Origin of the sequence: Guptibacillus sedimenti, assembly GCF_028610665.1 — a bacterium.
GTDB lineage: Bacteria > Bacillota > Bacilli > Bacillales > Guptibacillaceae > Guptibacillus > Guptibacillus sedimenti.
In genome coordinates this window covers 56,331-114,001 of sequence record NZ_JAQQWV010000005.1, presented here as the reverse complement: position 1 = coordinate 114,001, position 57,671 = coordinate 56,331, and the positions used below count along the sequence as shown (strand labels likewise).

At 39.3% G+C, this 57,671-nt stretch carries 54 protein-coding genes and 2 riboswitches (2 of these 56 cut by a window edge); of the genes, 35 read left to right on the top strand and 19 right to left on the bottom strand.

Annotated elements, in window-relative coordinates:
- A protein-coding gene (locus PQ578_RS18485) for an alanine/glycine:cation symporter family protein (RefSeq protein WP_273835916.1) crosses the window boundary here: on the bottom strand, positions 1–246 show its beginning. The gene continues 1,173 nt to the left of window position 1, outside the view; 246 of the gene's 1,419 nt are visible here — the first part of the coding sequence; its start codon is at positions 244–246; the stop codon falls past the left edge of the window.
- A gap of 728 nt (positions 247–974) precedes the next feature.
- On the opposite strand from PQ578_RS18485, the gene PQ578_RS18480 reads away from it, so the two are divergent.
- The 7 genes from PQ578_RS18480 (at position 975) to PQ578_RS18450 (ending at position 7,095) form a co-directional block, all read left to right on the top strand.
- Positions 975–2,357 carry a tetratricopeptide repeat protein gene (locus tag PQ578_RS18480; protein ID WP_273835915.1) on the top strand — a complete coding sequence of 461 codons (1,383 nt, stop codon included), beginning with the start codon at positions 975–977 and terminating at the stop codon, positions 2,355–2,357.
- 145 nt (positions 2,358–2,502) lie between these two features.
- On the top strand, positions 2,503–3,264 hold the full coding sequence (locus PQ578_RS18475; protein WP_273835913.1) for a threonine/serine exporter family protein: 762 nt from the start codon (positions 2,503–2,505) through the stop codon (positions 3,262–3,264).
- Between the two features lie 15 nt (positions 3,265–3,279).
- The gene (locus PQ578_RS18470) at positions 3,280–3,729 is read left to right on the top strand and encodes a threonine/serine exporter family protein (protein WP_224883642.1); all 450 of its coding nucleotides are present in this window, start codon (positions 3,280–3,282) and stop codon (positions 3,727–3,729) included.
- A gap of 109 nt (positions 3,730–3,838) precedes the next feature.
- Entirely contained in the window at positions 3,839–4,255 is a 417-nt protein-coding gene (locus PQ578_RS18465) for a DoxX family protein (RefSeq protein ID WP_273835910.1), read from the top strand.
- Positions 4,256–4,270: 15 nt separating this feature from the next.
- Positions 4,271–4,927: a DsbA family protein gene (locus tag PQ578_RS18460; protein ID WP_273835908.1), complete on the top strand. Its 657-nt coding sequence runs from the start codon at positions 4,271–4,273 to the stop codon at positions 4,925–4,927.
- Between the two features lie 143 nt (positions 4,928–5,070).
- A riboswitch (cobalamin riboswitch) is annotated at positions 5,071–5,254 on the top strand.
- Between the two features lie 113 nt (positions 5,255–5,367).
- On the top strand, positions 5,368–5,862 hold the full coding sequence (locus tag PQ578_RS18455) for an acyl-CoA thioesterase (RefSeq protein ID WP_273835906.1): 495 nt from the start codon (positions 5,368–5,370) through the stop codon (positions 5,860–5,862).
- Positions 5,863–6,015: 153 nt separating this feature from the next.
- The gene (locus tag PQ578_RS18450) at positions 6,016–7,095 is read left to right on the top strand and encodes an AI-2E family transporter (RefSeq protein ID WP_273835905.1); all 1,080 of its coding nucleotides are present in this window, start codon (positions 6,016–6,018) and stop codon (positions 7,093–7,095) included.
- Positions 7,096–7,149: 54 nt separating this feature from the next.
- Here the strand turns inward: PQ578_RS18450 and PQ578_RS18445 are convergent, their stop codons facing one another.
- A complete protein-coding gene (locus PQ578_RS18445; RefSeq protein ID WP_273835904.1) occupies positions 7,150–8,145 on the bottom strand; it encodes an LLM class flavin-dependent oxidoreductase in 996 nt (331 codons plus the stop codon).
- A 241-nt stretch (positions 8,146–8,386) separates the two neighbouring features.
- Here PQ578_RS18445 and PQ578_RS18440 point away from each other — a divergent pair, with 241 nt between their 5' ends.
- Positions 8,387–9,715: a CoA-disulfide reductase gene (locus tag PQ578_RS18440; RefSeq protein ID WP_273835903.1), complete on the top strand. Its 1,329-nt coding sequence runs from the start codon at positions 8,387–8,389 to the stop codon at positions 9,713–9,715.
- Positions 9,716–9,838: 123 nt separating this feature from the next.
- Positions 9,839–10,492 carry a histidine phosphatase family protein gene (locus tag PQ578_RS18435; RefSeq protein WP_273835902.1) on the top strand — a complete coding sequence of 218 codons (654 nt, stop codon included), beginning with the start codon at positions 9,839–9,841 and terminating at the stop codon, positions 10,490–10,492.
- A 31-nt stretch (positions 10,493–10,523) separates the two neighbouring features.
- Here the strand turns inward: PQ578_RS18435 and PQ578_RS18430 are convergent, their stop codons facing one another.
- The 4 genes from PQ578_RS18430 to PQ578_RS18415 all read right to left on the bottom strand — a co-directional run bounded on the left by PQ578_RS18430 (position 10,524) and on the right by PQ578_RS18415 (position 15,211).
- Complete coding sequence (locus PQ578_RS18430; protein WP_273836027.1) at positions 10,524–11,837, bottom strand: alanine/glycine:cation symporter family protein; 1,314 nt, start codon at positions 11,835–11,837, stop codon at positions 10,524–10,526.
- Between the two features lie 98 nt (positions 11,838–11,935).
- A complete protein-coding gene (locus PQ578_RS18425; RefSeq protein ID WP_273835900.1) occupies positions 11,936–13,126 on the bottom strand; it encodes an MFS transporter in 1,191 nt (396 codons plus the stop codon).
- On the bottom strand, positions 13,116–13,550 hold the full coding sequence (locus tag PQ578_RS18420; RefSeq protein WP_273835898.1) for a MarR family winged helix-turn-helix transcriptional regulator: 435 nt from the start codon (positions 13,548–13,550) through the stop codon (positions 13,116–13,118). The genes PQ578_RS18425 and PQ578_RS18420 overlap by 11 nt, the downstream gene beginning before the upstream one ends.
- 128 nt (positions 13,551–13,678) lie before the next feature.
- Complete coding sequence (locus PQ578_RS18415) at positions 13,679–15,211, bottom strand: FAD-dependent oxidoreductase (RefSeq protein WP_273835897.1); 1,533 nt, start codon at positions 15,209–15,211, stop codon at positions 13,679–13,681.
- Positions 15,212–15,433: 222 nt separating this feature from the next.
- On the opposite strand from PQ578_RS18415, the gene PQ578_RS18410 reads away from it, so the two are divergent.
- Genes PQ578_RS18410 through PQ578_RS18385 form a run of 6 tightly spaced genes read left to right on the top strand, consistent with a single transcriptional unit; the run spans position 15,434 to position 26,076 of the window.
- Positions 15,434–17,032, top strand: coding sequence for a diguanylate cyclase (locus PQ578_RS18410; protein WP_273835896.1), 1,599 nt, complete (start codon positions 15,434–15,436; stop codon positions 17,030–17,032).
- A 25-nt stretch (positions 17,033–17,057) separates the two neighbouring features.
- Entirely contained in the window at positions 17,058–18,101 is a 1,044-nt protein-coding gene (locus PQ578_RS18405; RefSeq protein ID WP_273835894.1) for a HEAT repeat domain-containing protein, read from the top strand.
- Positions 18,102–18,114: 13 nt separating this feature from the next.
- Positions 18,115–19,503: a glycosyltransferase family 2 protein gene (locus tag PQ578_RS18400; protein ID WP_273836026.1), complete on the top strand. Its 1,389-nt coding sequence runs from the start codon at positions 18,115–18,117 to the stop codon at positions 19,501–19,503.
- Positions 19,504–22,779 carry a hypothetical protein gene (locus tag PQ578_RS18395; RefSeq protein ID WP_337958030.1) on the top strand — a complete coding sequence of 1,092 codons (3,276 nt, stop codon included), beginning with the start codon at positions 19,504–19,506 and terminating at the stop codon, positions 22,777–22,779.
- A gap of 50 nt (positions 22,780–22,829) precedes the next feature.
- Positions 22,830–23,195 carry a response regulator transcription factor gene (locus PQ578_RS18390; RefSeq protein WP_273835891.1) on the top strand — a complete coding sequence of 122 codons (366 nt, stop codon included), beginning with the start codon at positions 22,830–22,832 and terminating at the stop codon, positions 23,193–23,195.
- Positions 23,188–26,076 carry an ATP-binding protein gene (locus PQ578_RS18385; protein WP_273835890.1) on the top strand — a complete coding sequence of 963 codons (2,889 nt, stop codon included), beginning with the start codon at positions 23,188–23,190 and terminating at the stop codon, positions 26,074–26,076. Before PQ578_RS18390 ends, PQ578_RS18385 begins: the two co-directional genes overlap by 8 nt.
- A gap of 17 nt (positions 26,077–26,093) precedes the next feature.
- Here PQ578_RS18385 and PQ578_RS18380 read toward each other — a convergent pair whose 3' ends face one another.
- Entirely contained in the window at positions 26,094–27,650 is a 1,557-nt protein-coding gene (locus tag PQ578_RS18380) for an ABC-F family ATP-binding cassette domain-containing protein (RefSeq protein WP_273835888.1), read from the bottom strand.
- Positions 27,651–27,921: 271 nt separating this feature from the next.
- On the opposite strand from PQ578_RS18380, the gene PQ578_RS18375 reads away from it, so the two are divergent.
- On the top strand, positions 27,922–29,088 hold the full coding sequence (locus tag PQ578_RS18375; protein ID WP_420541592.1) for an endonuclease: 1,167 nt from the start codon (positions 27,922–27,924) through the stop codon (positions 29,086–29,088).
- A 37-nt stretch (positions 29,089–29,125) separates the two neighbouring features.
- On the opposite strand, the gene PQ578_RS18370 is transcribed toward PQ578_RS18375, so the two are convergent.
- Both PQ578_RS18370 and PQ578_RS18365 read right to left on the bottom strand, forming a co-directional pair.
- Positions 29,126–30,016, bottom strand: a complete 891-nt coding sequence (locus PQ578_RS18370) for a manganese catalase family protein (RefSeq protein WP_098446235.1) — start codon at positions 30,014–30,016, stop codon at positions 29,126–29,128.
- 13 nt (positions 30,017–30,029) lie between these two features.
- A complete protein-coding gene (locus PQ578_RS18365; RefSeq protein ID WP_202407304.1) occupies positions 30,030–30,242 on the bottom strand; it encodes a YuzF family protein in 213 nt (70 codons plus the stop codon).
- 133 nt (positions 30,243–30,375) lie between these two features.
- Here PQ578_RS18365 and PQ578_RS18360 point away from each other — a divergent pair, with 133 nt between their 5' ends.
- Positions 30,376–30,822, top strand: coding sequence for a staygreen family protein (locus PQ578_RS18360; protein WP_273835886.1), 447 nt, complete (start codon positions 30,376–30,378; stop codon positions 30,820–30,822).
- A 55-nt stretch (positions 30,823–30,877) separates the two neighbouring features.
- Here PQ578_RS18360 and PQ578_RS18355 read toward each other — a convergent pair whose 3' ends face one another.
- Entirely contained in the window at positions 30,878–31,594 is a 717-nt protein-coding gene (locus tag PQ578_RS18355) for a 3-ketoacyl-ACP reductase (protein ID WP_273835885.1), read from the bottom strand.
- 193 nt (positions 31,595–31,787) lie between these two features.
- Between PQ578_RS18355 and PQ578_RS18350 the strand changes: the two genes are divergently transcribed.
- From PQ578_RS18350 to PQ578_RS18330, 5 genes are all read left to right on the top strand, one after another.
- Entirely contained in the window at positions 31,788–33,173 is a 1,386-nt protein-coding gene (locus tag PQ578_RS18350; RefSeq protein WP_273836022.1) for a sigma-54 interaction domain-containing protein, read from the top strand.
- A 118-nt stretch (positions 33,174–33,291) separates the two neighbouring features.
- Positions 33,292–34,689, top strand: a complete 1,398-nt coding sequence (locus tag PQ578_RS18345; protein WP_224883619.1) for a YjiH family protein — start codon at positions 33,292–33,294, stop codon at positions 34,687–34,689.
- Positions 34,690–34,721: 32 nt separating this feature from the next.
- Complete coding sequence (locus PQ578_RS18340) at positions 34,722–36,047, top strand: aspartate aminotransferase family protein (RefSeq protein ID WP_273835884.1); 1,326 nt, start codon at positions 34,722–34,724, stop codon at positions 36,045–36,047.
- Positions 36,048–36,278: 231 nt separating this feature from the next.
- Positions 36,279–36,890 carry a DedA family protein gene (locus PQ578_RS18335; protein ID WP_273835881.1) on the top strand — a complete coding sequence of 204 codons (612 nt, stop codon included), beginning with the start codon at positions 36,279–36,281 and terminating at the stop codon, positions 36,888–36,890.
- A 158-nt stretch (positions 36,891–37,048) separates the two neighbouring features.
- Entirely contained in the window at positions 37,049–37,471 is a 423-nt protein-coding gene (locus PQ578_RS18330; RefSeq protein ID WP_337958029.1) for an AhpC/TSA family protein, read from the top strand.
- A gap of 73 nt (positions 37,472–37,544) precedes the next feature.
- On the opposite strand, the gene PQ578_RS18325 is transcribed toward PQ578_RS18330, so the two are convergent.
- Positions 37,545–38,888: a globin family protein gene (locus PQ578_RS18325; protein WP_273836021.1), complete on the bottom strand. Its 1,344-nt coding sequence runs from the start codon at positions 38,886–38,888 to the stop codon at positions 37,545–37,547.
- A gap of 219 nt (positions 38,889–39,107) precedes the next feature.
- On the opposite strand from PQ578_RS18325, the gene PQ578_RS18320 reads away from it, so the two are divergent.
- Together PQ578_RS18320 and PQ578_RS18315 are read left to right on the top strand one after the other, a co-directional pair.
- Positions 39,108–41,213, top strand: coding sequence for a HelD family protein (locus PQ578_RS18320; protein WP_273835879.1), 2,106 nt, complete (start codon positions 39,108–39,110; stop codon positions 41,211–41,213).
- Between the two features lie 131 nt (positions 41,214–41,344).
- A riboswitch (cyclic di-GMP riboswitch) is annotated at positions 41,345–41,431 on the top strand.
- Positions 41,432–41,469: 38 nt separating this feature from the next.
- On the top strand, positions 41,470–42,372 hold the full coding sequence (locus tag PQ578_RS18315) for an amidase (RefSeq protein ID WP_273835877.1): 903 nt from the start codon (positions 41,470–41,472) through the stop codon (positions 42,370–42,372).
- 47 nt (positions 42,373–42,419) lie between these two features.
- On the opposite strand, the gene PQ578_RS18310 is transcribed toward PQ578_RS18315, so the two are convergent.
- Together PQ578_RS18310 and ytzI are read right to left on the bottom strand one after the other, a co-directional pair.
- On the bottom strand, positions 42,420–42,611 hold the full coding sequence (locus tag PQ578_RS18310; protein ID WP_224883613.1) for a YwbE family protein: 192 nt from the start codon (positions 42,609–42,611) through the stop codon (positions 42,420–42,422).
- Positions 42,589–42,762 carry a YtzI protein gene (gene ytzI / locus PQ578_RS18305; RefSeq protein ID WP_224883612.1) on the bottom strand — a complete coding sequence of 58 codons (174 nt, stop codon included), beginning with the start codon at positions 42,760–42,762 and terminating at the stop codon, positions 42,589–42,591. The genes PQ578_RS18310 and ytzI overlap by 23 nt, the downstream gene beginning before the upstream one ends.
- Positions 42,763–42,957: 195 nt before the next feature.
- Here ytzI and PQ578_RS18300 point away from each other — a divergent pair, with 195 nt between their 5' ends.
- From PQ578_RS18300 to PQ578_RS18275, 6 genes are all read left to right on the top strand, one after another.
- Positions 42,958–43,290, top strand: coding sequence for a lmo0954 family membrane protein (locus PQ578_RS18300; RefSeq protein ID WP_273835876.1), 333 nt, complete (start codon positions 42,958–42,960; stop codon positions 43,288–43,290).
- Positions 43,291–43,312: 22 nt separating this feature from the next.
- Positions 43,313–43,951, top strand: a complete 639-nt coding sequence (locus PQ578_RS18295; protein WP_273835875.1) for a PspA/IM30 family protein — start codon at positions 43,313–43,315, stop codon at positions 43,949–43,951.
- A 107-nt stretch (positions 43,952–44,058) separates the two neighbouring features.
- A complete protein-coding gene (gene liaF, locus PQ578_RS18290; protein WP_273835874.1) occupies positions 44,059–44,784 on the top strand; it encodes a cell wall-active antibiotics response protein LiaF in 726 nt (241 codons plus the stop codon).
- Positions 44,781–45,812, top strand: coding sequence for a sensor histidine kinase (locus PQ578_RS18285; protein WP_273835873.1), 1,032 nt, complete (start codon positions 44,781–44,783; stop codon positions 45,810–45,812). The genes liaF and PQ578_RS18285 overlap by 4 nt, the downstream gene beginning before the upstream one ends.
- On the top strand, positions 45,805–46,437 hold the full coding sequence (locus PQ578_RS18280; protein ID WP_273835871.1) for a response regulator: 633 nt from the start codon (positions 45,805–45,807) through the stop codon (positions 46,435–46,437). Before PQ578_RS18285 ends, PQ578_RS18280 begins: the two co-directional genes overlap by 8 nt.
- 254 nt (positions 46,438–46,691) lie before the next feature.
- Positions 46,692–47,540, top strand: coding sequence for a YitT family protein (locus PQ578_RS18275; RefSeq protein WP_098446253.1), 849 nt, complete (start codon positions 46,692–46,694; stop codon positions 47,538–47,540).
- Positions 47,541–47,581: 41 nt separating this feature from the next.
- On the opposite strand, the gene PQ578_RS18270 is transcribed toward PQ578_RS18275, so the two are convergent.
- Both PQ578_RS18270 and PQ578_RS18265 read right to left on the bottom strand, forming a co-directional pair.
- Entirely contained in the window at positions 47,582–48,310 is a 729-nt protein-coding gene (locus PQ578_RS18270) for a TspO/MBR family protein (protein WP_273835870.1), read from the bottom strand.
- 122 nt (positions 48,311–48,432) lie between these two features.
- The gene (locus PQ578_RS18265) at positions 48,433–49,464 is read right to left on the bottom strand and encodes an NADP-dependent oxidoreductase (RefSeq protein ID WP_224883600.1); all 1,032 of its coding nucleotides are present in this window, start codon (positions 49,462–49,464) and stop codon (positions 48,433–48,435) included.
- Between the two features lie 241 nt (positions 49,465–49,705).
- Here PQ578_RS18265 and PQ578_RS18260 point away from each other — a divergent pair, with 241 nt between their 5' ends.
- Complete coding sequence (locus PQ578_RS18260) at positions 49,706–50,428, top strand: YqjF family protein (protein ID WP_273835869.1); 723 nt, start codon at positions 49,706–49,708, stop codon at positions 50,426–50,428.
- 18 nt (positions 50,429–50,446) lie between these two features.
- On the opposite strand, the gene rarD is transcribed toward PQ578_RS18260, so the two are convergent.
- Positions 50,447–51,388, bottom strand: coding sequence for an EamA family transporter RarD (gene rarD / locus PQ578_RS18255; protein WP_273835868.1), 942 nt, complete (start codon positions 51,386–51,388; stop codon positions 50,447–50,449).
- A 121-nt stretch (positions 51,389–51,509) separates the two neighbouring features.
- Between rarD and PQ578_RS18250 the strand changes: the two genes are divergently transcribed.
- Positions 51,510–52,208, top strand: coding sequence for a YybI family spore inner coat protein (locus PQ578_RS18250; protein ID WP_273835867.1), 699 nt, complete (start codon positions 51,510–51,512; stop codon positions 52,206–52,208).
- A gap of 48 nt (positions 52,209–52,256) precedes the next feature.
- Here the strand turns inward: PQ578_RS18250 and PQ578_RS18245 are convergent, their stop codons facing one another.
- Positions 52,257–52,382, bottom strand: a complete 126-nt coding sequence (locus PQ578_RS18245) for a DUF2639 domain-containing protein (protein ID WP_084006676.1) — start codon at positions 52,380–52,382, stop codon at positions 52,257–52,259.
- A 410-nt stretch (positions 52,383–52,792) separates the two neighbouring features.
- Here PQ578_RS18245 and PQ578_RS18240 point away from each other — a divergent pair, with 410 nt between their 5' ends.
- On the top strand, positions 52,793–53,737 hold the full coding sequence (locus tag PQ578_RS18240) for an ATP-binding cassette domain-containing protein (RefSeq protein WP_273835866.1): 945 nt from the start codon (positions 52,793–52,795) through the stop codon (positions 53,735–53,737).
- A gap of 4 nt (positions 53,738–53,741) precedes the next feature.
- Positions 53,742–54,533, top strand: a complete 792-nt coding sequence (locus PQ578_RS18235; protein ID WP_273835865.1) for an ABC transporter permease — start codon at positions 53,742–53,744, stop codon at positions 54,531–54,533.
- 36 nt (positions 54,534–54,569) lie between these two features.
- Here PQ578_RS18235 and PQ578_RS18230 read toward each other — a convergent pair whose 3' ends face one another.
- Positions 54,570–55,346: a class I SAM-dependent methyltransferase gene (locus PQ578_RS18230; RefSeq protein WP_420541596.1), complete on the bottom strand. Its 777-nt coding sequence runs from the start codon at positions 55,344–55,346 to the stop codon at positions 54,570–54,572.
- A 184-nt stretch (positions 55,347–55,530) separates the two neighbouring features.
- On the opposite strand from PQ578_RS18230, the gene PQ578_RS18225 reads away from it, so the two are divergent.
- On the top strand, positions 55,531–56,844 hold the full coding sequence (locus PQ578_RS18225) for a lysine N(6)-hydroxylase/L-ornithine N(5)-oxygenase family protein (protein WP_273835863.1): 1,314 nt from the start codon (positions 55,531–55,533) through the stop codon (positions 56,842–56,844).
- Positions 56,845–56,885: 41 nt separating this feature from the next.
- Here the strand turns inward: PQ578_RS18225 and PQ578_RS18220 are convergent, their stop codons facing one another.
- Positions 56,886–57,671 carry the 3' portion of an STAS domain-containing protein gene (locus tag PQ578_RS18220; RefSeq protein ID WP_273835862.1) on the bottom strand. 3 nt of this gene lie beyond the right edge of the window, so 786 of the gene's 789 nt are visible here — the last part of the coding sequence; the start codon falls outside the window, past its right edge; its stop codon occupies positions 56,886–56,888.

The following is a 57,671-nucleotide window of genomic DNA, read 5'->3' as shown; positions in this document are numbered from 1 at the left end:
AAGATTACCAGTTCCAACACGAGATGCCGTACTAATAAAGAAAGCTTGTAAACTCGAGACAGAGTTCTTTCTTCCTTTCATCGTTTCTTTTTCTGATAGTACATGAAACATTTCACCAAACAGGCGGAATTGAACGAATCGTGAACGAATCGTGAAATAAAGACCGACACCAATGAGAATAACAATTAAAATGTTTGACCAGATGAGTTCATTACCAGCATCAACAATCGCTTTTAGAATATCCATATGTAAGTCCCTTCTATAAAAAGATTTAGGAAAGAGGAATGGAAGATATTATCACACTTCCCTTATTTGTTCAGAATCTAACGCGGGCTAGGAATCTTTTTTAAAATAATGGAAAAAATAACGTATTTTCTGACAATAACAACAATACGTTAGAATCTGTCGCACAAATATCCATTATACATGCTCTTTGATAAAGTAGTAACACATAACGTTAGAAAATCTAACATCATAAAACTTGGTATGTAACCTCAAATGACTACAGTGAGGATTAGGTATAATGAAAATACACTGATCATAAAGAATTCCTTACTAATCGATTTTAAGGAGGAGCTGTTAAAATTGCTACTCTTTCATTACCTTCTGGAAGGGAAGGGAAGTCTCCTGCTAATGTGATGATTCATGGCAGCAGACCTGTCGATCGAAATGAGAATACAAAGAAACTAAACATACATTCAAGGAAATGACACGCTTTTCCAAATCGATTCTCAAGTATTATAAACATTTACAAAAATCAGGTGAAAAGTCCGATCGAACCCGAAATAAAGCTATTGGTATTGAGCTGGATACGGAAGCTATAGAAGCTAGAAGGGAGGCAAGCCTGTCTCTCTTAAATTCATTTGTTCGACTTACTTTCTGCAGGGAGGGATTGTTCGCTTTATTCCTATGCAACAGAGTGGTAGAATGAAGGTGGAAGGTATTAAATTTAGCTCTGCCCGGGAGGGATTTCAATGATCGAGCAACCTCAAAGTGTTACTGTCATCTCGAATCAACGACAAGTCCAATTACGTGTTGAACGCCTTGCGATTCATCACAGAATGAAAATTCTTGAAGCAGAGAAGGTAGACGGAAGTAAATTTTATCTTTTCTTCTATAAAGATGATTTTATTACAGGAAAAACAGCCGAAATGAAGAGTGATTCTCTCGTTGAGAAAGCTTTCCAAAATGGCATCGTACTTCAAGCTTCACATCCGCTTATTGATCATTTTTTGTCTAATCGAACGCTTCTCCTCAAATCCACTAAGCAAGTCTTTCAATCTGTCCAAAAGCATTATACTCCTCAAGAGACAGCCTTTATTTTTTCTTACTTTGACTCATTTCTCTCAAACGATACGATTATCAAGTTAATGCGAAAGCACTTCTACGAGTACCGACGGAACGGGCAATTGCGCTTAGCGTTTCAAATTCTAGCAACAATGCTACATTTTGATCCAACAAATAAGTGGGCACTTGAGCTAGCGCGCAAGTTAGAATACCAAACAATAAGAAATATATACGAAGGAGATTACAGTGAGCTTGTAGAGGCAGATCCCCTGTTTGCTGAAATCAAGGCTTACGAAGATTTGAAGCTCAATCACAGTTCTCTTGAAACGATCTTTCGTAAAGAAAAACGTATGTTTGAATTATCCGCATTGCGACTCCACCTTTATCTCCAGTCTCCTTGTGAGGAAGAATTGGACCCACAATCCCTTATCCATGTCACACTCTCTGAACCTGAGAGAGCTCGTCTGCTTTGGTTAATGTACACTGAAGCGCCTCACCACTTACAACTCAGAAAAAATGCTTTTGAAGCGCTCATGTATTTGAATAAAACAAGCGAAGCGATTCATTTATTATCCGAAAAGCAAGCGATCTTACAAAGTGAATATGAACTTCTACTAAAAGCCTTTCAAGATCAAAGCATCTCCTTGGCAGCTATTGATTTCATTTCTCTACAAAATTTACTTGGACATAAAGAAAATCGACCTTACCTAGATGGTTTGCTTCATGCGCTTATACCAAGAATGCTCCATGAATTTGGATTAAGCTACGTCTATAGTTGGGTGAAGCCTTTTATTGAGAAAAACAACGACCTCTCGATACTATCAACGGTACAAACGATGGTAGATATTCAGGATGATCCAGATAAGCAATTTCAGCTAGGAAAACTTTATCATAAAATGAAGCAGTATGATGAAGCGATTACCTGCTTCGATTGGGAGATGGAGCTTCATCCAACAGACCCAACTCCAGTACAATGGTTAACGAAAGTTTACCGTGAGATGGGTAAGGTGGAAGAATCCAATACGTATATGTCAATCTATTCACAGATGCAAAGGACTTCACATCAATAGCGCGAGGCTAAGCCTTGCGCTATTTTCTCTTTTAATCAACGTATTACATAATCGAAAGGGGATCTTCGTTAATATTTGATAAATATTAGCAGGTTCATATAAACTAAGTGTCATTAAGATATTTTAAGGTTGTCAGGAGCGAAGTATGGAAAATCAATCGAGTTATGCGTACGACATTATACAAGTTTGCTTATTGGCAGGAAAGGTCATGCTACAAAACGGTGGAGAGACGTATCGAGTAGAAGATACGATGACACGAATAGCGGACGCTTACGGTGCATCTCATTCGAATAGTTACGTAACACCAACTGGTATTATTTTTTCAATTGAAGGTCCTGAACCTTCTAAAACGCAGTTAATCCGCATATCAGATCGAACGACTGATCTCGATAAGGTGACAAAAGTAAATAGTATTTCGAGACGGATAAGTAGCGGCGATTTATCGATTCAAGAAGCATACAATGAGCTTTATCGTCTTGATAAGATGACCGAGCGCTATACCTTTCCGAAACAATTCATTGCTGCAGCGGTTGCCAGCGGTTGTTTTTTAATTATGTTCGAAGGTCAGTGGAATGATTTTGTGCCTGCAGTTCTTGCTGGCGGAGGTGGCTTTTATAGTGTAACCCTATTTAATCGTCTCGTACCCATTAAGTTTTTTTCTGAATTTCTTGCTTCGTTCGTAATTGGTTTACTTGCTGTTCTATTTGTTTCGACAGGACTTGGTGAACAACTTGATAAAATTATTATTGGTTCGGTTATGCCACTTGTTCCGGGGTTGTTAATTACGAACGCCGTAAGAGATTTGATGGCTGGACATCTTATATCCGGGTTATCAAAAGGCGCAGAAGCATTTTTAACAGCTTTTGCAATCGGAGCAGGTATTGCGCTTGTTGTATCATTTTTGTAGAAAGGAAGTAAGGAAATGACATTTGTTGCTCAGATTGTAACGAGCTTTGTGGCAAGCGCAGCTTTTGGCTTGTTGTTTAATGCTCCGAAATCCTCTCTAATAAAGGGTGGATTTGTCGGCATGTGCGGTTGGATGATTTATTATGTTATGGAAGCTTCAGGAATCGATGTAGTCGTTGCAACGGTGACCGCTTCTTTCTTTATTGCTGTGATTAGTCAGTTTTTTGCAAAAATGTATCGGACGCCCGTTATTATTTTTAGCGTAGCGGGAATTATTCCGCTTGTTCCTGGTGGATTAGCGTATGATGCGATGCGGAATTTTGTCCAAAATGACTATAACAATGCCATTAACCTCGCAGCAAAAGCTTTTATGATTTCAGGCTCGATTGCAGTCGGATTAGTATTCTCAGAAGTGATTAACCAGATCATTCGTCATTCAACACTTACGAGACGTCAAAAACAGTAAAAAATAGGTCGTAATCCTTTTGCGTCATAGCCATTCCCTATGATAACGTTTAAGCGGATGACTCTGTCGAACGGTGTCAAATAATGTTAGTATCTGGGGAGGATCAACGATGAAAACCTATCCCCATCTCGGATTGTTAACAATTCGATTGGTCGTAGGTGTGCTTTTTTTTGTTCATGGGTTTTTAAAGTTTTCTGGAGGTATTGAAAACACGATAGCATTCTTTGAAACAATTGGGATTGCTGGTTTTCTAGCTTATGTTGTTGCTGTTATTGAGATAGCTGGAGGAATTTTAATGATTCTTGGTATAGGAACACGTTTCATTAGCGTGTTATTTTCTATGATTCTAATCGGCGCTCTTCTTACAGTAAAAAGGTCAACAGGTATGCTTGGCGGCTATGAGTTAGATATCGCTTTTCTAGCAATGTCGGTCTCGCTTTTTTTAAGTGGAGGCGGACCTTATAGCCTATCCAACTACTTGATCAAGTCGTTACCATTTAACCAGGAGTCGGAATCGAAGGATTAAAGAGGAAGTGAGTGATTGGCTAAACCTAAAAAGAAGTTAAAACGAAGTGCTAGATGGTTTTTCTTAGTTGTAGGTATTGTGCTTGTTCTTTTGGTTATTATCATGCGATTTAAGCCATTTGCTGATACGAAAGGTTTTCAATTAGAAAATCAACCTTTTCTAGGAGAAGAAACGGCTCCGGTAGAATTGGTGGCTTTCGGAGACTATCGATGCCGTTCCTGTCAATCATTTAATGATTCTTTATTTCCATTGATTCAAGAAAAACTGATTGCTACGGGGAAAGTTAAATTTTACTTTGTTCAGCACCCATTTGTTGATGAGGATTCAACTAGAGCAGCTGAGTTTGCTGAAGTGGTTTACCAAGAGCTTGGAAACGATGTTTTCTGGCAATTTCACCACGTTGTCTATGATCAGCTTCAGGTAGATAAAAACAAAGCAAGTTTGTCGTTTTTAACCGAAACTCTTAGTGGTTTGGTGAGCGAGGAAGAAACAGATAAGGTTGTTTCTGCCTATAAAGGTGGAGCCGGTGAAAAAGCAGTAGAAGCCGATCTTGCTTATGCAAACAAGCAAAATGTTTCTGCAACGTCTGCCTTACTGGTTGATGAAAAACGATTCGAGGGAAACAGCCTATCAGAATTAAATAATATGGTTGAGAACTCTACGAGTGAATGACTATTAGGCGCCTGAATGGCGTCTTTTTTTTTAGACCTTTTGTTAAACAAACGTTTGATTAATAAAAAAGAGATTAAACAAACGTTTGATTAAGGACGTGTCTTGACTTTGTAAAGAAAGAAGTAAAGAATGAAGAAGTACAATTGAATAAATATGGAAAAGGTGTGCTGAATCCAGTACATAATAGGGAAATTGGTGTAAATCCAATGCGGTCCCGCCACTGTAAGAAGTATAAACGATGCGTTATTCCACTTATCAATGATAGGGAAGGAGTATTCGTTCTAAGAAGCTTCAAGTCAGGAGACCTGCCTTTTCTAAAGCACTGATTGACCTACGGATGATAGGGGGGTGTATCGAGAAGGCTAGATGATGCCTATTCGTTATGCATGCTCTTGTGGAAAGAGGATGCATTTTTTATTGTTTGGAAAAGGAGAGAGGATATGAAAAAGACAGTAAGCGAATCAAGAGTCTATAAGAGCAGTCGTATTTTTCCACCGGACTTGAACAGTCACGGAACCTTATTTGGAGGGAAATTACTTGCGGACATGGATATGTTAGCATCAATCGCAGCAACAAGGCATTCTCGTCTAGAATGCGTCACGGTATCAATGGATACAGTTGAGTTTTTGCATCCTATTACTGAAGAAGATTCGATTCATTATGAAGCATTTGTCATTTGGACAGGAAAAAGTTCTATGGAAGTTTTTGTGAAAGTAACCGCTGAACATTTATTGACAGGTGCAGATCGTGTAGCAGCTACGTGCTTTATTTCGTTTGTTGCTTTGCTTGAAGGAAAGCCGATGCAAGTCCCTGGAATTGAACCAGAAACAGAAGGGGAGAGGCAACTTAATGTGCTGGCGCAAAAACGAGCTCAAAAACGATTGGAACGTAAAGTAACAAGTAAGAACTTAGCAGAAATTTTAACCATGTTATAACAAAAAGGGAGAGCGGAGTTATCCATCTCTCCTTTCTTTCGTTCTCATCCTGATTACTTGGAATAAGAAACTTTTTTTGAAAACAAAGTTAGGAAAAGATAGTTGAGTGGTATAGGAGTTAGAGTGCAACGAAATAACCAAAGGAGACGACCAATGTGGATTAAACATGATTTTTTTAAGTATATTACAGGTATAATTCTATTATTAATTTGTTTCTTCTTTTTAACGGAGTTAGGTTTAGTAAAACCAGTAAAAACAATTATCGGTACACTTTTCTACCCCGTTCTTATTGCTGGCTTTTTGTACTATGCGATTAAGCCAATTGTTAAGTTAATGAAGAAAGTTCCCTATGTGTCGGATCTTGCCGCGATATTAGTCGTGTTTTTGGCAATTGCAGGTATCCTCTATACAGGTTTTACTTTTCTAGCAAATCCGATACAAAGCCAGGTATCTGAGTTTTCAAAGGAATTACCTGAGAAGTTGAAGGAATCAGCAAAAGATGCAGAAAAGATGATGGAGAATAAGGATATGGGAATGTTTTCGGTAGAAAACCTCCAACAAAAAGCAACAGGTTTTTTAGGGAATTTAACACAAAATTTGGGTGATCATATCATGCAAGTTGTGAGTGCATTAACAAGTGCCACCACAGTTCTCGTCATTGTGCCTTTTGTTTTGTTTTATTTCCTTAAGGATGATCACAAATTAAGTCCTTTTCTGTTGAAGTTAATCCCTAATAAACATCAAGGGGAAGGGCGAAAGATTCTTCATAAGATAGATGAAACGCTATCTGCTTATATCATTGGGCAAATTATTGTAGCGATTGTAGACGGAATCTTAATGTATGTTGGCTATTTAATTATCGGCCTACCTTATGCATTAATATTAGGACTGTTTGTTATGGTCACAGCTGTGGTTCCATTCTTTGGACCTATCATTGGAGTTATCCCAGCACTTGTGGTGGCTTTAACTCAAGAACCTATTTTAGCGTTGTATGTGATTATTATTACAATAGTCGTTCAACAATTAGAAGGAAACCTGGTAGCCCCTGTAGTACTTGGCAAAAGGTTAAACATTCATCCTTTAACGATTATTTTACTACTCATTGTAGCAGCTGCTTTATATGGCTTCATTGGAATGCTGATTGCTATCCCACTTTATTCAGTTATTAAAGTCATTGTTAAGAATTTCTATGAATTCTATCGCATACGGCATCGAGCGGAATTAACTGAATAGCGATGAACTCCCCTAATTCGTTTAAGATTAGGGGAGTTTGTCTTTTAGGTATCTTTATAAATAAAGGTGTGCAAGGCGTTTATATGAATTTTTCCGTTCTTTAGGGTCGTGTAAGTTTGTCAGTACCATAAATTCTTCTGTCTCATAAAGCTCGGCCAAGTCATCGATTTTCTTTTTAACTGTAGACGGAGAACCAATAATCATTCGCTTTCGGTTTGTCTCTATCCTTTCCTTTTCGGAAGCTGTATATCGATATTTCCTTGCTTCTTCAGGAGAGGGAATACGACTATCGAGGCCTTTTTCAACACGTAAAAGCCAGAGGTCCTGGCTTTGAGCAAGTTCCTCAGCATGTTCATCTGTTTCTCCACAAACAACAAAAAGCGCTATGATTGCAGAAGGGGATGAACTAAAGTAGGTTGATTTGAACAATTCATAGTAGGTTTTTAACGTATTTTCTCCTCGATCGGGTTTAATGAAGTGGCCAAAAACATAGCCAATTCCTAACTCTGCTGCTCTTTTTGCGCTGTTTTCTCCCATGCCAAGAAGCCAGAGGGAAGGCGGGGTGTTCGTTTGTGGTGCTGCTTTGATACCAGCATATTCATGTCCGCTAGGCATAGAATCGGTTAAATAGTGAGAAAGCTCTTTTAACTGACGAGGAAACTCATTTAAGTCTTTATTTACGCCGTCTGTTAAAGCGAGTCTCGTTTTTGCTGTACCTCCAGGAGAACGTCCTACGCCAAGGTCAATTCGACCGGGGTGCAGAGCTTCTAACTGACGAAAGTTTTCGGCTACTTTAAAAGGACTGTATTGTGGGAGTAAGACACCTCCAGAACCTACTTTAATGCGATTTGTTGAGGCTGCGATATGTGCCATCATAATCTCAGGAGCTGTGCTAGCTAGCCCTTTTGTACTGTGGTGTTCTGCAAACCAGTATCGTTTATATCCTAGATCTTCTGCTAAAATAGCAAGGTTTCGTGTATTTTCAAGGGTTGTATATGAGTCACTTCCTGAGGGAATGGGAGCTTGATCAAGAATACTTAAGTTTATCAATCGTCCTGCATCTCCTTCTATTCTCTATGTTAGTATAAGCAATCTCATTCTATCCTAACGCTTTAAATAGGGATGGTATAGTGATAAGACTTCTTTTTTTAATAAAATGTGAAATAGTGAGCAAAGTGGTTGCGACTTTGGAGAAGATGTCATATACTAAAAATATAGAAATTGTGAAAAACATCACATACTCATTGTTTTATATGTGAAATCATTCACAATTTAATGAGGAGGAATATTGATGAAAGTAGCAGTAGTTGGATGTACACATGCTGGAACAGCGGCAGTTACAAATATAGCAAGACGTTATCCAGAAGCTAGTATTACTGTTTATGAGCGTAATGATAATGTATCCTTCTTATCATGTGGAATTGCTCTATATGTAGGTGGAGTTGTAAAGAATCCACAGGAGTTATTCTACTCATCTCCTGAAAAATTAGAAGAGATGGGCGTAACGATGAAAATGAAGCACGAAGTATTGCAAGTTGATTCTAAAAATAACCGTATTCACGTTAAAAATATAAATACAAACGAAGTGTTTGAAGATGATTACGATAAACTAGTGATGGCGACTGGTTCATGGCCAATCGTACCGCCTATTGAAGGAATTCAACTTCATAATATCCTTTTATCTAAAAATTACACCCAAGCCAATACAATTATTGAAAAAGCGAAAGATGCTAAGCACGTAACCGTAATTGGTGCAGGCTATATTGGAGTTGAATTAGTAGAGGCTTTTCGGAAATATGGAAAAGAAGTAACGCTTATCGATGGAGAAGACCGTATTTTAAGTAAGTATCTTGATAAAGAATTCACCAATGTTATAGAAGAAGACTTTAGAGAGCGTGGGATAAAGCTTGCTCTTAATGAAACGGTAACTCGCTTCGAAGGTGAAGAGACCGTCTCTAAAGTGATAACAACTAAAGGTGAATATGAAACAGATCTCGTTATCCTTTCAGTAGGTTTTCGTCCAAATACATATCTACTTAAAGGTCAAGTAGATATGATGCCAAACGGTGCCATTATTGTGGATGAATATATGAGAACGAGTCAACCTACGATTTTTGCTGCGGGCGATAGCTGTGCGATTCGTTATAATCCAACTGGCGAAAATGCTTATATTCCTCTAGCTACAAATGCGGTTCGAATGGGGACGCTCGTTGGACATAACATTATAGAGCCGACAATCAGATATATGGGTACTCAAGGAACATCAGGGTTGCATCTTTTTGATTATAGTATGGCTTCTACTGGACTAACTGAGAAGGCAGCACTTCGTGTGGGGAAGAATGTGAAAACAATCACAATTAAAGAAAATAACCGTCCTGAATTTATGCCAGATTATGAAGTCATTACGTTAAAAGTTGTCTATGAAGAAGAGAACAGGAGAATTTTAGGTGCGCAGGTGATCTCTAAAACTGATGTAACGCAATCGATTAATACGCTATCTGTGTGCATTCAAAACTCCATGACAATTGATGAACTAGGATACATTGATTTCTTTTTCCAGCCACACTTTAATAAACCTTGGAATTTTCTTAATCAGGCCGGTCTCCAGGCGGCTTTATAATTGTCTGTCCTCTGGCATCACACTATGCCAGAGGATTTCTCTTATATTCTGCGATGCTTGCATCCTAACCTTTCGATAGCCATAATAAAGGATAGAAAATGTGTAGGAGAGAGTGAAGAAACATTGACTAATAAAATTACGGATATAAATGTAGAACAAAAGCATACGCGGATTTACCTCATTCGCCATGGTGAAAGTGAATGGAACGCAGCAGGAGACCTCTATTGTGGGCGAACGGATATTGGGCTTTCTAAAGAAGGCGTAACACAAGCGAAGAATGCAGGCGACTTTCTTAGTTCAGTGGCATTTGATCGGGCATACGCGTCCCCTTTGATTCGAGCATGTGATACAGCTGAACTTATTTTAGGAGAACGGGATTTACCGATTCAAAAAGACGAACGGATTTATGAAGGAGATTTTGGCGAGTGGGAAGGACGATCCAAAGCAGCATTTATAAAAGAAGATCCTGATTCATGGAATAATTGGATGGCTAATCCCTGGGCAACAAGGGCTGGCAGGACTGGTGAAACCGCGCGAGAAATGTATGAGAGAGCATCGGCTTTCTTTAAGGAAGTTAGTGACAAACACCCAGGTGAAACTGTACTCGTTGTCGCTCATAACAACACCATTCGCTTCTTCCTTGCAGGTATATTAGGGATGCCTTTTTCAAACTATCGTCGCATCTTTCAAGATAATACAGGTATCAATGTTCTCGATGTGGATGGCGATGATATTCTCATACGTAGTCTGAATATCAATGCTCATTTAAATGATTGAATAAAAAAAAGCGGTGCAGCACCGCTTTTTTCTATTTAGAAAGTTCTTTGTATGATTTTTTGACAACGCTACTTAAAGCGATCAGAGCAATGACGTTCGGTAATACCATAAATGCGTTAAATGTATCGGCAAGTTGCCAAACGAACGGAACGTTTAAGACAGTCCCAAGTACGATGAAGATAAGCACAGCGGCACGATAATACGGCACACTTTTTTTACCAAATAAATAGTTCACGTTTGTTTCACCAAAGTAAGCCCATCCTAAAATCGTTGTAAAGCTAAAGAACAATAAACTAAAAGCAATAAAATAAACACCAAAGCTTCCTAGTCCACTAGTAAAACTGGCCTGAGTTAATTCAATGCCAGTTAAATTGGAACTTGCGCCGTCAGTTACGAGAATAACGAGGGCTGTAACGGTACAAATAATCACGGTATCAATGAGAACACCGACCATGGCCACAAATCCTTGTTGGGCAGGATGTTTCACTTCTGCCACAGCGTGAGCGTGAGGTGTTGACCCCATACCTGCTTCGTTGGAGAATAGCCCTCTTGCAACTCCATATCGAATGGCTTCTTTAATAGAAGCACCAAGCACTCCGCCTCCAGCAGATTCAGGAGTGAAAGCTGACTCCACGATAAGTGATAACGCTGGAAGTACTTGATCAAAATGTAAGACAAGAATCATAAGGGCCCCAATGATGTAGAGTAACGCCATGATTGGAACAACATTTCCTGCAAATCGGGCGATGCGATTGATACCACCGAATAGAATTAAACTAATTAATATCGCAACGCCGAAACCGATCACAAGCGGTGGAATTTGAAAGGCGGTTTGAAACGCTTCTGCTATTGAATTGGATTGCACCATATTCCCGACAAATCCAAGAGCACAAATAATGGCTATGGCAAAGAAAGCCGCTAGTTTTTTACTCCCTAGCCCGTCGCGTATATAGTAAGCAGGCCCACCTTTAACAACTCCGTTTTCTTTGACGCGAAACTTCTGAGCTAGCACAGCTTCCGCAAAGATCGTGGCCATACCAAGAAAGGAAGAGATCCACATCCAAAAAATAGCTCCTGGTCCACCTGCTGCAATAGCAGTGGCCACCCCGGCTAAGTTTCCTGTTCCTACTTGAGCTGCAATGGCTGTTGAGAGTGCCTGGTAAGATGAAATGCCGTTTTGTTTCTTTTTCGAGAAAAGGGGGCCAAATGTTTGACGAAACCCTTCTTTTAAACCAGTAAACTGGATAAATCCAAGGCGTATCGTGAAGAATAGTCCAGTTCCAAGAAGAAGGGAAATCATAATAGGTCCCCACAGAATCTCATTTATTGCTTCTATTGCTTGCACTGTTGTCAACTCGCTCTCATGAAAAAATAAGATTCTCCAATGATAGCTTACTTTTTCACTATACTTCAACCCATTAAATCACTATGGTAACCATTTCCTTAGTAATTTGTTTGTGATTGAAGACGTTTTTCTGTTTTATTCTGTTTTTGGATCCATTGATAAAAGAACAAAATTCCAATAACAAAGATGCCGAGCATCATGTAAAGATTTGCATATCCTAAAGTGGTTACGATAATCCCAAGTATAAACGATCCGGTTGCAATTCCCGTATCGAAAAAAGTGAAAAACGTGGCGGTGGCGTGTGCACTTCTTGATTCAGGAGCTGCTTGTATGGCTAACGTCTGAAAGCTTGGGACAATTGAGCCATAACCTAACCCGATTAACGCACCAGCAAGAAGTAACATCCATGACTCGGTTGTTAAGCTAAGTGTAACAAGACCGAGCGCAAATAGAACGAATGCAGGCAAGATGACCGTATTCGGTCCTCTTACGTCAAACATTCTGCCAGTGAAAGGTCTTGAGACGAGCATCGCTACAGCAAATACGGCGAAAAAGAATCCTGCAGCTTCAAGAAGACCAATGGATTTCGCATAGAGCGAAATAAATGAAATAACGCTCGCATATGAGAATGCGACGAAGAGTCCAACGATTGCAATAGGAAATGATTTTTTCTCAAAAAGATCATTGAACGTTAATTTATGCCTTGGTGCGGGTTCACTATTTTCAATTACTTTCACCCCGAGTGTACAGAGAACGCCAATCGTCATAATCCCACTAAGGACAAGGAAAATTGTCATATATGAAACATATTGAAGAAGCGTAAGGGCGATAAATGGTCCTGTAACAACTGCTAGATTCATAGACATAGCAAAGTAACCAAGGCCTTCTCCACGTCGTTCACGTGGAATGGTGTCTGCTGCAATTCCACCAGCAGCGGTTGTCACAATACTAAACCAAACCCCATGAAAGAAGCGAAGGAGAAGTAATGCAACATAGTTATCGACTAATGGGTATAAAAAGGAGGCTGCTGCAAATAAAGCTGCGCTTGTAACAAGCATTCTCTTTTTCCCAAACCGATCAATTAATCTACCAGAAAAAGGCCGCACAATAATAGCGGATAATAAGAAGATTGTAATGATAAGACCAGCTTCAGATTCACTCCCACCAATTTCTTCTGTTACGTAAATTGGAAGTAGTGTTAAAAGCGCATAGAAAACAATGAAAATAAATAGATTACTAATGGAGATGTTTAAAAAGCTTTTGGTCCAAATCGGTTGTTTAGTAGACATGAGGCCCCTCTCCTTTCTTTGCTCCAATTTGTTTTAAAAGATAATAAAAATGGGCTTGCTCTTCAGATGATAATTTCGAGAGAAGTGATTCTTCCAATTTTTGAATGGATTCTTTAATGACAGGTAAGAGGTCTTCTGCTTCCTGCGTGAGACGAACAATCCGTTCCCGTTTATCAGAACCTTCTTTTCGTGTAATCCAGTTGCTTTTCTCCATCCGCACAAGCGTGCGTGTCGTTGTAGGAGCTTCAACATTTAAATATTTCCAAATGTCTGTCTGTTTCATTGGGCCAAATTGATCAAGGCAGTACAAAATGGTCCATTGAGAACTATAGAGGTGATACTGCTTTAGTAATTCGTTCACTTCTTTTGTGATAAAGCGAACTTGTTGATGCAAGTTGTGAAAAATATCGCTCGTTGAAATCATACTTCCTCCACTGAAAGTTCATTTTATTTACCTGGGTAAATAATCACATAAGGTACAGTTTATCGACATTCTTACCTATTGTAAAGAAAAGGAGCTTAAGAAAAATAAAAAAGCCATAATCGGCTTTTTTAATCAAGATCGTCTTTTAGATTTGTTAACGGTTGATCCGCAGGACCTTCAAGTACATCCCCATCAATAGTGAACCTCGATCCATGGCAAGGGCAATCCCATGTACGGTCGTCGTCATTCCACTTCACTTCACAGTACATATGAGTACATGTCGTATCAACAACATGGAGGTCTCCTTCAGGACCTTTATAGGCACCAGCTTTTTTCCCATTTACTCGAACAATCGCAGCTTCATCATTACCAAGTTCTGAAATTTCTTTTGTAAACGATAATTTGCCTTTAATAAATTCACTAGCCACATTTGCATTTTGCACAAGAAATGTTTTGATGCTTGGGTCTGCATGAAAGCGTGATGGAGAGAACAGATCAAAATAGGGATTTTCTTTATCTAAAAGGTAGTCTCGGAATAGTAAGGCTGCTGCCGTGCCGTTCGTCATTCCCCACTTATGAAACCCGGTTGCAATCAGGATGTTTGGCTCGCTTTTTGTGACCGGACCTATGTACGGAAGTTTATCAAGTGTAAAGAGGTCTTGTGCTGACCATCTATTTACTATCTCAGACAAGCCAAACGTTTCTTCACCAAAAAATTTCAAGGCTTGATAGTGATCTGTCACTTGATGTCCTTGACCTGCCTTGTGACTTTCACCTCCGAACAAAACAATCTTTTCACCATTCATCTGATAGCTTCTAAGGGAACGCTTTGGCATATCGGCACTTAAATACATGCCACCTGGATAAGCTTGTTTCGTTTTTGCTGCAATTACATAGGATCTTTCTGCATACATCCTAGAGAAATAAAGAGCATTGCCATCATAAAATGGAAAATGCGTACAAGCAATGACTGTTTGACATGAGATTTTTGCTCCATTCTTTGTCACTACAATAGGATTTAATCCTTTTTCAACATCGACTGCGACGGTTTGTTCGAATATCTGACCCTGCTGCTCTTTAATCTTCTGTACAAGAGGAGAAAGGTAAGCTACCGGGTTGAAATGAGCCTGATTTTTCATTACAATCGCAGCTTTAATTGAAACATCAATAGGGAGGTGATTCTGAAATTCACTGTGAATACCTAATTTATGGTAAGCGTTCATTTCATTCGTTAGTTTACGCGCGTAATTATCTGTCGTCGTATAAAGGTAGGAATCTTCCTCTGTGAAAGAGCACTGAATGGATAACTCATCTATTGTTTGTCGTATAAACTGAAACGCTTCGTTGTTTGCATCGTAATATTTTCTCGCTTTCTCCTTTCCGAAGTGGTTAAATAATTCATCATAAATAAGGTCATGCTGAGCAGTGATTTTCGCTGTCGTATGTCCAGTCGTCCCATTTAAGAGTTGATCTGCTTCAAGAAGAACTACCTTCTTGCCCGCTTTTGAGAGAAGGTAGGCGGTTGTTATACCAGTGATTCCTCCACCAACCACCACGACATCAGTGGACATGGATTCAGTCAGATTTGGATGTGCCTCAAGCTGAAAATCGTCTTGCCAGATCGGTTCAGGATTTTCTGGCCATTTTCTGTTAACGTTCATTTCTATTTCCCCCTCTAAATGCTCATTTCCCTCCTATTTTTTCCATCAAATAATATTTCATTCATTAAGAGGGTGAAGAAGGAAGGGGTGCGATTGTAATAATTAAATAAAATATGGAAAATCGACACAATATTTCTTGTAGAGGAACTTTAACTCAATTATGATGAAGATATTTAATGGTTCGACAAAATTTACGCTTTATTTTAAGTAGGGGGCATTATCTTGGAGAAATACAAAAAGAAGTTTGTTTCGAATATGAAAGAAAAGTATGACGACATTAGTACAAGAAATGCAAGTATGACGGAAAAAGAATTATATAATTTTTTACATACATTCAAAGGTACTGCCGGAACAGTTGGCTATCAGGTGTCGGCTGAGAAGGCAGAAGCATTTTTGTTCAAGATGAATCTTGAAAGTGACCGGATTGTATCAAAGGAAGAAACCATTCACCTCCTTGACACGGTCATGCAGGAGATTCTAGAAGCGGCTATAGAAAATAAAGAAAAAGAAGAAGAGTCAACAATACAGAAGATGATCATGTTAATTAACCCAAACCCAATGGTGCTAATTGAGCGAAAAGCTCAGTTGGAGCAAGAGGGCTATATTGTTTTTGCAGCGCTGGATCTTAAGAAGGCACAAACTGCGTTATACGATATGAATCCTGATTGTATCATTGTAGACTACCAGTTAATTGAAACGGATCAATCAGATATTGCTAAAGAAGTGAGAGAAAAAGCCGAGTTACAGTTTATCCCTTTTATTATGACGGACTCAGTTAGTTCTGCTACAAATCGCATTAATGGGTATCGTTTTGGAGCGGATGATTTCCTGGAACATGAAGTGTCGTTTGAGGAGTATCTTCTACGAGTGAATGGAAAAATTGCCAAAAGAAAAACAATAGTCCACTCTGTCTTAACCGATGAGCTTACGGGGGCTTATAATCGTAAATACCTTGATAGCCAGCTAAATTATATACGCTATGATCTTGTGAGAAATGATGAGAAAGCTTCGCTTGCTATTTTTGATATTGACCATTTTAAATCAATTAATGATAGATTTGGCCATTTAATAGGGGATCAGGTCCTAAGGAAATTATCTCAATATATCATCGATGAAAAAAGACGTACGGATATTTTAATTCGATACGGTGGTGAAGAATTTGTATTGCTTTTACCTGATACCACAGCAGTGCAAGCTGACCAATTTCTACAAAGGTTGTTAAACGGGTTTCGAACAAAAAACTTTCGCTTTAACGAAGAAACTTTCTCCGTAACGTTTTCTGGAGGAATTGTGGATATTGACGGCTCTTCTACTAATAAAAAACTATTGAATCAGGCTGATGAAGCACTCTATCGAGCTAAAGCAAATGGGCGGAATCAAATGATTATCTATGAAAGCAACCTAACAGACATAAAGCCTGTTAAAACGATTCGCATTGCGGTAGTAGACGATGATGAAATTATCCGGACGCTACTTACATCTCAGCTCCAACAGTTTCAACTGGATGAAAACTATGAAATTGAAGTGAAAAGCTATCGTGAAGGCGAAAGTTTCTTTGAAGATAGCTGGCATAAAGTAGGTCCTTCTTGCCTTGTCTTACTCGATGGAATTATGCCGAGAATGGATGGCATTGAAGTATTACGGAAATTGCGTCATGAAAGTAGTCAAGGCAAATATACAGTAATGATGCTAACAGGACGTAAAGCGGAGAAAGATATTGTTAAAGCTTTGGAACTTGGTGCCGATGACTATATTACAAAGCCATTTAGTATGGGGGAATTAGAAGCTAGAATTAAAAGGCTGATTCAGAAGATGCTCTAATAGAAAGAATGAGGCGATTGAACGTATGAGTGCTATTTTCATTATTTTCCAGGTGTTTTTAATCCTATTTGTTGTATTAACCGTCCTTTTTCTTTTCTTAATCGGTCAGAAAGTTCGATCGAACCATTTTGATAGGAAGAAGAGTGAGTGGAAAAAATATTATCTTGAACATATTACCAGCGCTACTCAAGGGAAAGAGGAGTTACGACTACCAGAAAATTATCCTATGATTGAAGCTTTTGAAGAAGTCATTACTCGATATTATTCACTAATAAAAGGGCAGGCTTCCACTGATCAAATGGAAGAATTAGTGGAAAAGACGCTGCATGATCATTATAAAAAAAGGCTACTTCACCATCGGTGGAGTATACGTATGAACACGCTACATCGAATTGAAAAATTACGTATGATTTCGCTAGTTGAAGAATGTGTGAGTTTATTAGACAAAAAACGAACGAGCGAATTAGAAGTGATTCAAGTATTGCGGCTTCTTGCAAACTTACAAGATGATCGTCTTTATATGATTCTATTAGATGAAGAAAAGGAATATCCGAACTTTTATTATCTGGATCTATTTCGGCGCCTGGATGATGTTCACTTAGACTACTTTATTGATTCGATAAGTAACTTTCCTCATTGGGTTCAATTCGCTCTTATTGAAGTAATGGGAGAGCTGGGAGAGTATAAATATTTAAGGACAATTGAATCTTTTGTTACGTCAAACGACACGGAATTTCGAATTCGTTCACTAAAGTCTCTTGTGAAAGTTGGCTATGTGACAGATGCAATGAAGGTTAAGGCATCACTCCATGCAGAAAGCTGGCAAGAAAGGATGATGTCAGCTAGGTTATTTAAATTGGTGAGAGATCACCGTTTTCTCGAAGATTTGTTAAACCTTCTATCAGATGAAAGCTGGTGGGTTAGAACCACTGCAGCCGAATCACTTCTAGCTCAGGAAAACGGTCGAGCGTTGTTGGAAGATGTTGCGGCAACTCATTTTGATCCATTTGCGCGTGATACTGCAAAAGAATGGTTAGTTAGAGGAGGTGTGGATCGTGTCTATCGCTAGTGTGTTTTCTACCATGCTACTTATATTTACTATTTTTGTAGCTGTGTATATGATTGGAATTATTTTATTTTACCTTATCCTTTTTGTGATCTCTGCTATCCAACTAAGGAAAGAATACAAACTTGACCAGTACGAGCCATATGAAGAATTGTCTCAATCCTCTTTTACAAGACCTGTGTCGATTCTAGTACCTGCTTATAATGAGGAGGCAGGTATTGTACCAAGCGTACGTTCACTTCTTAGCATTAATTACCCTGAATATGAAGTGGTCGTTATTAACGATGGTTCAAAGGATCAAACATTAGAAGCCGTTATTAAGTCCTTTGAAATGGTGAAGGTTGAGAAAGTTATTCGAAAACAAATTAAGTCGAACGAAATTATTAGCGTCTATCAATCAACCATTTATGAAAACTTATATGCTATCGATAAAGTAAATGGAGGGAAGGCTGATGCCCTTAATGCGGGAATAAACATTGCTCATTATCCCTATTTTTGTTCACTAGATGGTGACTCAATTATTGAGCGAGATGCCTTTGCGAAAGTGATGAAGCCAATCATAGACTCGAAAGAAGAAATTGTGGCAGTTGGTGGAAGTGTTCGAATCGCAAATGGTTGTACAATTGAGCGGGGAGAAGTAATGAAGGTTGAACTATCAAAAACACCGCTTGTCGTTATGCAAGTAATCGAATATTTTCGAGCTTTTCTTATGGGAAGAATTGGACTCTCGAGACATAATCTCTTATTAATCATTTCGGGTGCATTTGGCGTCTTTCACAGAGAGAGTGTTGTTAAAGTAAACGGTTATCGAACAGACACGGTCGGTGAAGATATGGATCTTGTTGTTCGACTTCATAAACAAATTAGAGAAGAGAAGTCAGGTAAGAGAATTGTATATGTTCCCGATCCCGTCTGTTGGACGGAAGCACCAGAATCTTCGAAGATCCTAAGAAGACAACGAAGTCGTTGGCATAGAGGTCTTTTCGAAAGTCTCTGGCACAATAAGAAAATGCTATGTAATCCTAAGTATGGTCTTGTGGGTGTCGTTTCAATGCCATACTTTTTAATTGTTGAATTTCTAGGTCCGGTCATTGAATTATTAGGCTATATAATTATGATTATTTCCCCATTTTTTGGAGGGATTTACACTTCTTTTGCAGTCCTTCTCTTCCTTCTAGCAGTTATTTATGGCTCACTTTTATCAATGAGTGCTGTTCTGCTAGAAGAATGGAGCTTAAGAAGGTATACAAAAGTACAAGATTTAATTCGACTATATTTCTATTCTTTATCTGAAGCGTTTTGGTTTAGGCCGATAACTGTATTTTGGAGAGTGGAAGGAATTATTCAGCTTATTCGTCGAAACAACAGTTGGGGCGAAATGAGCAGAAAAGGGGTTTCAAAATAAGTGAGTCACATAAAGCGCAAGACGATCATTGGTTTCCTACTTGGAGTAATAGCACTAGTACTCATTCTGTTGTCTCCTGTCCTTCTTTGGTTTATGAGTGATGAATCTACCAGTGATATTGTTATTATTGATAAAACCATTCCAGATAAAACGTATCGTGAACATAAAGGACTTACGTGGATTTTAAATCATAAGAAGTGGATAAAGAATAATGGAACGCCATACAACGCTTCAGAAGATTATCTAGGATTCCATCCAGGAGATGGTGAGGAATATAGTGTCGACTTTTTTCCAGATTCGTTAGTAGGTAAAGACCTCATCTATTTAGCGGACTCCTATGGCGTATACGAAGACGATTGGTATGGGGCAGCATCCGAAGGTGATCGTTCTGAAATCATTTACGGTGGAATGACTCAAGAAGAAGTGAGCTTGATTTCAGAAGCTGTGCAGAAGGGGTCAACCTTTATTGCTGAATTTAATGCATTTGGTAGTCCGACTGATGAGAAGGCACGGCAGGGTCTTTATTCAACTTTAAACCTTGAGTGGTCAGGGTGGATTGGGCGATATTTCGATGATCTTTCGGTCGGTGGTGAAGTTCCGAGTTGGGCTATTGATAACTATGAAAAACAGTATGATGAGAAGTGGAACTTTTCGGATCATGGGGTTGTTTTTGTGAACGAAGATAACTCGATCATTGTTATTGAGAAAGAAGACATTGGAGATCAAACAGTTCAATTTTCATTCAATGAAAAAGGATTGGAATGGATTGGAAATTCTTTAGTGAAAGAGTCGATGTCATATCATTATTGGTTCGACATCGTGGAACCAATTGACGAGGAAAACGTACTTGCAAACTATACAGTGGATGTGAGTCAAGAAGCAGAAAAATCACTTGAAGACGCAGGAATTCCTCTATCTTTTCCAGCTGTTATGAAACACAATCACTCTTATTATTTTGCGGGTGATTACGCCGATCATGATGGTGACTTGAATTTTCACCAATATAAGTGGTCACCAGCTATTAATCGCTTATTGACAACAGGTGATAACGAAACGCTTGAAGCTTTCTACTGGAAAGTTTATATGCCGATGATGGAAACGGTCTTACAAAACCTTAAAGACACTGATACCAAAAGGGAAGAAAGTCATGTGAACATCCCTACTATACAAGGTGTTCAGGTTGCGGGTAAAGTTGGTGACGATAAAATTCAAGTGTTTCAAGGTGGAGAGTGGTCAGACCTTATTATTAAAGGCGTCAATATGGGGATCGCAAAACCAGGTTACTTTCCAGGGGAAGCAGCGATTACAAAATCAGAATACAAACGGTGGTTCGATCAAATCTCTGACATGAATGCAAATGCTGTGCGGATTTATACCATTCATCCGCCCGCTTTTTATGAGGCACTCTTAGAACATAATAAAGAAGCAGATAAGCCCCTTTATTTGTTTCATGGTGTGTGGGTAGAGGAAGAACCATTTCTTAAGACTCAAGATGCTTTTGCGAAAGAAAATACGCAGCTTCTTGAAAAAGCAATGAAAGATACGGTTGATCTTATTCATGGGAATACAATGATTGAAAAGAAGGTGGGTCATGCAGGAGGCCGTTATACAGCAGATGTGTCACCATACGTACTTGGCTGGGTACTTGGAATTGAGTGGGATCCTCAAGTCGTTGTAGCTACAAATGAAAAACATCGTGACATGAAGCAATATAATGGCAGCTTCCTCACGACAAAGGATGCGAGTCCTTTTGAAATATGGATCGCCAACATGATGGATGATACGGTTCGTTATGAGATGGAAAAATACAACTACCAAAGACCTGTAAGCTTCACAAATTGGGTAACGACTGATTTACTCGATCATCCTGCAGAACCCTCTGAAAAAGAAGATTTGGTTTCCGTTGATCCGAATGTCATTCAATTAAAGGAAGACTATTATGCAGGTCAATTCGCTTCTTATCATATTTATCCTTATTATCCAGACTTCCTAAATTACGAAGAAGAATACGTAAATTATGTTGATCAGAACGGTGAGAAAAACAATTATGCAGGTTACCTTAATGCACTTAGAAAAGTGCATAAGATGCCAGTTGTAGTTGCTGAGTTTGGTGTGCCGGCTTCTAGAGGGATGACGCATCGGAATGTCTACGGCATGAATCAGGGCGGAAACTCTGAGGAGAAGCAGGGAAAGACAGATGCCAAATTGTTTGAGAACATCGTTTCAGAAAATTATGCAGGTGGAATGGTGTTTTCCTGGCAGGATGAATGGTTTAAACGAACATGGAACACAATGGATTTCGATAATGCAGATCGTCGACCATTCTGGTCAAATGATCAAACCAATGAACAGCAGTTTGGATTACTAAGTTTTGATCCTGGTGAAAAGCTGAAAATAAAAGTGGACGGAGATGTAACGGATTGGGAAGGGGAAGAGCCTTTATTTGAATCAACTGTTAAAACTCAAAATCTCCAACGTTTCTTTATGACTAGCGATGAGAAATCTATTTACTTCCGACTAGACTATCAAAACATGTCACCAGAACAAATGGAACAGGATAAGACGATGCTACTATTTGATACGATTAACGGACAGGGAAGCAAGGATATTTCTAAAGATCCAGAATTAAAAACTTCGTCTGGAATTGATTTTATACTTAGCCTGACTGGAAAAGAAACTTCACGACTTACCGTGCACAGCTACTATGATGCATTCTACTACCAGTATGCTGAAGACCTTGGTCTGATTGAGGAAAAAAACTATGCCAGTAAAAAGGATAACGATGTGTTTCATCCAATACGTTTAGCCTTGAACAAGCAACTAACGATTCCGAGCACAAGAGAAACGTTTCCATTTGATGATTATGAAACAGGTACCCTAACCTATGGTAATGGAAATCCAGAGAGTGAGGATTACAATTCCCTTTCAGATTTTATTGTGAAAGGAAATTCGATCGAAATACGATTACCGTGGGCTCTTTTCAATGTGAAGGATCCAAGTGAAAAAGAAATCATGGGGGATATGTGGAAAGACGGTCTGAGTGCTTCAAAGAAAATAGACCGTTTTAAGGTTGGTGTGGTGATGTACGAAGGAGATGAAAAGGATGCAAGTCTCTCGCTCGCTTCTATAAATGAAACAAGACCGGTTACTAAAAACGGACAGTTGGAAGAATTTTATGAATTTACTTGGGACAAATGGAAAGAACCACATTATCATGAAAGATTAAAACAATCTTACTATATTATGCAGGAAGAGTTTAGCCGATATAAGGAATAGAGGGGAAACCCTTCTATTCTTCTTTCAATTAATTGAAAAGGGTGATTTTCGTGGCTCCAAAGTTGTTAGTCGCAGAAGATGAAGAAATTCTACGAATGTTAATCGTTGATACGCTTGAAGACGATGATTATGAAATCGATGAAGCTGAAGATGGCGCAGAAGCATATGACTATATTCAAAGCAAAGCGTATGACCTTGTTTTACTTGATTATATGATGCCAGAAATGACCGGTCTTGAAGTGATTAAAAAAGTCCGAGAGCAAGGGAATCACGATGTTAAAATCATGATGCTTACTGCAAAAGCGCAAAGAAAAGATGAAGAGATTGCAAGAGAGGCAGGAGCGGATTATTTTATTTCTAAGCCGTTTAGCCCAGTGGAACTCGCAAACGTAGTAGGGGACATTTTAGGTGAATAGACAATGGAAAAGTAGTTTATCGCGACAATTTGTCTGGTTTATGAGTGGGTTTTTGTTATTAATACTAATTGCGGCAGCTGGGTTGGGACTTTATAGTCAGTCAATTGAAGCAAAGTATGAGGAGAAAGTGGTCGACCTTCGACAAAAACAACAGTATGCCGTTGAACTGGAAGATAGTTTGAATGATATGTTTTTTGAGGCTCGAGGGTATTTAGGCTTTCGTATAGATGAACCTTTTTTAAGGAATTATGTTACACAAAAAAATATGATTGCAAATAAGATCAAACAGCTTGAACCAGAGCTAGAAAGTAGAGAAGAAAAGGAATATATTTCAGACCTGCAAGGTGAATTGGTTAATTATTATAATCTTTTTGAAGACGCAAAAGTACAGGTAGCTTCAGATAATACAGAAGGGTTGCAAAAGCTTTCTCAAGATCAGGGCGGGAGTAATTTAGTCTATGATTTAAGAGATCAAACGCGAGACCTTGTTTCTGACGTTGAGAACGAAATCTCTACAACTGAGCAAGATTTGGTTGATCGCTTATCGAATTTGCAGATGTTTTTCGTCTCATTTGTTATTTTTCTTCTATTAATTGCAACGATACTTGCTGGTATTATGGCTAGGCGCATAGGTAAACCACTTCAGGAGTTGGCGTTAGCTTCTAGCCAAGTATCTTCAGGAGAAAATGTGGAAATGCCGCATGTGAGAAGATCAGATGAACTAGGGGAGCTTGCACGATCGTTTAATTTAATGGTTAAAAATATACAACAAAATGAGAGGGCACTCATTACTTCGAACGATGCATTAGTCGAGCAGAGCGAAGAACTTAAAGGAAGTAAATTCACGCTTGAACAGAATGTAAAAGCGATGAATGTACAAAAAAAAGTGTTAGAGCATCGCAATGAATTAAATCGATCGCTTGCGTCTACCTTAACGAAAAGCGAACTATTGCAAAGTATCATTACGAATATGATTCATATCCTTAACTCTGATAAGGGTATTATCGTTATGCTAAATCAAGGGAAAGACTATGCATCACTTGGCGTTAGTCAAGAGAAAGTCCACGAATGGATTGATCATTTACTAGACGGACCTGGCGTTAAAGCAATCGAGCAAAAGAAATTTCATATTGTTCAAAGACAGGCTTCAATTGGGGAAGCAGGTTATCATGGAGTAGAAGAAATTTCAAATGATATTTACATTCCAGTTCTTTCAGATAACGAACCAGTCGCTTTACTTTGTATTACGAGAATAGGTGGGGAATTTACGACTGATGAAGTAACGGAACTATCCGATTTGTCGCGTCAAATTTCGCTCGCTCTCGATAAGCTTCGATTATATGAAACGACTGAGAATGAGCGACAAATCAATAGAGAGATCTTGAATACGATTCGTGAAGGGATTCAGCTCGTTGACAGAGAAGGAACAACTCGTGCTGTGAATGATCAAATGTGTACGATGTTGGATGCATGCTTTCCTGATGGTGCGAATGAAAAACCGTTTACTGAGTGGAGTTCTAAGTTCCTTATGCAAGTCGATTTAAATGATCGGGATGCAGTGAATTCATACGTTCATGATGTGATTGCAGGGGTTAAGCCTAAACAGAGTGAACTTATCTATCAAACTAAGACAGAACCTTCCCTATTTATCCAAATGTACTACGAGCATTTATACACTGACGGTAAATTTATTGGTTCCATTTTCGTCCATCGGGATATAACCCGTGAACATGAAGTAGATGAAATGAAAAACGAATTTGTCAGTACGGTAAGTCATGAACTTCGTACACCCCTGTCGAGTGTCCTTGGTTTTACGGAGCTCATGCTATCCAAAGAGTTAAAACCTGAGAAGCAGAAAAAATATTTAAATACGATCTATAAAGAAGCAAAGCGTTTAACATCTCTAATCAATGATTTTCTTGATATTCAGCGGATGGAAGCTGGTAAGCAAAACTATGATAAAACGCGAATTAATCTTAAAGAGATGATAGAAGAAGTACTCGATAATTACCGCGATCATTCCAAGCTCCATTCTTTTACTATTGAAGATTTGGCGGATAAACATGAGATTATTGGTGATGGGGATAAAATTAAACAGGTGTTCAATAACTTTGTCAGCAATGCAGTTAAATATTCTCCTGAAGGCGGCACTGTATTAACGAGATTTAGAGCAGAGAATGATCAACTTTACGTGGATATTAGAGACGAAGGTCTTGGGATTCCACAGGATGCACTCACCAAATTATTTACAAAGTTCTTTCGTGTTGATAATTCAGACCGACGCCAAATTGGTGGAACGGGACTAGGACTTGCCATATCAAAGGAGATCATGACTGCTCATAATGGCGACGTTCTGGTAACATCAGAATTGGGAAAAGGGAGTACGTTTACTCTTGTTTTCCCACTAGGAATCGAAAAGCAGTCGGTAGACTCTAAATCTGGAGAACTTCAAGATTCTGGCGTTTTGATTGTAGAGGATGATGAGAGTCTCGCTCTCTTATTGATGGAGGAAATTACCGGAAACGGGTTTGCTGTCCGTCATTGTAGAAGTGGTGAAGAAGCGATTGAGCTCCTTGAGCAAATGACACCTGAGGGAATCGTCCTTGATATAATGTTAGATGGTCTTATGAGTGGCTGGGACGTGTTGAAAACAGTCAAAGAAACAGAGCGTACAAAAAATATACCGATTTTTGTTTCAACCGTGAGTGAAGAGAAGCAGCGTGGATTTGAACTAGGGGCAAAAGACTACCTTATTAAACCGTATCCTCCCAAAAACTTGACGAAATCGCTGATTAAATCTCTTGTGGACAAGAATAACAATGGAAAAATATTAGTACCTGATTATTCGTTTGAAGAAAAAGAAGAAGGCTTATCCGATTAAACGGATAAGCCTTCTTTCTATACTAACTTTGTTGTCCAATCTTCACAGTTCCAGACATCCGTTGCGATGTCCTGGTAAAATTCAGGTTCGTGAGAGATCAAAATGATGCTTCCTTTGTATTCATTTAATGCGCGTTTTAGTTCAGCTTTAGCTTCAACATCAAGGTGGTTTGTTGGCTCATCAAATACTAGTAAGTTTGATTCTGTATTCATTAATTTACAAAGTCTAAGCTTTGCTTTTTCACCACCACTAAGAACATCGACCTTGCTCTCAATATGTTTTGTCGTCAGACCGCATTTCGATAAAGCAGCCCTAATTTGCGCCTGGCTGTAGTGTGGGAACTCTCGCCACATTTCTTCAATACAAGTGTTTGATGTTCTTGTTTTGATTTCTTGCTCGAAATAACCAGTATAAAGGTAATCGCCAAGCTCAACGGATCCTTCAATTGGTTTGATTTCGCCAAGAATACTGCGAAGAAGGGTCGTTTTACCAATACCATTTGCACCCATGAGGGCTATTTTTTGACCTCTTTCCATTGAAAGGTTTAATGGACGAGATAGTGGCTCATCGTAACCAATCACAAGATCCTTTGTTTCGAAAATAAGCTTGCCAGAAGCACGAGCTTGTTTGAAATGAAATTCTGGTTTTGGCTTTTCTTTTGCGATCTCGATAACATCCATTTTATCAAGCTTTTTTTGTCTGGACATGGCCATATTACGTGTGGCAACGCGTGCTTTGTTACGAGCAACAAAGTCCTTGAGCTGAGAGATTTCTTGTTGCTGTTTCTTAAATGCGGCTTCAACTTGTTGCTTCTTCACTTCGTATACTGACAAGAAGTTATTATAGTCACCAACATATCTTGTTAATTCTTGGTTTTCCATATGATAAATCAAGTTGATGACACTGTTTAAGAAAGGAATATCATGTGAAATAAGAATAAACGCATTCTCATATTCCTGGAGATACCGTCTGAGCCAGACGATGTGCTGCTCATCAAGGTAGTTCGTTGGCTCATCGAGAAGAAGAATATCTGGTTTTTCAAGAAGTAGTTTAGCAAGAAGGACCTTTGTTCGTTGCCCACCACTTAAATCCTGAACATCTTTTTCAAGGCCTATTTCATCAAGTCCAAGCCCACGTGCAATTTCTTCTACTTTTGCATCAATGACGTAGAAATCATTGTTAGCAAGCATATCTTGCATCGTTCCTGTTTCTTCTAATAATTTCTCTAGTTCTTCTGGAGAAGCTTCCCCCATTTTCGCAAACAGTTCATTCATCTCTGATTCGTAATCAAATAGATATTGAAAAGCACCTTTCAGGGCGTCACGAATTGTCATGCCTCGCTCAAGAACAGTATGCTGATCAAGATAGCCAACTCTCACATTTTTAGACCATTCTACAGAACCTTCATCAGGTTCCAGCTTACCTGTAATAATATTCATGAACGTTGATTTACCTTCGCCGTTCGCTCCAACTAATCCAATATGTTCACCTTTTAATAGACGAAAAGATACATCATCAAAGATGGCACGGTCACCGAATCCGTGCGTAAGGTTTTTCACGGTTAATATACTCATAGGAAAACACCCTTTATTTATGGTTTAACAATCCTCATTGATTATATCGGACAATGAGCTTTGATGAAAGTCAGGAAGAGGGGAAAACGATGGGAATTTTCGTCAGAGCAACATTTGTAGTAAAAAAGGCTTGGTTTTATTTAACCTAATGCATTTGACCTATTAAAAATAAAGGAATATTTACATCGTGTTACCACTGGGTAAATCGTGTACGTTTAAACTAGAAGAGGCTTCATGAACAAGAAGCAATTATAAAGGGGAGGGAAGTAAAATGAACACGGCACATCGTACGTATGGGACGGTAGTTTTTATGTTAGTTGTTTCGTTAATTATGATGTATTTCACAATTACACCATCATTTGCAGATGGCACAGGAACATCGTCATCACCATATTCGGTTACACAGGGGATTGCAAATCAGGGGAGTAGTGGAGCAGTCGAAGGGATTATTGTAGGAAAACCAGAATCAACTTCCTCCATTGCCACATCTAGTTTCTCAGATGACTATGCCATTGCAATTGCTGACCAGGCAGATGAAACGAATATCAATGAAATGCTTTTTGTTCAGGTACCAACCTCGTTAAGAAGTGATTTTGGGTTAAGGAGTAACCCGAATTTAATGGGTGAATCAGTTGTGGTAAGTGGTAGTTTAACAGATTATTTTGCACATGCTGGAGTTAAAAGTGTTTCAACGATCGAATTAGCTGACAGCGGAGGTACTGATGAAACTGGAGAAGGCACATCATCTCCTTATGATGATACATACTATCGCTCTGCTGTTGGGAAAACAGGAAGTGCTTTGAAAACAGAATTGCATACGATTATCGATGATCATACAGAGCTTTCTTATAGTGATGTGTGGGATGCCTTGAGGGTGACGGATGAAGATCCATTAAATCCTAATAATGTGCTTCTTCTTTATAGTGGACGGTCTCAAAGTAAGTATGAAAACGGTGGAAATGTAGACGACTGGAATCGTGAACACGTATGGGCAAAATCTCACGGAGATTTTGGAACATCGATGGGACCGGGTACAGACATTCATCACCTGCGGCCAACTGATGTTACCGTTAATAGCTCACGTGGGAATCTTGATTTTGATAACGGTGGCTCTCCCCAATCAGAAGCACCTGGAAACTACTACGATAGCGATTCCTGGGAGCCGCGCGATCGTGTAAAAGGGGACGTGGCTCGAATGATTTTCTATATGGCGGTTCGTTACGAAGGCGATAGCGGTGAAGTTGATCTTGAGGTAAATGACCTTGTAAACAATGGATCATCACCATATATCGGTAAGGTCTCTGTACTAAAGGCTTGGAATGAAATAGATCCAGTGGATTCTTTTGAAGAAAATCGAAACAATGTGATTTATGACCAGTACCAACATAACCGGAATCCGTTTATTGACCATCCTGAATGGGTGGAAGCGATCTGGTAGAAAAAAGTACCTGCCGAAACTAAGGCAGGTACTTTATTTATAAATTTCTTAATAACCGCTTGGCAATCTGTTCATAATGATCCTTCGTAATTCCGGGTGCAAATTCTTCTGGAAGATCATCTAGATTAGGAATTGGCGCTCCTTCTGGAGCTCCTTCTATCACGCGCAGACGTTCCCCATTTTCTGGATTCGTACCTTTCCAAATTTGTTTAATTCCTAGATAATCTCCTTCACTCCATGTGTAAAGAACATTGTTTAATCCCTTTTCTTCAAATTTTCGTGCGTAGTCGAATTTAGAGTTATCAAGACTTGGTATTGGGAGCATTTTTGTTAAGTCTGTACCTGTCGCAATTTCAATCGCTTTTGCGTATGCAAGTACATGAGTTCCGCCACGCACGAGTAAGTAACCGATCATTTCACGTGCGGTGGGATGATCCGTCATTTCATAGACGCGCATTTTATGGGTTCGTGCACCAACCTCAAGAAAAAAGTTGTGAAGGAGATCAAGAACAAGATTTCCGCTACTGAAGACATAATCGCCACGCCAGGAATTACCCATACTATCAGCTGCAAGAGCTGTTTGGGCTGTAGCAACAAATTGAGCTGTATTACGCAGGTCCTTAGCATTTTGTAACGGGGTTAAATCAGGTGGAGCTTGAAAAGAACTTCCTGTGGTTAACAGATTAATTGAGGTTGTGACCAGTTCCACATGTCCGAATTCTTCTGCAGTAATACTGGCAACAAGATCATAAAAAGGTTTTAACTTTTTTTTCTCACGAAAGCTAAATGACTGGAACATGTAGTTATTTAAAGTAGATAACTCTCCAAAGCGTCCACCAAGCAAATCCTGTACAGCAGCTGCAGCATTTGCATCGCCATGCTCTGGTATCGGAAGTTCAATCAATTGCTTATCAAATCGCTTAAACATGTCATCCCCCCTATTAATTAGGAAATACCCAGACGATTTGTTGAATTCGAACAAAAAAAGGGGTTTCATTCACTTCCAGAACAATATGATCTGGCATCACGGATTGCAGCATTCCTTGGAGCGATCCATTTGTTGTTTGTACTGTAATCATTCTTCCTTCAATCGACAGGAGTGTTTGATAGACATACGGGTCTACAGAGCTGATTAATTGAGGCTGTTGACTCAAATTCTCTCATCCTCTCAATAAAAGTTTTTACTGCTATAATTTACGCAATGAATAGGTTGTCATAGTCTATAAGAATGAAATGAACCTATCTCAATGGTTGCCCATAACCTGTTAGGGAAGAGGGTGATCATAAGTGAAACAGCAACCTACAGTGACGTATCGTGATGGGATGAACGGAAACAAATGTGTATTGGGAAGAAAGTATACATTAACTCACTCTGATATTACTGGTGAGCTATTTTTAACGATTGGAAAAGAATATGCCATTGATCGTATTTCTTTCATTCGAGATGAGGTGCTTGGAAGCTTTCGAAACGACTGTGGATTGTATTATTACGCTTATGTTTTAGTGGATGATCCAACTGAAGAAGGGAGAGAACAAGTAAGGAATCGTATATTTCGAAAAGAGTTGCCAGGGGCATTATCTGCTATAAGAGTAGGAGATACGAGGTTATTTCAAACTTATCCGGAACTTGATGATGTACCGATTTGGATTTACTTTGATTCTAATGAAGAACAGTGGGAAGCTTACGAATACTATGGATCATTTAGAAGATATAGAAACAGCCAGTACAAATAGACTGGCTGTTTTTCTTTATTTACAATTCACTGAGAATGATAGGGCGAATATCCGTTTATGGGTTTGTTGTCCACAAACCTGCTGTCTTAATGAAAACACGCTTGTTCATCTTCAATTGGGCAACGATAAATTCGGCCATATCTTCTGGCTGGAGCATGTTGTCCTGCTGTCCATCTGTTAAGTTATTCTCTACTGCAAGATCAGTGGAAACGGTACTTGGTGTTAGTGCACTAACACGAATATCATGCTTGCGAACTTCTTGAGCAAGTGATTCAGTTAGTCCCATTAATCCAAATTTAGAAGCGCTATAGGCGCTTGTTACTGGGGCACCTTTTTGTCCTGCTGTAGAAGAAATATTGATAATATCTCCTGATTGCCGTTCGATCATGTCTGGCAGTACAGCCCGAGTGACATAATATGCACCCAGTAAATTAACCTGAATGATTTTTTCCCATTCTGCAATTTCAAGATCCATGAAGCCCCCAAATTTTGCTATACCGGCATTATTAATAAGAATGTCGGTCTCACCAAGCTCGTCTTTAATCTTAGCAACTGCTGTTGTCACTGCTTCATTAGAAGAAACATCTGCAATTGCGTAAGAACTTTTGACACCTTCAGCTTCAATTTCCTTCGCAACGTTTTGAAGTGTTTCTTCTGTACGTGCGATCAGTCCAATATTGACGCCTTCTTTTGCAAGAGCGATCGCTGCTGCACGACCAATTCCTCGAGCTGCTCCAGTAATGAGCGCCGTTTTTCCTTTTAGTGCTACCATGGTGATTCCTCCTTAAGTCTGTTCAAGTTCCATTCCATCGTATATTCTAGTCGTTCATTTTATTGCTGAAAAGAATTTTGCTTGAATTAACGCCTTGTATGATAAGATATGAATGTAAGATTATTCAAAAATGAATAATAACTAACGAGAATATAAGACACTTTGTAAGAGAATGACTGAAAAATATTCAAAAATGAATAAGTGGGGTGTTTATTTGACAGAGTGGAACGAATATAAAGCGATCTTTCATTCTTTACAAGACGATATACTAGTAACAGATCGAAATGGAATTATCGTCAAAGTTAGTGAAGGAACGGGTATGGTGTATGGCGTGAAAGCCAGTGACTTGATGGGTAGATCTGTTTATGAGCTTGAGAAAGAGGGATTATTTACACCACTAGCAACGCCGCTAGTAGTGAAAGAAAAGAAGCGCGTCACGTTTGTACAAACCGGTCCTGATGGGAGAAAGCTTCTTGTTACCGGCCTTCCTGTTTTCAATGATAGCGGGGAGCTTGTAAGGATTGTCAGTTATTCACACGATATCACGGAATTAATGGAAATTAAGGCTGGAATGGAAGAGATGTCTTCTGAGATGGAGCGTGTTAGAAGTGAACTTGAACAGCTCAAACAACAGCAAGATGATGGAGGATTAATTGCAAGAAGTGATTCTATGAGAAAAATACTGGCTACTGGAAAGCAGGTTGCTGGAGTAGATGTGAACGTTCTTCTCCTAGGTGAATCAGGGGTAGGGAAAACAGAACTTGCACGCTACATTCATTCTAAGAGTGAACGGAGAGAGGCGCCTTTTATTGAAGTGAATTGTGGAGCAATTCCTGAGTCTTTATTTGAAGCGGAGCTTTTCGGATATGAAGATGGCGCATTTACTGGAGCTAGAAAAGGCGGCCGCATTGGTCTTGCTGAAATGGCAGCTAGTGGAACGCTTTTTCTTGATGAGATTGGAGAACTTTCGCCACAAAATCAAGTGAAGGTATTGAAACTTATACAAGAAAAACGTTTTTATCGTTTAGGAGGCAGAAAGGAGATTAGCTCAGATTTTCGAATCATCAGTGCGACGAATAAAGATTTAGAACAAGCAGTACGAGAGAAAGTGTTTCGAGAAGATTTATATTTTCGATTGAATGTTGTTCCGTTAGTGATCCCCCCTTTACGAGAGAGAAAAGAAGACATCCTTCCTCTTATCCAATCGTTTGTTGATCACTTCTGCAAAGCGTACAAACGAAAGCGGATATTGAATAAAGTTGTTATCCATGAATTAACACAGCATGTGTGGAGAGGGAATGTACGAGAATTGATGAATTTAATTGAACGCCTTATTGTTACTTCAGATGCATTCGTTATACACGAAGAAGATTTGCCTTCTACATATAAAAAAGCAGCAGAAGGTTATTCAGAAATGAATAATTTTAATGAGACATTACAAGAAACGGTAGAGAAAGTTGAGAAAGAACGCCTTGAGCAAGCAAGACGATATTTTCGTACGACAACAAAAATAGCTGAGGCGCTAGGAATGAGTCAACCCACTGTAGTTAGAAAACTCAAAAAATACAGAATAAAATAACTTGTGGCACAATACTTGCATGTTAAAAGAAGCAAAGAGTGAAAATTTCTCTTGCTTCTTTTCTAATTTATATGCAAGAATATGAATTAATATTAAATTTGTCGAAGGAGAGTGAAAAATGGAAGTTAAACAGGAAAAGTCGTATTCTCTTGAAAGTGCCAGTCAATCGGTAAATGCTTCTCATTCAAAAAAAGCATATTCGTGGTTTATCATTCCTTCTCTAATTGGTATCTTACTATTTCTTGTCCCTGTTCCTTTTAATGGGAAAATGACCATTGGTGTAGGAATTCTAGCCGAATCTATTCAAATAAAACTAGCTCCAATTCTACCTGGCTTTATGACTGCTATTCTCATTTTATCTGCTATTATACCTATTGTTACAAAAGCGTTTGAACCTAAGGCGATCATGCTTCGTCCTTTTCTTAAACAACTATTCTATGTGAACTGGTTCTGGATCGCAACGAGGTTGTTAGGAGCGCTCTTTGCGGTCATGACGTTATTTAAGTTTGGACCAGAATTTATTATTTCAGATGTTTCAGGTGGGACGATGCTGTACTCCCTTGTACCTGTTCTTGCAGCATGGTTTCTCTTTGCAGGACTTTTAATGCCACTCCTACTGGAATTTGGATTAATGGATTTCTTTGGAACAGCCCTTCGCCATGTGATGCGCCCATTATTTAAATTACCTGGTCGCTCATCCATCGATGCGCTTGCTTCCTGGATGGGGGCGGGAACCGTTGGTGTATTGATTACAACGAAACAGTATGAAGAGGGTTACTATACAAAAAGAGAAGCGGCTGTTATTGCAACAAACTTTTCGATCAATTCGATTGCATTCAGTCTTGTTGTGATTAGTTTTATTGGTTTAGAAGATATGTTTATTCCTTTTTACTTTACGGTTGTTGTTGCAGGGCTAGTTGCTGCATTTGTTTGTCCTCGAATCCCACCGCTATCTCGTAAAGCGGACACGTATTATGAAGGGACAGGAAAACAGATTTCAGAAGATGTTCCAGAAGGTGTTTCTAGCTTTAAATGGGGAATGCAGAAAGCGCTCGAGAAGGCTTCAGAAGTAAAAGGTGTTAAGTATATAGCAGGGCAAGGTGTGAATACAGTGCTAGATATTTACTTTGCTTTGATCCCACTAGTGATGGCTCTTGGTACCATTGCACTGATCATTGCTGAATTCACTCCGTTCTTTACTTATTTATCAATGCCGATTGTCCCTGTACTAGAACTGATGCAGATTCCTGAAGCAGCAGCTGCAGCTCCAGCCATGCTCGTTGGTTTTGCAGATATGTTTTTACCTGCTGTAATTGGGACGGGTATCGAAAGTGAACTTACGCGTTTTGTTATCGCGGCTGTTTCGTTAACACAACTTATCTACATGTCGGAGATTGGTATTTTGCTAGTGAAATCTAAGATTCCGATTTCAGTTCTTGAACTAGCGATTATTTTCTTACAACGTACAGTTATTACGCTTCCGATTATCGTCGTTATGGCTCATTTCTTTTTATAAAATATAACCTAAATTTAAAGGAGGAGATCACATTGTCTACATCATTTGAACAGAGATACAGCAATATGTCAGACTATCTAGCACCTAGTATGGCGAAAGATCATCCTAATTTACCTGTCGTGAAAGAAGAAGGATGCTATTACTATGGTGCTGATGGAAAGACCTACCTTGATTTTACTTCTGGGATTGCTGTTGCAAATACAGGACATCGTCACCCAAAAGTGGTACAGGCAATCAAAGATGGTGCGGATTCTCTGATGCACGGACCATCTGGAGTTATTATGTATGACTCCATTCTTCAACTAGCTGAACGACTGCAAGGAATTATGCCAAAAGGTTTGGATTGCTTTTTCTTTGCAAACAGCGGTACTGAGGCCATTGAAGGTGCATTGAAGTTAGCGAAATATGTAACGAAGCGCCAGTACGTTATTTCATTTACAGGATGTTTCCATGGTCGATCGCTGGGAGCGCTTGGTGTGAGTACATCAAAAAGCAAGTATCGAAAGTTTTTGCAACCGAATGGACTAACGTATCAAATTCCATATGCTGATACTGCTAGTTGTCCCGAAGATCAAAGCATTGAAGACTATTGTGTGAAAGAACTTGAGAAGGATTTTGAGCGTCTTTTTGATCATCAGGTTACTCCTGAGGAAGTTGCGTGTGTGATTGTGGAGCCGGTACTAGGAGAGGGCGGTTACTTAATTCCTCCGAAAGAATGGCTACAGAAAGTGAGAGAGATTTGTGATCGACACGGCATGTTACTCATTTTTGATGAGGTTCAAACAGGATTCGGGCGTACAGGGAATTGGTTTGCTGCGCAAACGTTTGATGTCACACCGGACATTATGGCGGTTGCAAAAGGAATTGCTTCTGGAATGCCATTGAGTGCTACTGTCGCTTCAAAAGAATTAATGAGTCAATGGCCAATGGGGACACATGGGACAACATTTGGCGGGAATCCAATCGCATGTTCAGCAGCGCTTGCAACTCTTGATGTGATTGAAGAGGAAGGATTACTTCAAAACTCCAGAGAAATGGGGGAATATGCTTTAGAAAAGCTGGCGTTAATAAAGGAAAAGCATCAGGTGATTGGTGATGTGCGTGGTGTAGGCTTAATGATAGGCATCGAAATTGTCGATCCTGAAACAGGTGCACCTGATGGAAACGGGATGATGCGTGTTCTAGACTTATCACTTGAAAAAGGCGTGCTATTTTATCTTTGCGGTAAGCATCAGGAAGTTATTCGAATGATTCCCCCGCTCATTATTACAAAAGAACAGCTGGATGAAGGTCTGCGCGTTTTTGAGGAAGCTGTAACTGTTTTTGAACAAGAAAAGGCTGTCCCTGTAGGATCGTAATAAGTTAACCCTATCATGAAGAGGAATGATAGGGTTTTTACTTTTATAAAACTTTCCCGTATCTAAACAAAATTCGTGCAGATTTGATCATTTCCGCGGAAATATTTATTATATCCGCGAAATATAGATGGAAAATCGATTGGAAGATTAAAACAGATATATTTCGGTTTCGTACTTGGAGATCAGGGAATTGAATAGATAGTTTTAAATAGAGAGTAAAGGAGATCCAATATGTTGGAATTTCTGATTCAATTCCTGAAAGAGCTTGGCATCTGGGGTCTTTTAATTAGCAATGCGCTTGAAGCGTCATCTTTACCTTTTCCTGGTGGTATGATGACGTTAACGTATGGTTACTTATTAAATGCTTCCATTATTGAAATGGTGGGTTTTGCATTTCTGACAAGCGTGATCTATACCATTTTTAGTTTTATTCCTTATGGGATCGGTTTGAAAGTTAAGGATAAAGTAGAGAAAAAGCTTAAGAAGAAGAAAGTAGAACGTGTACAAAAGTGGTTTAGAAAGTGTGGATCATGGAGTATTGCGATTACACGCCCGCTTGGTGTTGGGAATTATGTGTCCTACGTATCTGGTATGAGTAAAGTAAAGGCATGGGTATTTGCCGTACTTACATTTGTGGGGATCTTCCCTTGGACAATTGCGATGTTATGGATCGGAAAGAATGGAAATATCAAATCAGTCCAAGCCATTTTTGGAAGTATTCAGAAATACGTCTTCTTAATCTTATTCGTGGCAGTTATTGGATTAATTGGGTATCACTACTATCAAAAAAGGTGTAAAATTGAACACAAGAAACAGGTAATCAACACAGATCAAACGTCATGACAAGTAAGGAGAGGTTACTAATGGATCAATTAACTTATCAACTTGAAATTCCAGAAAGTAAAAATGTTACGCTTGCAGAGTTTATACATCATAAGAAATCAATGGTTGTATTTGTACGTCATCTTGGCTGACCTGTTTGTCGAGCTTATCTTACGCAGTTGCGTAAGCGCGTAAATGAAATTGAGAAGGAAGGCTTTCAGATTTTAGCGATTGCGCCTTCTAATGGCAAATACATCGGTCAGTTCACAGAAGCTTTTGGAGAGTTTCCGTTTGTTATAGCGGGTGATCCGAAAAGAGAAGCCTATCGAGGGATGGGGCATCATACAATGCCAAAGTGGAAATTACTTGGACAAGCAGCCATTGGGTTCATCACTCGTAAGATGGATGGATTTATTCCAAAAGAGCAAAAGAAGAAAGACTTTGTTCTTAAATCAATGAAAACTCAAGATGTTTATATACAAGGTGGGACATGGATTTATGATGATAGCGGGAAGTTAATTTGGCATCATATTGATCAGTCACCGGAGGATCATGCAAAAATCGATGCTGTCATTGATGTGTTAAAAAAGCATAACGCATAGCAAAATCGCTTCTAACAATGTTAGAAGCGATTTTTACGTATCAATTTATTTTAGGTGGAATATGATAGGTGGATTACTGATTCACGACTTTTCTACGAATAGCAAATGCTGTTCCAGCTACAGCGAGGGAACCTACTGTAATCCAAAGAGCTGTTAGGTCAGATGACTGCTCACTTGCACCACCCATACCCGTTTTTGGCATATCGCCAGGCATGGCTTCTCCAGCGAACTTATCTGGCATTTGTTTCACAATCGCACCGCCTAGAGATTCACCTACACCAAACATGAACGCATACCCTTCACGGAATTGATCTGTAGAAGCTTTAAAATCACCAGACATATAGGATTCAAAAGATCCGACAACTTGTTTTTCATGAGCCATAAGTGCTTTAGTTGCAGCATCAGTCGGAAGGTTTTCTTCTGTTGCTGTTCCAAGGAAAGCACCGAAATTTTCAGGGAAAGTTGTTAATAGACGTTCTTTTGCCAATTTCATCGCTTCTTCGTCTTCAGAAAGAGAGGCAACGACAAGATCTGCTTGTGCAGCGATATGATCTTCCTGCCAGATTGTTTCAAACTGAGCTGCACCCTCATCTCCGTAGATAGAACCGATTGCAGCTTTAAAGTCAGCGGTGTTTCTGTCTTCTGCCCAGTTTACGAAGTCATAGTCTTCTGATTGATCATACCCTTTTTCAAGGCCAAGGGAAGAAAGAGCAAAGTGTTCAGACGCCAAACTGTTTAGCGTTGATCGCAAATCGGCAGCTGGTGTATCAGCTTTCGTGTTTTCGAATTTATCAGGCATCTGCGTTACGATCGCATTCGATAATGCTTTACTAATTGCAAACATATGCTTATGTCCTTCTCGGAATGTGGTATAAGCTTGTTCGTAATTTCCTTCTGTATACTCATCAAATGTTGTTAAAACTTGCTCTTCATGGACTTCTAAAACATCTTCAGCAGCGTCTTTTGGAAGATTTCCTTCAGTTGCTGTATCAAGGAAAGTGGAGAATTCATCAACAAATTCATCGACTTCTTTCTCAGCTTCTTTTCGAAGTTCTGCATCATCTTCTGTTGCCGCTTTTACGAAATCTGTGGAATAATCATTGTGCCCTCTAAAAATGTCCTCAAATTGTTGCGCGGCTTCATCGCCATAAACAGATGCGATCGCTGGTGTCATGTCAGCTGCGTTTTGGTCGAGTGCTTCTGTCACTTCTTCAGCATCCTCAGTGCCATCATACGATTTGGTCATGGACGTAACAGCTAGTACAAAATGTTCGGATAAGAGTTGATCAAGTGTGGCTCGTAGATCGGCAGCTGGTGTGCTTACTGTTGGTTCTGGGTCAGCTGCACCTGCAACTGTTGGAAACAATAGGGTTAGCCCTAGAGCCGGAACCATTAATTTTTTAAATGCTTTTTTCATGTTCATTTTTTTCTTCACGCTCCTCGTTTTTTTTACCGTTTATTTTGATTACATACAGCTAACGAAGTGAAAAAGAGTTTGGATCATTTTAAGAAATATTTTTTAGAAAAGGTCATATTTTTAAATTTTCCAAAAATAAATTGGTAGATAAACTGCACTTATGGTAGTATTAAACTTCTGTCTCAGTTAAAGGCAAATCTCAGAAGGAGGTAACTGATCTTGGATCATAAGAATCAAAGTGCCTATCGAAAAGAGAAGCAGCAACTCGATCAAATTGCTGCCGAGATTACAAAACAACAAAAAACATTGGAAGGGTATCCCCGGTATTCAGGTGATAATGTAACTGAACAGGCTCTTGAAAGCATTCGTGAGGAAAATCGTCAATCACTTGCTATCGCTGCTAAAGAACCGTATTTTGCGAGAATGGATTTTCAAGAAGATGAGAAGGCATCACGCGCCTACTACATTGGGAAGGTTGGCGTAGCAGATGGTGATTCACAGGATTCTCTAGTCATTGATTGGCGAGCGCCTCTTGCAAGTATGTTCTATGCCTTTACTGGTCCAGAAGAGGATGTTTATTATTTGTCTCCAGATGGCATGATTGAGGGGAATATCGAACTAAAAAGAAACATTGTGATTCGAGATAAAGAACTTCAGCGAGTGGTGGACACTTATGTAGAAGGAAGCGATGATTTAAGTGGATCAGATGAGTTTCTACTCTATCGCCTCAGTGAAAATAAAGACAATCGCCTTCGCGACATTGTTTCTACAATACAAGCAAAACAAAATGATATTATTCGTGCAGAACGATCGACGCCCTTAATCATTCAAGGTGCAGCAGGAAGCGGGAAAACAACTGTTGCCTTGCATCGGTTAGCTTACTTGTTGTACGAGTATCGAGATACGATACAAGCAGGAAGAATGATTATTTTTGCACCGAACCGAATGTTTCTTGACTATATTTCTGGTGTTCTTCCTGAGTTAGGGGTAGGAGGAATTCAACAATCGACTTTTACTGATTGGACATTAAGCATGATTGAGGAAAAAGTGAAATTAGATGCTACAGAAGACGACCTTCAAAAATGGTTTGCGAGGGAACGGCCAGATATGAACTTAGCTGGGGGGAGAGTGAAAGGTTCGACTCTCTTTAAAGATTGGATCGATAAAGCTCTTTTCTATTATAGCCAATCCGTGGAACCAGAAGGAGACTTCATTCCATTTGAAGGAAGTAAGCTGCCTGAAGTTAAAATTCAGCAGTGGCTAGAAGATCTCTCCGCATATCCTGTTGGACGAAAGCGTGATATGATCATGAATCGTTTTAAAGTCTGGATTAAAGATGAGGTTAAGGCAATTGAAGGGAGTCATTTACAAAAAGAGTACCGTAAAGTTGCGAATACACAGCTAAACCTATATTTTAAAAAATGGCCGAAGCAAACAGCGCTTTCTTTTTATAAGGCATTGTTTCAGGCAAATCCTCCAGAGTATGTTCCTAAAACCGAACGAACGCAACTAGTAGATGAAGGAATAATATTAGGAACATCTAAGCTATTAAAAAAGAAGAACGTATCCCCATCTGACCTTGCTCCTCTCCTCTATATTCAATTTAAGTTGAATGGTGTTCATAAAGACGATGTTTTTCAGCATATCGTGATAGATGAGGCACAGGACTTTTCTCCTTTTCAATTAGCTTTGTTGATGGAAGTGAATCGATCGCAATCATTTACGATCCTAGGCGATCTATCTCAGGGTATTCATGCCTATAAAGGGATTCATCAATGGCAGGAATTCAAAGACATCTTTCAGAAAAACGAGCTGTATATTGAACTAGAACAAAGCTATCGCTCTACATTAGAAATTATTGAATTTGCCAATGAAATTATTGCGCATGCTAACATACCTGTTCAACCTGCAGTCCCTGTATTTCGTAGTGGAGAGAGTGTTACCGTTCGTAAAATAGAGAAAGAAAGTTTATTCGACCGCTTGTTTGAAACAGCTCAGGAAATGAAAAGTCGAGGGATGAAAACGATTGCCATTGTTGGAAGAACTGAAGAAGAATGTGATCAGTTGTATCAAAAGTTTGCTAACGAGAAAGATGTCAATCTTCTTACAAAAGAAGATCGCTCATATGAAGGCGACATTTCCATAGTACCGATCTATCTAACGAAGGGTTTAGAATTCGATGGGGTTATCATAGCAAATGCGAATAAAGGAAATTACGGATCCAATGTGGAAGATGCAAAACTTTTATATGTGGGTTGTACGCGAGCATTGCACGAGCTCAAATTGTTTTATACAGAGGTTCCTTCAAAGCTGTTACCAAGTTAATCAAACGTTTGTTTAAGAAATAAGAGGCGGCATTCTTGAAGAATTAGATGCACAGTATGATTTAATATACGATAAAATTTAGCTAAACTCTCACGATCTCTCTACCGATAATAAAAGTAGTTGGAAGATAAAACTGAAAAAGGCAAACCTATTGAAAGGTAGGGACGCAAAGTTATGGGCCTGCCCGCATTAATGCGAATGGCTGCCAGACTGCCAGGGGTTGAGCTCTTGGTTCAGAAAAAAGGAGAGCACACATGTGAGGAATTTATCTGTTGCTAGCGTTATTCTCTTTTTTATACTGGCCTATGTTGTACAGTCAGTTGCACTGCCTGAAGGGAAAGCCGAGGCGAGCGAAATGGATCAAGCTCTTGCTACATGGATTTGGAATACAAGGGATATTGAAACAAAACCAGTAGAAGTTCTTCAATTTATGGAAGAGAAACAAGTAAGTGACGCCTACTTACAAATCAACCGCTCAATCGCACAATCTTCCTATCGCTCATTTATTGAAAAAGCGACAGCTAAAGGGATACGTGTTCATGCGCTTGATGGAGCGCCAAACTGGGCAACCATTAAAGGAGCTACGTATCAAAGTAACTTATTTAACTGGCTAGAAGCGTATCAAGCGAATGCAGCAGAGTACCAGAAATTTAGTGGTGTTCATCTTGATATTGAGCCTTATCTCCATTCAGGATGGACGAATAATTATCAAGACACAATCGCTTTTTATCAGGATCGGTTATTAAATGCAAAAGCACGAGCGGGGAGCATGAGTATCTTGTTCGGAGTCGACACACCGTTCTGGTTTGACGAGCAATCTTATCAAAATCGTTATGGATCTGGAAATTTAGCTGAATGGATTATTCAGACAGCAGATGTAATAACATTAATGGCTTACCGAGATTGTGCAGATGGAGGCAATGGAATTATTGCGCTTGTTCGTAATGAAATCGCATTTGCTGAAGAGCATCATAAAAAAGTCTCCATCGGAGTAGAGACGGGACAAACGTCAGAAGCTTCGTATATCTCATTTTTTGAAGAAGGAGAAGCGATCATGAATGATGAGCTTCTCAAAGTAAAAACAGCTTACGAGAATTCAACGGCTTTAGATGGTTTTTCCATACATTATCTTGATAGTTGGATGGCGTTAAAACCATAGAAATGCGAAACCCCCCGGACTTTATTCCGGGGGGTTTTTTACGATTATCACAAGATGGTTTTGACTCGACCAACCTGTCCATCTTCAAGACGTACTTTAATGCCGTGTGGATGAGTTGGAGATTTTGTTAAAATATCTTTTACAATCCCTCGCGTTGTTTTCCCTGAACGCTGGTCTTGTTTCAAGACGATATCAACGGTTTTTCCAGGCGCGATATTACTTCGGTTCTGTCCGTTCATGTTTCCCCTCTTTCTCTGTCTTCCGATGCTCATCTGGCAACGGATCGACAGTATGTTTGACACTGTACCCCTTTGATACAGCCATTCCAAAAGCAGCGGCAATGACAATCGTCATAATGATTACAACGATAATGGTCGTAATAATAACCATTCCCGAACTCCTTTCCGTGCTATCTGCTTTCACTTTACCATGATTCGTTTAGTTAAGATAGAACAGGCTTTAACCTATACTTGACACTATCTATGATTTAACTAGGTCTCAGGGCTTATGCAAAGATATAGCTTTAGCTCATTATGAAAGCTTATGGCAAAAGGTAGAATAAGGATATGAAAGGAGGCGACCTTGATGAAGAAAGCAGGTTTACTATTATTAGGGATCATTGCTGCGATTGTTTTACTAGCAAACCTTGGTTCACTAGTAGGAATGATCATAAGTCTAGGTATCTTATACGTTGCAGCAAAGAAATTTCTTAAATCAGACTCAACAACTGGAAAAGTCATCTGGGGAATTATAGGGATTATCGGTTTAAGCACGGCCGTGGCAAATATGCCAGCTATCCTAGGCCTGGTAGCGGTTTATGTTCTCTATGTTATTTATAAAAAATGGGATGAGCCGGGAGAGTCAGAGGATCCATTCACTAATTTTGAAAAGCAGTGGGATGAACTTAAACGAAGCTAAAATAAAAAGGAGAGAAAATGATATGGCGAATTTACTAACCCGCATCAAACATTCAATCGAAGCTGATTTTCATAATATGCTGGACCAGAAAGAACAAAAAAATCCACTCTCTTTGTTAAATCACTATCTCAGACAGTGCGAACAGGAAGTGGAGAAGGCGGGGAAACTCGTTGAACGACAGTCGGCACTTCTAGATGAGTTTAGAAGAGAACTTGTTAAAGCGAGAAGAAATGCAGAGAAACGTGCGGGACAAACTGTTCTAGCGAGTGAAGCTGGTGAAACGGATTTATACGAATTTGCTAAACAAGAGGAAGTTCAGTATGAAGAAAGAGCAGATCGGTTATCTCAATTAGTAGATGAAGCAGGACTTGAGTTGAAGCACCTTGAACAAAAACATGAGAAGATGAAGCATAAGCTGAAAGATATGTCACTCAAGAGAATGGAGTTGATGGGGAGAGAAAATATCGTAAGAGCCCATCACAAAATGGACGTGATTCTTGAAGAGCGTCATCATCACAACCAACCATTCCATCGCTTTGATGAGATGGAAAAGTATATTGAAAGACTTGAGAAAAAGGTGAATCGAGATTATTATGTTTCGAGCATGGATATGAAATTTCATGATTTAGAAAAAAAGACCAAAAAGCAAGAAACTCATTAAAACAATCAGAGGAATAATGGTATTCTAAAAGAGGCGCATGCGCCTCTTTTGGTCATGAGCGATTCAAGAATAATCAGATAAATGGATTTAGGAATGGAGGGACACCGATGTGGAGAAATTTAAATAGCGACACTGTTAAAGGGCTTCTTATTATTGGAGTCATTCTAATATTACTAGAAGTTTCTTTAAATGGTGGCCTTCTATTCTTGTTAATCGTTTCCGGTGTATTGATTTACATGGGAAGAAAGCGTTTGCCACGAACTTCCGGAAAGGTGTTTATGGGAGGCGGTATTTTCTTTTTTGTTACAACCATTATGAACATGGTTGTTGTTAAATTTTTTCTACTCGTATTGTTAGTATATCTTGGGTTTCAACTCTATCAGTCAAAACAAAAACCTAAGAAAATCCGTCCCGTATTAGAAAAGCCAGAGCAGATGGAAGAAGATCTTGTGCAACATGAGACGATTTTTCAAAACAGATGGGTAGGAAAACAAAGGACACATGAACATGTGTATGAATGGAATGATGTGAATATCCAGGCTGGCTTTGGAGAAACGGTTATTGACTTAAGCTATACGGTCCTTCCGAAGGGCGAATCGATTATTATGATTCGTAACATCGTGGGCAAAATTCAAATTCTTGTTCCGTACGAGCTTGAAGTTAGTATTCAGCATTCTTCTATGCTCGGATCTGCCACACTATTTGAGCATGAAGAGCCTGGCATGTTCAATCAAGTCCTTTCTTACAAGACGAAAGGCTATGAGGAAGCTTCTGAGAAAGTGAAGCTTGTAACCTCCATGTTTGCAGGGGATTTAGAGGTGAAGCGCGTATGAGTGTGATACAGCGTCATATGTTCATTGGTGCGTTGCTCTCTCTCTTGCTGCTTTTCCTCTTCACTGTCTCTTACTTATCCGTCTATCCAATCGCCTCCTTCTCTCTATTATTTGAAAAAGATTTAATGGATTTACCGTTTGGGTTAATCGTTCCAATTATGACAATTATACTTGGAGGAGTTGCTGGAGGAATATCAGGATTTTACGTTAGTAAAGAGCTTCAATATGTGGCTGATACGCTTCAAGAACTGGATAAAGGACGCACGATACATAATAGAAACAGCACAGTTCTAAATGGCGTTTTTGAACAGATTAGCAAACTGCAAAATCGGATAAATGAGCAGGTGAGATTAGCTCAAAAGCTAGCGAATGAAAAAGCAGAAGATCATGAGAAGCGTGTCCAACAAGTTGTGTCAGAAGAGCGGAATCGTCTTGCGAGAGAATTACACGACTCAGTTAGCCAACAGCTTTTCGCTGCTTCAATGCTCATGAGTTCAATCACAGAGACGCGTGAGGAAGCGGATGATTTAGAAACAAAGCATCTTAAAATGGTCGAGGAAACCATTCATCAATCTCAGTTAGAAATGCGCGCTCTTTTACTTCATCTTAGACCAGCCGCTTTAAAGGATCGTTCCCTTGAAGAAGGAATAAAGGAACTTCTAAACGAATTGTCACAAAAGGTTCCAATTGATGTGAGTTGGAAACTTGAAGCTCTCGAACTAGATAAAGGTGTAGAAGACCACCTCTTTCGTATTTTACAAGAATGTGTTTCCAACACGTTGCGACATGCGAAAGCATCAACACTTGATGTTCTTCTTATTCGGCGTGAGGGGCGAACAATTTTAAGAATTGTTGATGATGGTATTGGATTTAAGATGGATGAGAAGAAAGTTACCTCATATGGTCTACAAAATATGCATGAACGAGCATTAGAAATTGGAGGCGTTCTTAAGTTAGTCAGCTTGCCACAAAAGGGGACAAGACTAGAGGTGAGCGTACCACACGTTGGGGGGGAACGAAATGATTAAGGTGTTGTTTGTTGATGATCATGAAATGGTGCGAATCGGAGTATCGTCTTATTTGTCAGCTCAAGCAGATATTACCGTTGTTGGAGAAGCAGACAATGGAAAGAAAGGGGTAGAACTGGCTCTTTCACTTCGGCCAGATATTATTCTCATGGACCTTGTAATGGAAGAGATGGATGGTATTGAAGCAACGAAGCACATTATTGCAGATTGGCCTGAAGCAAAGATTATTATTGTCACGAGCTTCATTGATGATGAGAAAGTGTATCCGGCACTTGAAGCTGGGGCTACAAGTTACATGCTAAAAACTTCAAAAGCTGTGGAAATTGCGAATGCCGTTCGAAAAACCTATCATGGAGAATCTGTACTTGAACCTGAAGTGACTGGGAAGATGATGTCACGCATGCGTAACCGGGTTCAAACGCTACCTCATGAAGAGTTAACGGAAAGAGAAATGGAAATACTCTTATTAATGGCCCAGGGTAAAGCAAACCAAACAATCGCAGATGAATGTTTTATTGCTCTTAAAACCGTGAAAGTTCATGTAAGTAATATCCTTGGTAAACTTGAGGTCCAGGATCGAACTCAGGCTGTTATTTACGCATTTAAACATAACCTTGTGAATTGATGATAAGAAAGCAAAAACAGAAAGCGTTTTTGCTTTTTTTGATGCAAAAAACAAACCATCAGCACCGAAAATTAAGAAAATTCTTGTATATCACTGTCGAAATAAGTTGATATAATAGTACTAAAAGCCTATTTATCCATTGTAACCGCTTCAATTAAAAATCTTAGGTTTAGGTTGTTTACAAAGCATTAAATCCCTATTATAATCCCGATTGTGCTTACGAAACGAAAACAAAACAACGGGAGGGATAATAGATGCTTCATCACATCAAAACTTATCTGCTAATTACTTTGGGTGCGCTCGGTGTTGCTACCCACGTTCATTTCTTCCTATCTCCTAATAGTCTTGCAACAGGGGGAGTCAGTGGTTTGTCGATTCTGATGAACCATCTTGTCCCAAACCTGTCAGTCGGAATGTTTATGATTATTTTGAACGCAGTTCTTTTGTTAGTTGGAATTCTTTTTCTCGGACCTAAATTCGGTGTTAAAACGATCTATGCAAGCTTTGCGTTATCACTTGCTGTATGGGCATTTGAGCGCTTTATCCCAGTGACTGAGCCATTTAGTCAGGATATCTTGATTCAATTGATCATTGGACAGTGTATTGCTGCAGCTGGTATGGGACTTGTTTTTCATCAGAAAGCTTCTACTGGCGGTACGGATATCATTGCGATGATTCTCAATAAATTCTTCTCAATGGAGGTTGGGAAAGCCGTTCTGGTCTCAGATATTTCAATTGCCCTATTCTCAGTCGTCTTATTTGGACCTGAAATCGGAATGTATGCAATATTTGGTGTCATTCTAAACGGCTTAGTGATTGATTATACGCTTCAAAGCTTTGAAGCAAAGAAAGAGATTGTGATCATTAGTAAAGAGAGTGAAGAAATTCGTTCCTTTATTGTTGAAGTAATTGGGAAAGGCGCTACAATTCACACAGCAAGAGGTGCGTTTACTTCAGATGAAAAAGAAGTGATTACAACGATTCTTGGAAGAAAAGATCTTCTAAAACTGAAAAAGCACGTTGGTGCGGTTGATCAAAAAGCCTTTATAACAGTTCATAGTATGAAGGAAATTCTTGGTCAGGACTTTAAATCTCTTGCTTAATTGATGAAAGCCTCGTTTCCTTTTGGAAACGAGGCTTTTATTTAGCGTTTATTTTTAATAGCATACACAATAGTGACGATGAAGATCAGTGCAGCAAGAAAGTAGGATGAATAGACGACCAGCGGTACGTCTCCATTTTGATTTTTTACGCCAATTCCAATAAAGGCCCATACAAATACGAGCGGATAAACCCAATCTTGCTCTTTCTTTAGGAAAGTAAGCGCCAATATTGTGGCGATAATTAATAGAAGGATAGTCCATAACGAATCAGATAAGCCGAAACCATCCCAGTCGATGTAGGTTAGATAATAACTAATGTTTGCGATTGTCGCTACGCTAATCCACCCAAGATATACGGAAAAAGGGAGTAAGTCAAAGAAGGATGCGTCTGCTGCTTTTGCTTTCGTGTATAGTCTGATGAGAGTTAAGAGTAAAAGAAGCATAACAATAACAGATAGTCCGAAGAATTCATAATGCCATAGGAAAATCCATAGACTATTTAGGATGGAGCTTAATACAAATAGTCCGCTCGTTTCCTGATAGACTGGCAGATCGCGACGACTTTTAGGGAATTGGCGGATAACCCATATCCCTAATAAAAGATAAATTAGTCCCCAAATACTAAACACATAACCAGCAGGTGTAAACAATACATTTAGTCTATTTGAAATTTCTCCAGTCGTTTGTCCATTTAGTGGAAGTGCATTAGCTAGCCCGTTTACCGTTACGACGATCAAGTATGCAATAAGGTTAAGAAGAAATTTACCCATAAGAACCTCCTCGTTATAGTCTACAGTACATACTATTCCTTCTCGACATTAAAGATAACCGCCTTTTTATGAGCAAGAGCACATACAAAAACCTGCTCCAGGTAAGGAGCAGGTGAGTTTGTTTAGCGATTAGGAAGTGTAGCATATTCTGGATCTGCCACTTTAACAAGTTGTTTACCAAGGTTTTTACCTTCAAAAAGGCCAAGGAATGCATTTGGAACGTTTTCGAATCCTTCTACGATTGTTTCTTCGTATTTTAATTTGCCTTCTTGTAGCCATTTACCAAGTTGTTCAGCACCTTCATTAAAACGATCAGAATAGTCGCCAACAACAAAGCCTTTCATGAGAGAACTTGTTTGAATTAGTTTACCTTGAACGCGTGGACCAAGATCTGCTTCTTTATTATTGTAAGAAGAGATAGCGCCACATACAGGGACGCGAGCAAATTTGTTTAGTAAGCTAATAGCGGCATCGCCAATTTCGCCACCAACGTTCTCATAATAGACGTCAATGCCGTCTGGACAAGCGTCTTTTAATGCTTGATAGACGTCCTGTGTTTTGTAATTAATGCCTTCATCAAAGCCAAGCTCGTTTTTAATATAATCGATCTTGTCATCAGACCCAGCAATTCCAACGACACGGCAACCTTTAATTTTAGCGATTTGACCAACTACAGAGCCTACTGCTCCAGCAGCGCCTGAGACGACTACTGTTTCTCCCTCTTTAGGTTGACCGATGTCTAAAAGCCCGAAATAAGCCGTTTGACCTGGCATGCCGAGAATTCCAAGGTGCGTGGTAATTGGTGCAACACTTGGGTCGATTTTGCGAAGGTGTTTTTCGTTAACTACTGAATATTCTTCCCAGTTCAAGTGCCCGATAACGACGTCACCTTGATTAAAGTGTGATGATTTAGATTCTGCTACTTCAGCTACAACACCACCATTTAATGGTTCATTTACTTGGAATGGTGCTACGTATGATTTTGCATCTCTCATACGACCTCTCATGTAAGGGTCTACTGTAAGGTATAGTGCACGCAGAAGAACTTCTCCATCTTTCGGGGATGGAATATCCGCTTCAACAATGTTGAAGTGTTCCATTGAAGGCATACCTTCTGGTCGTTTTGCTAGATGAATTTGTCTTTGTTTACTCATTCATAATCCCTCCATTATATGATTGATGATTCATTCATTTCCTATCTAAGCTGTTCCACTTAAACGGTACCATAAAACATTACAGTTCTTCAAAACATTCGCATTCTAAATATGGAGAGTGTTATTTGTTAGGTTATCCAGGATAGAGGGGGATATTTAGTTGAGAGCACATTCAAATGGTTCTTTTTTTGAAAAGGATCGCCGCAATTGGTTATGATACATGTGAGAGGAGGAGAGGCAATTGAGTCAAAGATTAACCGGATGGATCATGAAGCAAACTTGGGAGGACCTCTTATTCTTGCACTGGTCCGTTGACCCCTCCTGGCTTCAATCAATGCTTCCACCTCAATTAGAAGTTGATATGTTTGATGGAAAAGCATGGATAGGGATCGTTCCATTTGAAATGACCCATATTCGGTTTAGAGGATTGCCTTCGGTTCCATTTGCTTCAAGACTACTTGAATTGAATGTTCGAACGTATGTGAAATATGGTGAAAAGCGTGGAGTATATTTCTTTAGCCTTGATGCTAGTCATAAAGCAGGTGTAGCGATTGCTAGAAATCTTTTTCACCTTCCATACTTTCACGCAAAGATGGGTAAAAAAAGCGATGGAAACCAAATTAGTTTCTGGTCATCACGAACCCATAAAGATGCTAAACAAGCCGATTATCACATTATTTACGAACCAGTAGGTGATAGCTTCGAGACAACAGAAGGAAATCTTGATTACTGGCTGACAGAAAGAGATCGGCTTTTTATCGTACGTGAAAACAACGTTTATCAGGGTGAAATTAGGCATGATAAGTGGCCGCTCCAAAAAGTAGACGTGGCTGTTCTCCGAGATACCCTCTCTCAGTCGTATTACTATCATGAACCTTACATCACTCATTTTTCTAGATCTGTGACAACCTATTTGTGGCCATTTGAAAAGATAACAAAAACAACAAGTCCCTCTTCGAAGTGAAGCGGGCTTGTTGTCTTGCTAAGATTCTAGTGAATGTTTTCTTTGAAAGAAGGGTGGTTCCATTCTACGGAATAGTTTCGTACGGGCAAAACTGAAAAGTATGAGCGCTGCCCAGATTAACGTAAAGCTGACGACGTGTACAGAAGTGAATGATTCATCATAAAGAAATACACCTTGTACAAGCATTAGCGTGGGAGCGATGTATTGTAAAAAGCCAATCATGGAAAGAGAGATGCGATTAGCGCCACTTGCAAATAGAAGGAGTGGGACAGCCGTTACGATTCCTGCACCAAGCAATAGACTGAAAATAACTGAATCCTGAATATATAAAGCATCCGCAACGCTAGAGCGCACTGTCATTAAATAGATTAATGCAAACGGCGTGATGAGTAGTGTTTCAATGGTAAGTCCCGTTAGAGCACCAAGTCTTGCTTTTTTTTTCAATAAGCCATATAAACCAAAGCTCATCGCGAGAATAAGAGAAACCCACGGTATTTCCCCAAAACGAAAAACGAGATTTAATACACCAATTGTCGCAAGCAAGAAAGAAATCAGCTGCCAGAATGACAGTCTTTCTTGTAAGAATAGAATTCCAAGAAGAACGCTAATCAATGGGTTGATGTAATATCCAAGACTTGTTTGAATCACGTGATCGTGATTAACCGCCCAAATGAACGCAAACCAATTGATTGTAATAAATAAAGAAGCAAAGGCAATAGCCATTAGCTTTTTAGGCTGGCGAAAGATGGCGTACAGTTCACCTTTAAAAGAAGAGATTTTCCTCAGCACAGCTAAAATGATTAACATAAAAACAAATGACCAGATGATACGGTGAGCGAGTACTTCTTCAGATGGCACGCTCCCGACTAGCTTCCAATATAGCGGAAGAACCCCCCATAAGAAGTAGGCGCCTGCACCAGAAAGTATACCGATTGTTTGTTCATTATCTAAGTTCTTCATAGACGAATCCTCGTTTCAATAATGTCACTCTTACCAGTTTAGCTTCCTTTCCATATCATTACAATGAAAAAGAGTTCGCATAGTAACATACATTGTTTAAGAGAGGGAGGGGGCAAAGGTAATGAGGATTGAACGAATTTTATTAGATCAACAAATTGGAGACGTAACAGGTAATGGACTTCCAGATCTTGTTCGTCTTACTGGTACGAAACCTTATGGACCCGACACGCCGTTTGTCGATGAAGTGTTGTTAACGATTCAGAATGACGGTTCGGGAGGAGAGGTTTCTTTCTCACTGCCCGGAAGTAGTGGCTATCGGCCTACTCTTTATTTGGGAGATTTTACAGGGAGTAAGGTGAAGGAAATATTAGTCCGCACAGATTCAGGAGGAAGTGGAGGCATCACGTATGACTTTCTGTATTCTTATCTCAATCAATCTTTAAGATTACTTTTTGATCAACGAAGCTTTTATGAGTCTTTTACTTATGAGGTGAATTATCTTGATTACTATCAAGCGAAGGTCGAAAATAAAACGTTAAATCAGAGTTACGTTGTGAGTTTGCTTTATAAGGGAAAGGAATATCTTTCGGAAATATATAAGGAGAATGGCCAATTAAAAGCACCAATAGCAGGTGACGTGCTGCCTCCAGGAGGCGTATATCCAATCGACTTGCAACGTGATGGAGTGGATGAATTATTGGTTTATCAGAGGGTAATCGGCAGATATAATGCGGATGGACTAGGCTTTCTTTCAACACCGCTTCAGTGGAAAGAAAACCAATTCGTTCCGATGTATCAAACGTTATGTATCTTTGGATAGATGGTATGTAAAAAAAGGGGGATGGTCCCCCTTTAAAGGAACTTCAATTTATTGCTTTTCAAGAAGAGCTGCAAGTACGTGTTTCTTAAATTTCTCTGTCTTGCGTCCTTCAATGTAACGTACATCATGTTTTTTAAGCTGTTCAACGTACCAGCCTTTGCTTGCGTAATGCATCGAACCATCCTTTCTCTAATGAAAATTCTATAAGGATTATTCTATAAACCTTAACCGTCAACCATGTTATCATCCATTGAATTTATTGAAAAGGGGAAAACAGTAATTCTTTTAGTGGAAATTATTCTTCTTATTTTATGACAAAATAAAAAGCAAAATGGATCATAACAGAAAGGAAAAATATGCATGGATTTTGGCTAGCTTATGAGCGACGTGCAATTTTTGTGTCCGAGTATCAGCATAAAGTGCATATGAAACTTTCTTATTCGAACTATTCCCCCTTCATACACTATGAGGTTTTTTTGCATGCATGCTTAAAGGAGAAGGTAGTTCTGAAGCGAATGTATGTATAACAACGTGGAAAAGTGAAGGTCGACGTGAAGCGTACCGATAAAAGAGGGGGAGCGGGCATGGATGGTTCTATTTCAGTTCAAGGTCTAGTAAAGACGTATAAAGGTGATGTGAAGGCGGTGCAGGGCGTCAGTTTTGAAGTGGCTGAAGGAGAGTTTTTTGCCTTTCTTGGTCCGAATGGCGCGGGGAAATCGACAACCGTTCAGATCTTAACTACACTCGTTAAACCTACCACAGGATCCATTCGGATTGGCGGAGTTGATGTTGGAGAAGAACCAGAGCGCGTGCGCTGGAATATCGGAGTAGCCTTACAAGAAACGGGAATCGACCCGGTACTAACGGGAAGAGAATTAATTGAAATGCAGGCGCGGTTATTTGGCTTCACTAAAAAAGAAGCGAAAATCAGAGCTGTTGAGTTACTTGCTCTAGTTGACTTAAATGATGCCGCTGATCGCCCATGTGGAAAATATTCTGGTGGTATGAGGAGGAGACTAGATCTCGCTCTAACTTTAGTTCATAAGCCTAAAATTCTTTTTCTAGATGAACCGACAACAGGACTCGATCCTTCTAACCGAAAAGCTATTTGGAAAGAAATTAAGAGATTAAATAAAGAAGAAGGCACGACAATCTTCCTTACAACGCAATATCTTGAAGAGGCTGATCAATTAGCGGATCGCATTAGTATTATTAATCAAGGAAAAATCGTAGCTTCTGGAAGTGCTGAAGAGTTGAAAAGAACACTCGGCTTTGATGCCATTCAACTTTTATTTGAACTAGATGAAGAAGCAGAGCGAGCAGGTCAAATTCTTGTAGATCTTGGAGAGAATATTGAACGCTCAAAAAATGAGGTAACGCTTTATACAGAAAACGGCACCAAACTCCTCTCTGATCTCGTCCGAAAACTTGATGAACATAACCTTTCGCCGAAAACATTAAATGTAAAACCTCCATCTTTGGATGATGTCTTTATTAATGTCACGAATGAACAGAAGGAAAGGGCGTGAGGGCATGAGTGAACAAAAAAAGGGTTCTTTTCTAGTTGATACACTTGTATTTACAAAAAGGAGTATCATTACGATCATTAGAAATCCATTAATTTTTATTCCTAACCTAATTATTAGTCTTTTCTTCCTGTTTGTGTATGAAGGAGGTTTAAGCGGGATCTCACAGCTCCCGGCATTTGAAGGAGCCAATTACCTGGCGTTTATTTTACCAGTATCAATCGTTTCGGCAGCGATTGGAGGAGCAGGCGGTGCGGGGCAAGCTCTTGTGAAGGATTTAGAAAATGGGTATTTTTCACGTCTTCTTCTTACACCTTCTTCAAGGCTTGCAATTGTTCTTGGACCGATTATTGCAGGGATGCTACAGCTGCTTATTCAAACGGTTTTAATCCTAGTTGTCGCTTATTTTCTTGGTCTAGAAGTGGCAGCTGGGTTTGGCGGAGTAATCATTGTTTTATTGTTAACGCTTGGTTGGGGGCTTGCATTTGCGGGGTATTCAGTTGGTGTGGCACTAAGAACAAAAAATGCCCAATCCGCACAGGCCGGTACTTTCGTCTTTTTTCCACTTATATTTCTAAGTACGACTTTCGTACCTTATGAACTTATCGAAGCAGGTTGGTTAAAAGTAGCCGCAACGATTAATCCAACGACATACTTATTTGAAGCGATGCGGTCGGTATTTATTGACGGGTGGGAAGTCTGGCCACTTGTTAGGGGATTCTTAGTGATTGCACTCTTATGTGCCATTACGATCAGCTTCTCAGCAATAAGTGCCTCAAAAGCGGTTAGTGCTGACTAAGAGCGCGCAGAATTCCTGCGCGCTTCTTCTTTGTAGTTATTCATCTGTCGGCTCGGATTTTGTAGCATGGATAAGAAACCTGTGAGATGGAAAATCAATAAAACCATTTTTCTCAATTTGTTCGTGAAGGCGATAGAGAGCGGAGTGATAACGGTCCGTTGAAAAATCAGGAATCTGCCATGGAATCGCTTTTAAATAATAAATAATCGCCCCAATGTCATAAAATCTAGTTAATGGGAAAGCTTCATATGCTTTAAGAATATGAAAGCCTGCAGCTTCAAGTTCCTCAACAGCATAATCTAAGTTCCAATGGTCAAATTCAGACTTCAAAGGCGCTTCTAGAAATCGATTAAGTTCTTTCATATCCTCGCCACCTACCTGCTGGGTGATAAACGATCCAGTTGTTTTCAGAATGCGGTGAACCTCCATTGGTGAGTAAGAATCATGTTTATTCATCACCAATTGGAATTCTTCATTTGAAAACGGAAGGTGATGGTCATCTTCAAATCCTTTAACGATAATTCCGTGAGGTTCTAGTCGGGCTTTTGCAATTGGAACATTAGGTGGATAGCCCTCTGTAGCTGATAGTTTCTCTGGAAATGGTTTAAGAGCTTCAAGAAACTCTCCGCCGCCCGTTCCCATATCTAGAACACTCTCACTTGTCCGAAATGGTTTAATGACGGAAGAGGTGTAAGACCATGGAAGCGGAGATGCGCTCACTCGTTCAGTGTCTGTAATATAAGAAAAGTCCCAGCCTGAAAAAGGTTGATCTATCTCAGTCAGATAGAATTCGAATACGGAGTTTGTCATTATTGAAATTCCTCTCCTGTTAGTTATTACCATTATAGCAGGGAGGAAAGACAGATTGGGGAAATGAATATGTCTTTTCAGATTTAAAAGTATAACAAATAGGGTAAAACAAGATATGCGTATATTCGAGTTTACCGAGAAAACCAATCAATTGAATTTGTAATGTAGATAAAAGGACGTGGAAATAGTGGATACAACAAAACGATACGATCTAGTAGGAATTGGGATAGGTCCATTTAACTTAGGGATGGCAGCCCTTGCGGATGAATCAGAAGTAGACGCAATTTATTTTGATCAAAAAGAGGAATTTAATTGGCACCCAGGCATGTTGATTGATGGAGCGGATCTGCAAGTTCCGTTTCTAGCTGATCTTGTCACGATTGCAGATCCAAAAAGTCCTTATACGTTTATAAATTATTTACATGAACATGATCGTCTTTACCAATTTTATTTTTTTAATAAATTAGATATTCCGAGAAAGGAATACAATGCTTATACTCGCTGGGTAGCATCAAAATTATCAAATTGTTTTTTTGGTAAAAGAGTAATTGATGTGAACTATGCTCAAGAAAAAGAGTGCTATAACGTTACAATTGAGGATGTGAAAACGAAACGCTCTGCTGTCATTCAAGCGAAGCACGTTGTTCTTGGTACAGGGAGCGTACCAAATATTCCACAAGGCTTTGAATCATATCCACTTGAAGACGTTCTTCATACGAATCATTACCTTTTCCATGAAAAAGAGTTAAAAAAATCAAAATCCGTTACAGTAGTAGGATCGGGACAAAGTGCTGCGGAAGTATTCTATGATCTCCTTCATGATCAAGAGCGATATGGTTATCAGATAAATTGGCTAACGCGATCAGCAGGTTTCTTTCAATTAGAATCAGCGAAATTAGGTCAGGAAGTATTCTCGCCTGATTATGTGAGTTACTTTCACGGTCTTTCGTTTAACGCTCGTAAAGACGCCCTTTCAACTCTTGGTACATTGAGAAAAGGAATCGATCCATCTACATTAAAAAATATTTATCACCTTCTTTATCATCGCTCTTCTGAGCAACCGTTAGACGTTATGATTCAACCGTTAGCAGAAGTAAATGGAGTGGAAAAGTCAGAGGGGCACTATGAGTTAAGTTGCAGACAGTGGCAAGAGGACAATGAGTTCGAGGTCAAAACCGAAAAAATTGTTCTGGCTACTGGATACAAGCCTCATTTTCCAGAATGGTTTAAACGAATAGAGAATGAAATTGAATGGGAAGATGAGAAGCGGTTTAAAGTGGAACGAGATCAACAACTCGTTTTTAAAGACGGAAGAGTGAATCACATTTTTTCCTTAACAAACCTGGATCATTCACATGGAACGGGAGCTACGAACCTAGCTCTTTCAGTCGAGCGAAATAAACGAGTGTTGAATGCTGTAGCAGGAAAATCCCTTTTTAAAGTGAACACTAATACGGTTTTCCAACAATTTTCTAGTAAAGATAACAACAAATTAGTATAAAATGTAGCACAAAAAAGAAGCTGAATCGTTCAGCTTCTTTTTTATTTTTTCTCGTAAACGAGCGAGTAACCTTCAAGATTGACAACATGGTTAATGCCCTGACGAAATGTAGCAAAGGTGGGGATAGTAGGATCTAAGTTAAGGTTCATTAGCCACTGCACGACTTGCTTTGTAATTCCGACATAAACGACGATAACACCCATCAAAGCCAGAGACTTGGTCATCGTTTCACAGAGGACTTGTGCTGAGCTATTTTCTAGTTCGGACAGTCCAGAGAAATCAAGTAATACGTAATCAGTATTGTTCGTTACACAGTAATTCAATGTCCTTTGAACGAGTCTTTCTGTTCGTTCTTCATTCATTGTACCGATAAGGGGGATAAGGATGGCGTTATCGATTACCGTTGGAATAATGACAGTAGACAATTCATGGACAAGTTTTTTATTTTCCTGAAGTTCTTTTTGTCTTTCCGTAACATCACGCCAGACAAGAAGGTATCCTATCTTAACTCCTGCATCATCTTTGTATTCAGATATCACAATGCTCGCCGCAAAGCGGTCGAATAAAGTGATGGTACTTTCATATGGAAGACGGTGAAGTATAATGTTTCTTTGATGTGAAGGGTTTTGATGAAATTCATCAATGCTTTTTCCAATCAGATCTAAAGGATGATTAATATGCAAATAAGAGATGATTGAGTGTAATAAGGTTTCGGCCTGGTCATTAAACCAGACTACTCTTAAGTCTAAATCGCATACGAATATATTATCTCCTAAACTGTTAAGAGCCCTAACTGTTTCACTATGTGAAAAAAAAGTTGTTTCTAC

Excerpts from the sequence above, each read along its gene's own strand:
- PQ578_RS18480 (WP_273835915.1), top strand. The coding sequence starts at position 975 with ATGATCGAGCAACCTCAAAGTGTTACTGTCATCTCGAATCAACGACAA.
- PQ578_RS18475 (WP_273835913.1), top strand. The coding sequence starts at position 2,503 with ATGGAAAATCAATCGAGTTATGCGTACGACATTATACAAGTTTGCTTA.
- PQ578_RS18470 (WP_224883642.1), top strand. The coding sequence starts at position 3,280 with ATGACATTTGTTGCTCAGATTGTAACGAGCTTTGTGGCAAGCGCAGCT.
- PQ578_RS18465 (WP_273835910.1), top strand. The coding sequence starts at position 3,839 with ATGAAAACCTATCCCCATCTCGGATTGTTAACAATTCGATTGGTCGTA.
- PQ578_RS18455 (WP_273835906.1), top strand. The coding sequence starts at position 5,368 with ATGAAAAAGACAGTAAGCGAATCAAGAGTCTATAAGAGCAGTCGTATT.
- PQ578_RS18450 (WP_273835905.1), top strand. The coding sequence starts at position 6,016 with ATGTGGATTAAACATGATTTTTTTAAGTATATTACAGGTATAATTCTA.
- PQ578_RS18440 (WP_273835903.1), top strand. The coding sequence starts at position 8,387 with ATGAAAGTAGCAGTAGTTGGATGTACACATGCTGGAACAGCGGCAGTT.
- PQ578_RS18425 (WP_273835900.1), bottom strand. The coding sequence starts at position 13,126 with ATGTCTACTAAACAACCGATTTGGACCAAAAGCTTTTTAAACATCTCC.
- PQ578_RS18420 (WP_273835898.1), bottom strand. The coding sequence starts at position 13,550 with ATGATTTCAACGAGCGATATTTTTCACAACTTGCATCAACAAGTTCGC.
- PQ578_RS18415 (WP_273835897.1), bottom strand. The coding sequence starts at position 15,211 with ATGAACGTTAACAGAAAATGGCCAGAAAATCCTGAACCGATCTGGCAA.
- PQ578_RS18405 (WP_273835894.1), top strand. The coding sequence starts at position 17,058 with ATGAGTGCTATTTTCATTATTTTCCAGGTGTTTTTAATCCTATTTGTT.
- PQ578_RS18400 (WP_273836026.1), top strand. The coding sequence starts at position 18,115 with ATGCTACTTATATTTACTATTTTTGTAGCTGTGTATATGATTGGAATT.
- PQ578_RS18380 (WP_273835888.1), bottom strand. The coding sequence starts at position 27,650 with ATGAGTATATTAACCGTGAAAAACCTTACGCACGGATTCGGTGACCGT.
- PQ578_RS18375 (WP_420541592.1), top strand. The coding sequence starts at position 27,922 with ATGAACACGGCACATCGTACGTATGGGACGGTAGTTTTTATGTTAGTT.
- PQ578_RS18370 (WP_098446235.1), bottom strand. The coding sequence starts at position 30,016 with ATGTTTAAGCGATTTGATAAGCAATTGATTGAACTTCCGATACCAGAG.
- PQ578_RS18355 (WP_273835885.1), bottom strand. The coding sequence starts at position 31,594 with ATGGTAGCACTAAAAGGAAAAACGGCGCTCATTACTGGAGCAGCTCGA.
- PQ578_RS18350 (WP_273836022.1), top strand. The coding sequence starts at position 31,788 with ATGAATAAGTGGGGTGTTTATTTGACAGAGTGGAACGAATATAAAGCG.
- PQ578_RS18345 (WP_224883619.1), top strand. The coding sequence starts at position 33,292 with ATGGAAGTTAAACAGGAAAAGTCGTATTCTCTTGAAAGTGCCAGTCAA.
- PQ578_RS18335 (WP_273835881.1), top strand. The coding sequence starts at position 36,279 with ATGTTGGAATTTCTGATTCAATTCCTGAAAGAGCTTGGCATCTGGGGT.
- PQ578_RS18325 (WP_273836021.1), bottom strand. The coding sequence starts at position 38,888 with ATGAAAAAAGCATTTAAAAAATTAATGGTTCCGGCTCTAGGGCTAACC.
- PQ578_RS18310 (WP_224883613.1), bottom strand. The coding sequence starts at position 42,611 with ATGAACGGACAGAACCGAAGTAATATCGCGCCTGGAAAAACCGTTGAT.
- ytzI (WP_224883612.1), bottom strand. The coding sequence starts at position 42,762 with ATGGTTATTATTACGACCATTATCGTTGTAATCATTATGACGATTGTC.
- PQ578_RS18300 (WP_273835876.1), top strand. The coding sequence starts at position 42,958 with ATGAAGAAAGCAGGTTTACTATTATTAGGGATCATTGCTGCGATTGTT.
- PQ578_RS18295 (WP_273835875.1), top strand. The coding sequence starts at position 43,313 with ATGGCGAATTTACTAACCCGCATCAAACATTCAATCGAAGCTGATTTT.
- liaF (WP_273835874.1), top strand. The coding sequence starts at position 44,059 with ATGTGGAGAAATTTAAATAGCGACACTGTTAAAGGGCTTCTTATTATT.
- PQ578_RS18285 (WP_273835873.1), top strand. The coding sequence starts at position 44,781 with ATGAGTGTGATACAGCGTCATATGTTCATTGGTGCGTTGCTCTCTCTC.
- PQ578_RS18280 (WP_273835871.1), top strand. The coding sequence starts at position 45,805 with ATGATTAAGGTGTTGTTTGTTGATGATCATGAAATGGTGCGAATCGGA.
- PQ578_RS18275 (WP_098446253.1), top strand. The coding sequence starts at position 46,692 with ATGCTTCATCACATCAAAACTTATCTGCTAATTACTTTGGGTGCGCTC.
- PQ578_RS18270 (WP_273835870.1), bottom strand. The coding sequence starts at position 48,310 with ATGGGTAAATTTCTTCTTAACCTTATTGCATACTTGATCGTCGTAACG.
- PQ578_RS18265 (WP_224883600.1), bottom strand. The coding sequence starts at position 49,464 with ATGAGTAAACAAAGACAAATTCATCTAGCAAAACGACCAGAAGGTATG.
- rarD (WP_273835868.1), bottom strand. The coding sequence starts at position 51,388 with ATGAAGAACTTAGATAATGAACAAACAATCGGTATACTTTCTGGTGCA.
- PQ578_RS18250 (WP_273835867.1), top strand. The coding sequence starts at position 51,510 with ATGAGGATTGAACGAATTTTATTAGATCAACAAATTGGAGACGTAACA.
- PQ578_RS18245 (WP_084006676.1), bottom strand. The coding sequence starts at position 52,382 with ATGCATTACGCAAGCAAAGGCTGGTACGTTGAACAGCTTAAAAAACAT.
- PQ578_RS18240 (WP_273835866.1), top strand. The coding sequence starts at position 52,793 with ATGGATGGTTCTATTTCAGTTCAAGGTCTAGTAAAGACGTATAAAGGT.
- PQ578_RS18235 (WP_273835865.1), top strand. The coding sequence starts at position 53,742 with ATGAGTGAACAAAAAAAGGGTTCTTTTCTAGTTGATACACTTGTATTT.